The sequence below is a fragment of the Dehalococcoidales bacterium genome (genome assembly GCA_041652735.1).
Taxonomy (GTDB): Bacteria; Chloroflexota; Dehalococcoidia; order Dehalococcoidales; family RBG-16-60-22; genus RBG-13-51-18.
In genome coordinates this window covers 1-41,716 of the sequence record JBAZGT010000023.1, presented here as the reverse complement: position 1 = coordinate 41,716, position 41,716 = coordinate 1, and the positions used below count along the sequence as shown (strand labels likewise).

Here is a 41,716-nt window from a genome sequence, read left to right as displayed (position 1 = left end):
CAATCATTTGCACTTTCTCATCCATGGCACAGGTCTCTTTCCAAGGCATCGGCGCACCTCCACCAATACCTTATCTGTAACCCATGTGCCCGGTCTATTTTGTTACCATTGTACCCGGTCTGTACCTCTTTTCTCCCTCCCCGCTGGCAGGGAGGGAGACGCCAATACGTTTCAACTTCAAGACGCCTGGCCGCACCTTTGTTTTACCTGGAGGCTTAGGCGCAGAATGATAAAACCGGTCGACTGCAATTGCGTACGAAGCTGAACGCTGATATAATAGGTCTGATGAGTAAGCAGCACGATTTAGACACCATGCGCCATTCCGCATCCCACGTGATGGCGGAAGCGGTACTTTCCATGATGCCGGACGCCAAGTTCGCCATCGGGCCGGCGATAGACGACGGCTTTTATTACGACTTCGATTTACCGCGACCGCTAACGCCGGACGACTTGCCGGTCATCGAGAAGAAGATGGGAGAAATCATTAAAGCCAACCTGCCCTTCACGCGGCGGGATATCACCAAGGACGAGGCGAAAAAGCTCTTCGCCGGACAGCCATACAAGCTGGAGCTGCTGGCAGACATCGAGGACGATAAGGTGGGCGTTTACCAGCAGGGCGGGTTTACCGACCTCTGCCGCGGGCCGCACGTGGATGCCACCGGGGAAATCGGGGCTTTCAAGTTAACCAGCATCGCCGGGGCCTACTGGCGCGGTGACGAGCATAATACCATGCTCCAGCGCGTCTACGGCCTGGCATTCAATACCAAAGCGGAACTGGACGAATACTTTACCAGGCTGGAAGAAGCTAAAAAACGCGACCACCGCAAGCTGGGCAAAGACCTGGAACTTTTCATCATCCCGGAGGAAATCGGGGGAGGGCTGGTTATTTACACCCCCAAGGGAGGACGGGTGCGCACCGTCATTGAAGACTACTGGCGCGCCGAGCACTTCGCCAACGGCTATGAAATTCTCTATACCCCGCATATCGGTCTAAGCCACCTCTGGGAAACCAGCGGGCACCTGGGCTTTTACCAGGAAAACATGTATTCCCCCATGACCATCGACGAGCAGCAGTACTACATCAAGCCGATGAACTGCCCCTTCCATATGCTGGCCTACAAAGCCAGAACCCGCTCCTACCGGGACCTGCCTTTACGCTGGGCGGAGCTGGGCACCGTGTACCGCTACGAACGCTCCGGCACCCTTTCCGGACTGATGCGGGTGCGCGGCTTCACCCAGGATGACGCCCATATTATCTGCACTCCCGAACAGATGAATTCCGAGGTCTCCGAGGTACTGCGCTTTTCCCTGCATATCCAGCGTGCCTTCGGGTTTGACAAGTTCAAGGTCTACCTTTCCACCCGTCCTTCTGACGCCATCGGTGACACCAAACTGTGGGAAGATGCCCAGGAAGCCCTGCGCCGCGTGATTGATGAAAACAAGCTGGAATACCGCGTGGACGAAGGCGGCGGCGCCTTCTACGGCCCAAAAATCGATATCAAAATCGAGGACGCGCTGGGCCGCGAATGGCAGACCACCACCATCCAGTTCGACTTTAACGAGCCGGAACGTTTTGACCTGGTTTACGCCGGGGCGGACGGCAAGGAACACCGGCCTTACATGATACACCGCGCCCTTTTCGGCTCGCTGGAACGCTTTTTCGGGCTGCTCATCGAGCATTACGCCGGCGCTTTCCCCCTCTGGCTTTCGCCCGTCCAGGTAAAGGTCATCCCCGTGTCCGACCGGCATAACGGGCACGCCGCCAGAGTGGTGGAGACGATGAAGGGGAAGGGAATACGGGCGGAGATTGACGACCGCTCCGAGCGGATGAACCTGAAAATACGCATGGCGCAGATGGAGAAAATCCCCTACATGGTCATCCTCGGGGATAAAGAGGCGGCGGACAATACCGTTTCCGTGCGGCGCCGCAGCGGCGAGCAACTGCCCGTCCAGCCCCTGGCGAGCTTCATCGAGGCGCTGGTGAAAGAAATCGCCGACAAGGCGTAAAAGCAGCAGTTAACATTCCCTATATTATTACGCGACTGGAGATTCAGTTATTTCTCCTCTCCTACCAAACCCGCCGAGGGGTGGATTCTAGTCACCGCTATGGTTCGACATACTCACCATGAGCGGTATCCACATGGGCGACAGGCACAGGGGGTTGATTTCCCTGATAAAAATATGGTATAGTTTTTGTTCGTAGGATACCTGTAACAGAGGAGGAATGAAAGCTTATAATTAAACAACTACGTGTCAACGAGCGAATAATAGCCAGAGAAGTCCGCCTGGTAGGTGAAAAAGGCGAACAACTCGGCGTTATGCCCCTGGTACAGGCAAGGGAACTGGCGAAAAAGAGCAACCTGGACATCGTCGAAGTTGCGCCCACTTCCGTACCCCCTGTCTGCCGCCTTCTCGATTACGGAAAGTTCAAGTACGAACAGCAGAAAAAAGAGCAGCAGTCCAGGAAAAGCCAAAAAGTAGTCCTGCTCCGTGAGATACGCCTCCGACCCAAGATAGGCGTCCACGATTTTGATTTTAAAGCCAAGATAGCCAGCAAGCTCCTGGCCGACGGCTCCAAAGTAAAAGTAACGCTGATGTTCCGGGGACGGGAAATAACGCACCCCGACCTGGGCTGGAAGATATTACAGCGCATGGCGGAAACCCTCAAGGAGGTCGGCGTGCTGGAAAGGCAGCCGGTCATGGAGGGCAGGAGGATGGATATCATCATGGCGCCTTTAGGCGTCAAGCCCAAGACCAAACCGGAAACCAAGCCAGAGGCCAAAGCAGAGACCAAACCGGCCGCTAAAGCGGAAACGAAACCGGCCGCAAAAACGGAAGCGAAACCGGAAGTAAAAACGGAAACTAAAACGGCGGTGAAAGCAGAAGCTGCCCCGGCCGTAAAAACGGAAGAGAAGGAAACCCAGCATGCCAAAGCTTAAGACACACAAAGGCGCCAAGGACCGCATCAAGATAACCGGCACCGGCAAAATGATGCGGGTAAAAGGCCCCAAAAGCCACCTGCGCGTCCATAAAGCCAAACGGGTACGCCGGCAGTTCGACGAGATGATTGAATTGAACGCCGCCGACCGCAAGCGCATATCGAGGCTAATACCCAACGGGGTGAAATAGAACGGGAGTAATAGTAACATGCCTAGAGTAAAAAGAGGTGTGGTCTCACACCACAAACATAAGAAAGTCCTGGCCATTACCAAGGGCCAGCGCGCCACCCGTCACCGCCTGATCAAACGCGCCACCGAGGCCATGCTGCACTCGTTGAGCTACGCCTATTTCCACCGGCGCGAACGCAAGGGCGATTTCCGCCGACTCTGGATAATCCGCGTCAACGCCGCCTGCCGCGCCCAGGGCATGACCTACAGCCAGTTCATCAACGGGCTGAAAAAGGCCGGCATCGAGCTGGACCGGAAAACGCTGGCGGACATGGCCGTGAAGGAACCGCAGCACTTTAGCAGCCTGGTCACTATCGCAGGAGGGAAAGGCGCCGACTAAACGCCCGGGCACCCACCGGAACACCAGATAATCAGTCCCCTTCCCCTCTCGCAGCGGAAGGGGATTTTTGTAGCAGGCGTAAGAAAATGAATGATATAAGCATAGCGGAACTAAAGGCCACCGCCCTTAAAGAGCTGGGCGACATTACAGACGCCAAGGCGCTGGAGGCCTGGCGCGTCCATTACCTGGGCAAGAAAAGCCCGCTGACGCAAATCCTGCGCGGCCTGGCGGGGCTGTCCATCGAGGCGCGCAAAGAGGTGGGCGCCGCCGCCAACCAGCTCAAGGACTTACTGGAAACCAGCGCCGAGGAAAAGGGCCAGGCGCTGCGCGAGGCACAACTGACCACGGCGGCGCAGAAAGAATCCATAGACATCAGCCTGCCGGGTCGGCCGCAAAGCCCGGGACACCAGCATATCATCACCCAGACCATCGAGGAAATCTGCGATATTTTCATCTCGCTCGGCTTCCAGGTCAAGGAAGGCCCGGACGTGGAGTGGGACTATTATAACTTCGAGGCGCTGAACATGCCCGCCGAGCACCCGGCGCGGGACAACATGAACTCCTACCAGATCGACGAGCCGCCGGGGGAAAAGGGGCGCAAGGTGCTGCGGACGCACGGCACTGCCATCAGCGCGCGCGTGGTGGAAAGCATGAAACCGCCTATCCGCACCATCCAGCCGGCGCGGGTGTACCGCTACGAGCAGGTCAACGCCACCCACCTGAACATCTACCACAACATGGACGGGCTGGCGGTGGATAAAAACATCACCATGGGCGACCTCAAGGGCGTGCTGTTCGAGTTCGTGCGGCGGTACTTCGGGGACAAACGCCAGGCCAGGTTCCGCACCGATTTCTTCCCCTTCGTGGAGCCGGGCGGGGAAATAGCGATAGAGTGCGGCGCCTGCCACGGCGGCGGCTGCCGTTTCTGCGGCAACAGCGGCTGGCTGGAGATACTGGGGTGCGGCATGACCCACCCGGAGGTATTGCGGCGGGGCGGCATCGACCCGGAGGAATATACCAGCTTCGCCTTCGGGATGGGGCTGGAACGCATGCCCATGCTGCGCTACGGCATCGAGGACATGCGGCTATTTTATAATAACGACTTGAGATTTTTAAGGCAGTTCTAAGAGGAAGTTGACAGTTCTGGGGAAAGGGAGGAGTTCACAGTTGAGAGTTGGGGAAAAGGGGCGGGGAAACTGAAAACTGTTCACTGTAAACTTTAAACTATCATGAAAGTACCGTTAAAGTGGCTTAAGGATTATGTAAAGATTACCCTGCCGACGGCGGAGCTGGCCAAAAGGCTGACGCTGGCCGGGCTGGAAGTAAGCGAGATTATCAGCACCGGCGGGAGCTGGGACAACATTTTCGCGGGGGAGATAGTGGCGATAGAGCCCCACCCCAACGCCGACCGGCTGCGTTTGGCCACGGTCAGCCTGGGGACGGAACAGGAAACGGTGGTCTGCGGCGCGCCGAATTTAACCATCGGGGACAAGATAGCCTTTGCCAGGGTGGGCGCCAAACTCACCAACCCGGAAAACGGCAAGGCGGAGGAGCTCAAGCCCGCCAAGATACGCGGCGTGGTCTCCAAGGGCATGATTTGCTCGGAGAGGGAGCTGGGGATATCGGACAGCCACGAAGGCATCCTGGTGCTCTCCAGGGAGGCGGCGGCGGGCACACCGCTGGCCGACTTCATGGGGGACACCGTCCTGAACATCGATATCACCGCCAACCGGCCGGACTGCCTTTCCGTGACCGGCGTGGCCAGGGAGGTCGCCGCCATCTGCGGGCAGCCGGCGCGTGTCCCGGACGCAAGCTACCCGGAAACCGGCGAGGCTATCGAAAAACATATTATCATCGAGATAAAGGACAGCGAGCTCTGCCCGCGCTACTGCGCCAGCCTGATTACCGGCGTCACCATTAAAGAGTCGCCGGCATGGCTGCAAGAGCGGCTCACCGCCGCCGGGCAGCGGCCGATCAACAACATCGTGGATATCACCAATTACATCATGCTGGAATACGGCCAGCCGCTGCACTCGTTCGACTACGATAGACTGAAGGGCAAGAAAATCATCGTGAGGCGGGCCGGGGAGGGGGAAAAGTTCTACACCCTGGACGGCAACGAGCGCCAGCTTACCTCACAGATGCTGGTCATCGCCGACGGCGAGCGGACGGTAGCCATCGGCGGGGTGATGGGAGGCCTCAACAGCGAAGTGACGGACAGCACCACCAATATCCTGCTGGAAGCCGCCAGCTTCAAAGCGGCCAGCCTGCATTACACCAGCCGGCAACTCGGGCTGATGAGCGAAGCCTCGGCCAGGTTCGAGCGGGGCATCAGCGCCGGGTTGACCATACCCGCCCTGAAACACGCCACGCAGCTCATGCTGGAGCTGGGCGGGGGGAAAGTCGCCAAAGGCATCGCGGATGTTTACCCGGGTAAGAAAGAGCCGAAAATCATCGCCACGACGCCGGAAAAGGTAAAGCGCGTCCTGGGCGTGGGCTACAGCCTGGAGGAAATCAAGCAAGGGCTGGAGGCTTTCGGGTTCAAGTGCACCACGGACGGCCATAAGATTATGACAACCGCGCCCTACTGGCGCAGCGATATCAAAATCGAAGTGGATTTAATCGAAGAGGTCGCCCGCTACTACGGCTACGACCGGATACCCGCCACCCTTTTCACCGACCCTCTGCCGGCGCCGGACGCCAACCCGGAATACGCGCTGCGTCAGAAAATACGGCGCACTTTGACCGGCTTCGGCTTCCAGGAAGTCGTGAACTATACCCTGACCGGCGGGGAAGTGATGCACAACATCTTCGGGGAGGCGCACGACCCGCAGCCGATGCCGCCGCGCGTGGCCAACCCCATGACGGCCGACCAGGAGTATTTACGTTTCAGCCTGCGCCCCAATTTGCTGGCCACGCTGGCCGCCAACCGCCGCCACGAGGACGGGGGCATCAAGCTGTTCGAGACAGGGAAAATATACATCGCCAACGGCAACGATTTACCGCGGGAGCCGGAGGTGCTGTGCGGCATCATGAACGGCGGCCGGGCGGCGCAATCATGGCTGGGCGGCGGCGAAGGCAATTACGATTTTTATGACGTGAAGGGGGCGGCGGAGGGGCTATTACAGAACCTGGGCGTGACCGTCAGCTTCGAGAACAGCCAGGACGAAGGGCTGCATCCCAACCGGCAGGCGGCGGTGGTGCCGGGAGGCAAGGGCGGCAAGAAAGCTATCGGGGTCATCGGCGAGATACACCCCAGGGTGGCCAACGCTTTCGAGATAGAGGGCACGGTGTGCCTGATGGAGATAGACCTGGCGGGGCTGCTGAGCGCCATCGGCCAGAAAACGTACAAGCCGGTGCCGCGGTTCCCCAGCATCGTGCGGGACCTGGCGCTGGTGGTAGACGCGGACGTCACCAACCGGCAGATACTGGACATTCTAAAGGGCTTCTCCCTGATTACCAGCGTGGCGCTTTTCGACGTTTACGCGGGGAAACAGGTGGCGGCGGGGAAAAAGTCTTTAGCCTACCGGCTGGAATACCAGTCACCCGACCAGACCCTGACCGACGAGACGGTGAACAAGGTGCAGGAGCAGGTGCTGGCGCGGCTGACAAAAGAGCTGGGGGCGGGGCTGAGGGGGTAGAGGGAGAGTAATTAGTAATTAGTAATTAGTAATTAGTAATTAGTAATTAGTAGTTGGTAGTTTGAGGGAGGGACTTAGGAATAAGTCCCTCTTTTTATTTGGGGGGGGATTTTTAGCCACGCCTCCCCGATATCCTTCGCGTTGCTCAGGATGACATACGGGTAAAGGGGGAGGGGGATTGACATATTGCATCATTAGTGCTATTTTCTAGACACCCGGCATCAGCCGGGAACTATATTCAGGCTTGAGGAGGCCGAAGATTATGACTATCGAGGAGCTCAGGAAGCAACTTCTACGACGCCTGGACAAAGAAAAGGAATGGTTTACCCGCCGGTCCCTGCACTACCTGGTACGCCCGCTGGAGGCCAAGACGCAACTGGTAATCGGGCCCAACAAATACACGGTAGGCAAGGAGTCTTTCCTGGTGTTTATCGACGAGGAGCCCGGCGCCTACTGGACGCACCCTGTCCGCTACGAGCTTTACGAAACCGGCAGCGGCAAGGTGACCACCATCATCGAAAAATTCCCGCTGGAGGCGCCCGAGGCGGCCAAAGAGCTGGAGGCGCTGCACATCCCGGACCTGCCGCACCTGAAACCGAAGGAAAAAGACGATTTTTTAGCCGGTGAAGCGGCGCCCAGGCAGGACGGCCCCACCTCCATCTCCTACGACCTGACCAGCACCTGCGCGCCGCACCGCCACGCCCTGCTCATCGCCGGGATGAACAACATGGTAGATTTCTACAACGATTTCGCCAACATGTACCAGATACTGGTGGAGCGGTACGGCTACGACCCCGCCAACATCGCCGTGGCGATGGGCGACGGCACCAGCTACGCCGATCTCCCCGTCGACTACGACGGCACGGCGGCCGGCATCAACGCGGCGCTGGATGCCTACGCCGCCGGGGGCGCCCACCCGCTGGGCGCGGACGACTCGCTCTTCCTCTACACCTTCAATCACGGGGACAACGACGGAACCAACTCCTCACTCTGCCTCTGGCCTTCATGGGGCAGCTATTACGATTACCAGATGGCGGCCAAACTGAACAATATCCACTGCGGCGACCTTATCGTGGCGATGAACCAGTGCCACAGCGGCGGGTTCATAGATGATGTGCTCGGCTCCACCGGGCCGACGCACATATCCATCATGACCACCTGCAAAGACACCGAGTCCGGCTGGCCGGCGTCCACGGGGTCGCACGGCTACTTCTCCGTCGTCCTGTGCACGGCGCTCAACTGGGACTTCCCGGACGCGACCTTCCCGGCCCCGATACCGGCCACTTTACCCGGCTACAGCGCCGGAATCATCGACGCCCAGGACACCGACCTCAACGACGGCGTGTGCGCCCAGGAGGCCTTCAACTACGTTAAAACGATGATGGAGACCTACCACTACGCCACCATCGGCGGGTACGAAACGCCCCAGTGGGGGGAGTCCGCCGCGGGCATCGGCGGCTCAATGTACTGGGGACTGCCGCATATCGATGTCGAGGACGGCACGCCATCCTGGTGGGAAAGCCCGGACGTGTTTCTCAACGACCCCGCGGTCACACCGAGCGACGCCACCTCCTGGCCGGCCAGCCCGTTCTACTGGGCCGACTACTACCACCCGGACACCATCAACCGGATGGTCGCCCGGGTGCATAACACCGGCTGCGCGCCGATGCGTAATGTGAGCGTCGAGTTCCGGGTAACATCTTCCGGGGTGGGCGGGGGCACCTCGCTCATCGGCACCGGCTACATAGACGATTTCATCAACCCCGGGCAGCACGGCTACGCCTATGTGGACTGGGACTTCCCCAGCCCGCTCATCCACCACTGCATCATGGTGCGGGCCAGCTGCATTCTGGACCCCGCGATGTTCTGGGGCGCCCCGATTACCAGCGACGACAACCAGGCGCAGCGCAACGTCGACCCCGCTTACGGCGCCCCGGGCAACACCAACCCGGTGAAGACCATCATCCGGACGATGGAGGTGCGCAACGATTTCGAGAAAGAGGCCGTGCTGACCATCGCGGTAGGCAAGGTGGAACCGGGGACGAAGCACATCACGCCGGAAATCGAGAAGGCCGAAGCGCTGCGGGGGCTGAAGATGAAACCGGGACAGACGCAGGTAATCACCGTGCGCTTCAACCTGAACGCCGAGGCCGAGGTGGGAGATAAAATCCGCTTCCCGGTGATAGTCAGGCGCGACAAACCCGCCCCGGCGGTGCTGGGGGGCGTCACTTTTACCGTGGAAATAGCCAGGGGGCGGCTTGAAGGCCACATCTTCAGTCGGGCGCGCCTGCCGGTCAAAGAAGGCAGCGTAACCATCGATAACATGAAGCAGCCCGGATTCACCTACGCGACCAAGGTGAATACCCGGGGCCGTTTTTCGTTCAAAGACATCGCCCCCGGACCCTACCAAATCCAGGCAGAATGCCAGCACGGCCGGGCGAAAGGCTCGGTCTACGTTAACGCGAACACCATCACCGAGAAGGCGCTGTTCCTGCAGCCCTACCTGAAAAGGGTGGGGGGCACCATCCAGGACACCCGCGGCAAGGTCATGGCGAACCAGCTGGTAACGGTAACGGACGTTAAAACCAAGACCGTTTACCTGACGCATACCGACGCCAAAGGGGTCTACCGCCTGCCCGGCGTAGAACCGGGCACCTTCGAGGTAGGGGAAGCAAACAAGCAGCAGACAGCGGCCAAAAAGGTCAAGCTGGGCTACCTGCCCGAAGACTAGGGGCAGATCCAGCCGAATGTAATAGAGAAAAGCAGCCGGGGTGCTAGAGCAGCTTTTGCAGCATCCCGGCTATCTCCGCCAGCGGGATGATTTCCGGGGCTTTTGCCGCGCGCTTTTTGAACTCCACGCTATCTTTCTCCAAAGTGCGGGGGCTGACGGTAACGCGGAAGGGGATGCCGAGCAGGTCCGCGTCATTGAACTTGACGCCGGGGGCGGCTTCCCTATCGTCGAAAAGGACCTCGATACCGGCGGCGGAGAGGTCGGCGTAAAGCTTTTCCGCCACCTCGGCCACCCTGGCGCCTTCCCGGTATAAAGGGCAGAGATAGACCTGGTAAGGGGCGATGGGCAGCGGCCAGATAATGCCTTTGTCATCGTGGTTCTGCTCCACGGCGGCGGCCAGGAGACGGCTCAGCCCCAGTCCGTAGCAGCCCATGACGATGGGTTTTGACCCGCCCTTTTCGTCAATAAACGCGGCGTTGAATTTTTCGCTATACACGGTCAGCAGTTTGAAGATATGCCCCACCTCAATGCCGCGGGTGGAGGACAGCGCGGCGCCGCACTTAATGCACTTGTCCCCGGCGCGGGTCAAAGCGATATCCGCCACGATGTCCGCCTTGAAATCACGCGGGTAGTTCACGTTTTTTAGGTGGGTGTCCTTTTTATTGCCGCCGGCCACGTAATTCCCGCCGGTGGTAACGGAGTCGTCAGCGATAACCTTAATGCCCTTCAGCCCCACCGGCGAAGCGGAGCCGGGGACGATACCGGCCTCAATAACCTCCGCCCCGGTGGCCAGGCGGAGGTCAACGCAGTGCAGGTGGTTCTTGAGCTTGATTTCATTCACCGCGAGGTCGCCGCGGATGACGCCAAAGACGAACTGCCCGTCCGCCACGTAGAAGACGGCTTTCAGCGTACGGGAAGGAGAAACCTTGAGAAAACCGGCCACATCTTCAATAGTCTTCAGGCCGGGGGTAGCGACTTCTTCAATCGGCAGGGGATTTTCACCCTCGAACTTTTTCTTGACGCTGACGGCCTTTTCCGCGTTGGCGGCGTAGCCGCAGGAGGGGCAGGAAATGACTTCATCCTCACCGCTGGCGGTGATAACCATAAACTCTTTGGAGTCCTTGCCGCCGATGGCGCCGCTATCCGCTTCCACCATGAGAAAGGACAGGCCGCAGCGGGTATAGACGTTCTTGTAGGCCTGCACCATACTTTCGTAGGCGGAGTCCAGGGCGGCTTCGTCCACGTCAAAGCTATAGGCGTCCTTCATTAAAAACTCGCGCGCGCGGATAAGCCCGCCGCGGGCGCGGGGCTCGTCACGGAACTTGACCTGTATCTGGTAGAGCATCTGGGGGAGGTCACGGTAGCTCTGGATATAGCGGGAGGCCAGCTGGGTTACGACCTCCTCGTGGGTGGGGCCGAGGGTCAGCTTGCGCTCACGGCGGTCGAAGAGGTGAAACAGGACGTCGCTCATACCCTGGTCGCGCCCGGAAAGCTGCCACAGCTCGCTGGGCTGGAGCACCGGCATATTCAGCTCCTGCCCGCCGGCCTTATTCATCTCGTCACGGACGATGTTTTCTATCTTTTTCAGCACGCGCCAGCCCAGCGGCAGGTAGGTATAGACACCGGCGGCGAGCTGGTTGATCATGCCGGCGCGCACCAGGTACTGGTGGCTGATGGTATCCGCATCGGCGGGGACTTCTCTCAAGGTCTTGCTGAGCAGCTTTGAAATACGCACGAAAAACTCCTAAAAATCGTTAATAAAATACGGTAACCAGGGCATCAATCTGGCGATGAATCCAATCCAGCTCGGCCTGCATCTGCGCCATAAGGTCGACCAGCTCGTCATGGGCGGCCAGCCACTTATCCGCCTCGGCCTGATTTTGCGAAGCGTTATAGAGGTCGACCACGCGGACCTCTTCCTGCGCCAGCGATTCGCCCAGGCGGACGACCTCATTATATTGAGCGACCAGATTCTGATAGGCGGCGACGTCCGCGGGGGTGCGGAATACCCAGCAGCGGTAGTAGGCGGGGTTTTCCGCGCGGGTGACGACATAGCCGCCGGTAGTCTCCAGCGCCAGGTAATCGCCGGGGGCGACCTGCGCCAGCACCCAGGCGTGGTCGCTCTGGATAATATCCGTTATCTGATTGTAAATATCGCCGACGGCCAGGAGGGAGCCGATACCCTGCTTTTGCAGGATATCCCAGACATCAGCGGACATGTCATTACAATCGTAAATGTTTTCCTGGTAAGAATGGGTGTCATGGTAGATTCTAATGATCCGGGCCACCAGCTCTTCAGTGGTCAGCCCCTCATACTCGTACTGGGCCCGGAGACCAGCGATTTGCTGTTCCAGGCCGGCTATCAGCGCCGCGTCAGACTGCTCCCGAGCGGCTGCGTCCAGGTTTTCTTGCTGCGCCTGGGCCAGTTGAGACTGCACGGCTTCAAGCTGCGTTTTCAGGCTATCGTAGTCAGACTGGGCAACGCCGCCGCCGCTGCTGCCGGAACAGCCGGTAAAGACGGCCGGGAGCAACAGCAGGACGGCCAGGACGATAGATAATATACCTTTTTTCACAACAATATTCCTTTGTACCAATTATACCCTATTTTGTGATTTTACGAGGAAGCCCGTTTTCAGGGCGGCCGTTGTTATGTATAAATCCGCCAAAGTCTATGCCGTAACGTTTACGGTGCAGGAAACAGAGCCGTAGTACTTGCCATCCAGCTCGATACCGATGTCAAAAACATATTTACCGGGGGCGGTCTGGGGGGACACCGTCACCACCAGCACCGTACCGGAAACGCCGGGACGCCCTATCGCAGTCTGTGCATCCGTGATTGTGATGCCTGCCGGCACGCTATCGGCATAAAGCTTGAGCTGGTGGGTGGAAAGGTCGGACTTGTTCTCTCCGCTCACCAGAATGATATCCGTGTGGGACTCCCCGGCTTTAGCATCCATGTCCGGGCGGTAAAGCACGGAAATGGTGTCCTGGTCCTGTGTCCAGTAAGTAACGGCCACCGGCACCAGCGGCCAGGGATTTTCCCCACCCGCGCCCAGGACATTGGCGCGGTAGGCTCCGCCGCCCGGCGTGAAAACAATATCGTCCGCGGCTTCCACAGTTGACGCGGGCAGGCTGCCGGCGGGGATGGGAGTACCGTGTCCCGCGGACCCACAGGCGGAGAGGAGGATGAGGAGGAGGGCGGCAAGGATAATGATTAGTTTTTTCATGTTAAAAAACCCTTAATCTCTCTCATTAGCGTTTTAAAAATCCTTCTCTAACTCTCCCTTTTTCAAAGGGAGAAAATGGATTGTCCCTCTTTGAAAAAGAGGGATTAAGGGAGATTTTCGTTTACCAGTTTTTCACCCGGCTTCTCCCATCCAGGGAGAGGCATAAACTTGGATCCCTCCCTTAATCTCCTTCCGATTTACTGCGTTCATGCGGAATCTGCGACTTTACGAAAGGGGAGAGGATGATTGTACCAACCCCTCTGCCTCTTTTCCCTCTCCCCGCTGGCAGGGAGAGGGACGATAGATTGCAGAATGCGGATTAACTTCTATTTTTCCCTTCATCCTTTGTACGTCTGTATTAAAGGAGGACGAATTACTCCGAATAATAATGCTAATGGATGGATTCCGGCCCCGATTAACATACGGGGTATGCTACCTGCGCCGGAATGACAACGAAAACTATTAAAGTTCCTCCACCTCTTTCATCAAAGCATCAAGGTAGTCTTTTTCGTCCACCACCGCCAGCTTTTTCCCTTTTTTAAAGATGACGCCTTTGCCATGGCCGCAGGCGATGCCCACGTCCGCGTCTTTAGCCTCGCCGGGGCCGTTGACCACGCAGCCCATGACGGCCACCCGGATGGGCTTGTTTATCTTTAAAAGTCGCTTCTCCACGGCTTGCGCCAATTTTACCACGTCCGCCTCGGTGCGGCCACAGGTGGGGCAGCTAACGAGGACCGGCCCGCGCTGCCGCAGGTCCAGGCTCTTGAGAATCTCATAAGCGGCGGCGATTTCCTCACGGGGCGGAGCGGTCAGGGAAACGCGAATGGTGTCCCCGATACCCAGCCAGAGCAGAGTGCCGATGCCTACCGCGCTCCTGATAATGCCCGTGCGGGGGGTGCCGGCCTCCGTAATGCCGATGTGCAGCGGGTAAGGCACTTTATCCGCGATAGAGCGATAAGCCTCGATGGTGGTGGGGACGTCGAATGCTTTGAGCGATATTTTAATGAGGTCGAAGTCCAGGCTTTCCAGGAGCCGCACCTGCTCCAGGGCGGCAGCCACCATTCTTGCCGCAACGGTAAGAGTCGGGTCATCCGTTTTGGGTAAACTCCCCGCGTTGAGGCCGATGCGGATGGGCACGCCCCGCTCTTTAGCGGCCAGGGTCACTTTCTTTACTTTATCCGGCTCGCCGATATTGCCGGGGTTAAGGCGGAGGCCGTCAGCGCCGGACTCCAGGGCGGCCAGCGCCAGGCGGTAATCAAAGTGGATGTCCGCCACCAGCGGGATTTCGATGCCCTTCTTTATGTCAACTATAGCGCGGGCGGCGTCCATATCCGGCACGGCCACGCGGATTATCTCGCAGCCGACCTCCCGCAAAGCTTTTACCTGGCGTATGGTGGCTTTAGCGTCACGGGTGTCCGTCTTGGTCATGGACTGCACCGCGATGGGCGCGCCGCCGCCGATTTTTACGCCGCCGATATCGATTTGTTTACTGAGACGTCTCTTTATCATTTTATTAAAGTTTCAAGCAACAAGGGACAAGTGTCAAGCCCCTCCCCTTTTCCCCACCCCTGGATTCCAGCTTTCGCCGGACCCTTCTACAGGCTCAGGGTGAGCGGAGAGGGCCAGGCGGTGAGATTGCTTCGTCGCGGAGTTTACACTGAACGAAGTGAATGTGCTCCCCGCAATGACAGAGGAAATCCTCCTCACTCCTCCTTTATGAAAGGAGGACGAGTTACCCCAAGGTGATCCAGTGGACAGTCCCATAGCCAAAAGCTCCCCGCGATGACAGATATATTCCTGTCGCCCGCTACTTAATCAGGCTGCCGCCGGTTATCCAGCGGGCTAAATCCTGGTAGGTTATCAATACCATGAACACGATAAGAACCATAAAGCCCACGGAGTGCACAAGGCCTTCCACTTTAGGGGAGATGCGTTTGCCCTTGCGCAGCCACTCCACCACCACGAAAAGCATCCGCGAGCCGTCCAGCGAAGGGAAGGGGATGAGCTGGGTGATGGCGACGGCGATGCTGATAAAGGCCGCCAGCTCCAGCAACGGGCTGATGCCGGCATGGGCAACCTCGCCGGTAACCTGGACGATGCCCACCGGCCCGGCGGGCACGAACGGCTGCGCCCCGATAATCATGCCGATAATGCCGTTCTTATACAAGACCAGCGTTTCCCAGCAGCTGGTGACGCCGCGGGGTATCGCCCGCCAGAACGGCAGGCTCTCACTGGAAATAACCCCATCCATCGTCTGGGAGGCCAGGCCCACCGCCCCCTGTCCCTCCGGGGGTTTCCAGCGCGGCACCACGCTGACGGTCTCGATGGCGGCGTCGGCGTGCTGAAGCTCTATCGTGACCTGCGCGCCCAGGTGCAACTGCGTCTCTCGGGACAAATCGCCCACGTTAGTGACGTCCTTACCGTTAACGCGCAGGATAATATCGCCGACCTTTATGCCGGCCATTTCCGCCGGAGAACCAACGGCAACCTCCTGGACCTGGACCTGTCCCGCCAGGACATCATGGGGGACCATGTAAGCCACGGCCAGGAGAATCACGGGCAGTATCAGGTTCATCAGCATGCCCCCGCCCAGCACCAGCAGGCGGACGGCGTGGCTGCGGGCGGACATCGCCCGGGGCTCTTTGGGGTCGACTTCCCCGGAAATACTGTTGAAGCCGCCGAAGGGTATCCAGTTGATGGAATAGATGGTGTCGCCGTACTTCTTGCCCCAGAGTCGCGGCGGGAAGCCGATGCCGAACTCCTTGACCCAGCAGCCGGTGGCCTTGGCCATGATAAAGTGCCCGAACTCATGCACCAGGATGAGCACGGACAGGACGATAATTCCAGCGAGTATGGTAATCAGCATTAAATATTACTCCCGGCTAAGGCGCGGGCGGTCCGGCGCGCCCAGCCGTCCGCGGACATTATAGCATCAATGGCGGGGTGAGAGACGCCGGCGTGTTTTTCCAGCGTCCCGGAGACGATTTTGGGAATATCAGTGAATTTTATTTTCCCGGACAAGAACAGCGCCACGGCGATTTCATCAGCGGCGCAGAGGACAGCCGGGTAAGTGCCGCCCTTTTTCCCCGCCTCAATAGCCAGCCCCAGGCAGGGGAATTTTGTTAAGTCCGGCTGTTCAAAAATCAGGTCGGGAAAGCTTGGCCAGTCCAGCCCGGGCAGCGCGTCATTGGGGAGGCGGTCCGGGTAAGTCAAAGCGTACTGGATGGGCAGGCGCATGTCCGGCCGGCCCAATTGAGCCTTGACCGAGCCGTCCGCCAGCTCCACCATGGAGTGGACGATGCTCTGCGGGTGCACCAGCACGGTAATATGCTCCAAGGCCAGGTTAAAGAGCCAGCGCGCCTCGATAACCTCCAGCCCCTTGTTCATCAAGGTAGCGGAGTCGATAGTAACCTTCGGGCCCATTTTCCAGGAGGGGTGGGACAGCGCCTGCGCCGGGGTAATAGCGTCCATGCCGGCCGCCGGGTAGTCCCGGAAGGGGCCGCCGGAGGCGGTTAAAATAATGCGGCGGGGCGGCTGTTTTTCCCCGCGCAAACACTGCCAGACAGCGCTGTGCTCGCTGTCCACGGGGAGGAGGCGGGCCTTGTTTTTTTTGACCGCGGCGGTGATGATTTCCCCCGCCGCCACCAGCGACTCCTTATTGGCTAATGCGATGTGCTTGCCGGCCTGCGCCGCCGCTTGCACCGCGCCGATACCGGCCGCCCCGGCCACGGCCACCACGACGATGTCCGCCGCCGGGTGAGATGCCATCGCTTCCAGGGAGAGATAGGCGCAGCCCGAAAAACGATCCGTTTTGGATTTACCGACGGGCAGGTTATAGCTGACGGATTCCGGCTGGAACTCCCGCACCTGCTCCGCCAGCAGGTCGAGGTTATGGCCGGCGGCCAGCCCCACTACCCTAAAGCGCCCCTTGAGCGCGCGGACGATATCCAGCGTCTGCCGCCCGATAGAGCCGGTGGAGCCGAGCACGACGAGCAGTTTTTCCTTACCAGCCATGATATCTATATCTTACAACAAATATGAGGCCGAGGCTATAAACAAAAGTGACAAGTAATAAGAGAGAGAGATTTACCGTATAAAAAAGAACGGGGGGCCGCAGCCCCCCAAGGTTTTTGCTTAATTTAATCCAGGATTTAGACGACGATTTCCGATTTGCGCTGTTCGTTGCCGCGCCAGAAGAGAATAGCCACGATGTTGCCGGGCCGGAGCGCCGCCACTACCTTTTCCACGTCCGCCGCGCCCTGAACGCGCGTGCCGGCGATGCCGGTGATGATATCCCCCTCTTTAACCCCCGCCTTTTCCCCCAGCAGGCCGGGAGACACCTTGCCCACCAGAGCGCCCGGCTGGAGGCCGGACTTGGCGGCGTCGGCGATTTTAAGGCCAAGATGCACCTGACCCTTGGGGGCAGTCGCGCCCGAAGAAAGCAGCTCCTGCAACCTGGCGCGGTCGAAGCCGATTATCGCCTCTCCGTCCACCACGATTACCGGCACGCCCATCTGCCCGGTGAGGTCGACCATCTCCTGCGCCGCAGCGCGGTCAACGGAGACATCAACCTCCTTATAGGCAACGCCCATCTGCTTGAGGAAAATCTTGGCCTGCTGGCAGTAGCCGCAGGTGGGTGTAGTATATATCTTTACGTCCATAAGCTCACTCCCTGTGCCTTAAGAGTTATTATCCCTGTTGATTGCCACATCCGGCATCCGGGGCAGGCTGAGCGGATTACCGCTCTTCTTTAACGGATTGATGGTGGGAAATGCGTTAAAGAACTCCTTTTTCTCGCCGCAATACCGGCAGGTACCAATACTGGAAGGGCCGTTGGCAACCTCGATGTCCCAGAAATGGTGGCAAGAAGCTTTTTCCGGTTTCTCCTGAATCCATTCCTTAACTTTCTGTTTCATGGCAGACCCCCTGTTTACCATCTATACTCAATTCTAGCCGCGCGGGTAAAAAAAGTATGCGACTTTTATCCCAACTAAATAATAGCCAAAAATTATGAAAATATTATGAACACAAGGAAAAAGCAAAGCTGAAGAACGGCTAAAAAAGACGTGTCCCGCCGGCGGCGGCCGGGGATATGGGGAAAGCGATTATTCCTGTTCGGCGTCAACGACTATTTCAAAGGGGCAGGAAATGGCCCCGTAGGGACAAACCAGCTCACAAAGCGTGCACCAGCGGCACTCGTCAGTTTTCACCGCCGTGATGGCGTTGTTTTCCACCTTCAGCGCGCCGCAGGCGCAAACGCTGACGCACAGACCGCATACCTGGCATTTTTCCTTATCTATTATCGGCATGTCACTCATGACAATTTCTCCACGTGCAGTATTATTTTGTGCTTAAATCCCACGCCTGTATGCGACATTTCTCTCATTAACCCAAACCGGCGATCTTTTTCAGGGATTCCTTGCTGGTTATGACGATGCGGTTACGCTCCATTTTGATGGCGCCTTCCATTTCCAGGTTCTTTAAGGACCGCCCTACCATTTCCCGGGCGGTGCCGATGACGGCGGCTATCTCCTGCTGGGTCAGCCGCGGGTTTTCGCCGCTGGCGCCGCCGGTGTATTCCAGCAAAATCTTGGCGACGCGCCCGCTGACGTGCCGGAAGGAAAAGTCCTCCACCAGCGATATCAGCTCCTCCACGCGGCGGGAAAGCACCTTGACCAGGTTCAAGGCCACCTGCGGCTGCTCCCGGATGAAATTTTCCAGGTCTTTCTTTTTAATGCCGCTGAGGACGACGGCGCTCATGGCCGCGGCGCTGGCCAGGTTCACCCCACCGCTCAGGACCGGCACCTCGTTGAAAGAATCGCCGGGGCGGATGATGCGAAATATCTGCTCCTTGCCGTCCGCGGAAATCTTGAACTCCTTGACCACGCCGGAGACGACGAAATAGAGGGTATCCGAGGGCGCGCCCTCGAAAGACAGGATTTCCCCCCGCTCCGCTTTTTTTTCAAAGACGTGTTGGCCGACTAACGCCAGAACGGAGTCGTTCAGGCCGTGGAAATAAGGGATGGACTTGAGCAGGTCAGGATGTATCGTCATAAAGCCGTGTTTTAAGCCGGTATCCTTTAAATAAATCAGTCAGTGGGATTATACCAGCTTACAACCCGTACTGCAAAGGAATCCGTTGTCCTGTGGCGGTGCGACTGCCCCAACACTACTGCCCCAACACTACTGCCCCAACACTACTGCCCCAACACTACTGCCCCAACACTACTGCCTCAACACTATTGCCTCAACACTACTGCCTCAACACTACTGCCTCAACACTACTGCCTCAACACTACTGCCTCAACACTACTGCCTCAACACTACTGCCTCAACACTACTGCCTCAACACTACTGCCCCCTTTCCAAACGGGTCATACTTGAATGCCAAAATCAACTGTTTGGAGAGGGTGAGGAAACGGTGGCGGAGATACTGAATCCGCCTCTGCTCCTCCTTTGCGAAAGGAGGACGATGTATTGTACCTACCCCTTTGCCTCTTATCCTCACCTGCGCTAAAGCTCCGGCGGACAAGCCTCCCCGCTGGCAGGGAGAGGGACGATAAATTTGCAGGATGGCAAGCGACTTATTTTTACCCTTTGTATGTTTGCGTCAGGGAGTTAATTATGCCAAATAATACTTATGCAGTGATATGTCATGGGATTATTCCATTAAAACCGATAATTTAAACAAGGCCAAATACCTGGATCCCGTATCAAGTACGGGATGACGGGGGGGGGGGGGGAAGGCGGTAGGTTAAAGCGCCCGGCTAGGCCAGGCTGCGGAAGTAGTAGCCCACGCCCGGCTCGGTGAGGATGTAGCGCGGGGCGGAGGGCTCCGGCTCTATTTTCTGGCGCAGGTGGGAAATGTAGATGCGCACATAATCCACATCGTCGATATACTCCCAGCCCCAGACGTGTTCCAGCACCTGGTGGTGGGTCATGACACGCCCGGCGTTTTCCAGGAGCAGCGCCAGCAGGCGGAACTCCCGCGGCGTGAGCTTTATCCTGGTACCGCCGACCACCACTTTCCGCTCCGTTATGTCAATGGCGAGGTAGGCATCGGAGAAAACAGCGTTGGGCTTTTCTTTCCGGGACGACGGCTTCTCGGCGCGGCGCAGGGAGGCTTTCACGCGGGCCATCAGCTCGCGGTTGCCCACCGGCTTGGCGAGGTATTCATCGGCGCCGCATTCCAGCCCGCGCACGATGTCATCCTCGGCGTTGCGCTTGCCGGTCAGCATGATGATGGGGATTTCACTGGCTTCCCGGATGAGGCGGCAGGTCTGCCAGCCGTCGATTTCCGGCATCATAACGTCCAGCAGGACGAGGTCCGGCTTGTCTTCATAAACCAGGCGCACGGCCTCCGGCCCGCTGGCGGCGGTCAAAACGCTATAGCCGTGGGAAACCAGCAGCTGGGTAGCCAGTCGAGTCTGGGCGGGTTCATCATCGACGACGAGTACTTTTTTAGTCATGGGGGATACTGCAATAACCGTGTTGTAAGAGGATTTCCGGACTACTTCCTGTTTTCCGGCAAATTTCCCAGTCGCTTGATAATCTGGTCGGAAAGGCCGAGCAGGCGTTGGCCGTTACTTAAAACATCGTTCAGGCTGCGGCGCTGCTCCGGGTTGATTTTGCCCATCGTTTCATCCAGGATAAGCTCGGTAAACCCGATGACGATGTTAAGCGACGCCCGCAGGTCATGAACGGTCTTTGCCACGTCAACGGGGATTTCCGCCGGCTTTTCCGGGCGGACGGGCGGGACGGACGCGGGCGGGGTAACAGCGGGCGGCGCGGTCCGAAGGCGTTTGCCGGCCGTGGTCTCAAGCTCTAATCTGGCGCTATTCTTATATGCCATACGTATCATTGTAGCATTGTTTGCGGTCATCAGGCAATAATAATGGCACTAATTACGTAGCTAATAAGTACCGCTACAAAAGTCCTGTGCTACCCGCCCCAAAGCGCCGGGCGGGACTAGCCGGAAACGCGGCGGCCCAGGCACTTGCGGATTGACCTGGTCATATAGGCGATGGCCACGTCCTCGTGTTTGAAGGCGGGGCCGCGCCGGCCGTTGCGGCAGGTCTTTATTTTCCCCTCCCGGCACCAGCGCCGGACGGTGGAGGGGTGTACCTCAAAGATTGCAGCGACATCATTTAAAGACAGCATAGCCGGTAACTCAACTTTACGGGGGGATGGGGAGGCTTTACCAGGTCTCCAAAGCCCTTACATCCGGCTTCAAAGCATGCCCGAACCAGTGATTGAAGACGGCGTCCGCCCTGGCGTCCGCCATAATCCTGTCCTTAACGTCGTTATAATAGCCCTGGTAACCAGGCATTTCCCGGCCGTTTTCATCGAAAACCATCACCATATCATTCTTAATCCTGATAACGGTCTTAATCATGTGCGGCCTCCCGGAAGTAATTCCCATGTACTCATCATAGACCACGGGGGGTAAAACGGCCGTTAAAAAGCCATAAAAAACGCATTAAAAACCCTTTTTGTGACGGGTTTGTGTTATGCTGATTTTTTTGCCTATAATGTTCTTGCAGGGAAGTAAAGGAGCATATGAGCCGATTAATAGACGCCTTAAAGAAATCAACACAGACGGCGCCCCCGCCGATGGGGTTCCACACCTCACGCAAGGCGGAAACGCCGCCTTCCATACTGATTATCGCCGTGGTACAGGTAAGCGGGACCGGGGCCGCGGTAAAAAGCGTGGCCGGGGCTGACGCCGTGCTGCTGCGCGCCAAAACCGGCGGGCTGACCGCTTCAGCTTTGCAAAAGATGGTCAAGCCGCTGAAAGAAACGCCGTGGGGGGTATTGGGGGAGGAGAGCGCCGATAATGCCGCCGCCCTGACCGGGGCGGGGTGCGATTTCCTGGTATTTACCCCGGCCAGCAGCGTGGCCGCCACGCCCCAGGACGAGAAAACAGGTAAAATATTGCAGGTGGAGTCCGCCATGGATGACGGGCTGCTGCGGGCGGTCAACGACCTGCCGGCGGACGCCCTGCTGCTCACCGATACTTTCGACGAGGGCGGCGGGCTGGTATGGCACCAGCTGATGATATTCCGTCATCTAAAATCTTTTATTGCCAAGCCGCTGCTGGTGCCGGTGCCCGCCGCCATCAGCGAAGCCGACCTTAAAGCCCTGCGGGACGCTGGCATAGACGGGATAGTGGCGGAGGCCGCCGGCGGCGACCTCAAAGAGCTGCGGGACATGGCCGCCAAGCTGCCGCCGCGGGCCGCGCCCAAGCGGGGCAAGGTGGACGTGATACTGCCCCGGGCCAGTACCCCTATAGCGGCTTCCCCCGATGAGGAAGAGGAAGACGAGTAGGCAATCTTCCGTAATAACAGCACCATGAACCGTAAAAGTGTACGGGTCATAGCCATCTGTGTTTTCCGGCACGGCAACCGCATACTCACCTGCGATTATCTCGACGAGCCGGAGATGGGGCCCTTTTACCGCCCGCTGGGCGGCAAGGTGGAGTTCGGGGAGAAGACGATAGACACCGTCAGGCGGGAAATCAGGGAAGAGATAGGGCAGGAAGTGACGGACCTCAAGCTGCTGACCGTCCTGGAGAACATTTTTTCCCACGAGGACGACCACGGGCATGAAATAGTCTACGTCTATGACGGCAAGTTCACCGACCCGTCCGTTTATCAGCAGGCGGCCATCACCGTCAACGAAGACGATATACTGGTAATGACAGCCCGCTGGCACGAACTGGACTTCTTTAACGATTATCACCGGCTGGTGCCAAACGGCCTGCTGCCCCTGTTAAAGAAACCCGGCTAGCTACTTGTTAAAGCCGTCCCCCCAGGCCTCTTTAAGCGTTCCCGCCCCGCACATCATGGCCATGACGAGATGGGGACGGCGGTACTCCTTGAGCTTGAGCGGCCCGTGCTTGAGTCCCCGCGGAATGAACAGGGCGCTGGTGGTGTCAAAAGTCAGCGGCTGCCCGCCCACGTAAAACTCCACCTCCCCGCCCAAATCTTCCGGGTTAGCGGAATCGCCGCCGAGGTGCAACACAATCTCATCATAGTTGGCGTGCGCCATCTCCGGCATACCGGGCCCGGCCACTTTGGAGAGGGGCATAGCAAACGTCCAGCCCAGCTCGATGTAATACCTGACGCCGGGCACCTGGACGCCGCTCATGTAGGTCAGGGTGGGGCTGGTGCGGCCCTTAACGAACTCCGCGCCCGCCTCCCGCATGGGACTGCGCACGGCGTACTGCTCGTAGTCGAAGTCCTTCTTTTTCACCGGCAGTTTGTCCTTGGTTTCGTGGATGCCGCTTTCACCCCAGGCCTCGGCGGCGCTGCCGGTGCCGCACATAATCGCCATCTGGAGGTGGGGGAAATCGAACTTCTTCCAGGTCACCGGGCCGTGCATGGTGCCTTTGGGGATATAGAGGGCGGTGGTGGTGTTAAAGGTAATGGGCTGGCCGCCCACGTAAAACTCCACTTCCCCGCCGAGCACCTGCGGCGTTTTATAGTTCCCGCCGATGTGCAGGACAATCTCATCGTAGTCATGGGCGTGCTCGTGGAGGGAGGGGTTGGGCTCCGGGATACCGTATATCCAGCCGGGCTCCATGTAGTAGTTAGCGCCGGGCACCTGCCGGTTGCTCATCATGGTCATGGTGGGGCTCTGGCGGTTTTTCGTCCCGCCGAAGGCTTCATAAAGGGGTTTTCTCACCAGGTATTTTTCATAGTCGGTCTCTGGCATGGCACTTTCTCCCGCTGATGTATTTGTGCTAATCATAGCGGGAGCGGGGGCGGGTGTCAAAAAAAGTCTTTACACAGCAGCTTTGAAGGGCTATAATGCTGAAACCGCTATCTTTTGAAAAGGAGAAGCCATGCCCACCGACGCCGAAATAACCAGCTATGACAATATCGCCACCGAGGACTACCTGACGCATGTAGAGCGGCCGCTTTCCTGGAACAACATCTATGAAAGACCGGCCCTGATAGAGCGGCTGCCCGCCCTGGAAGGGAAAAACGTGCTGGACCTGGGCTGCGCTTCCGGCTTTTTCACCGAATATGCGCTGCGAAACGGCGCCGCCGTCACCGCCGTGGATATCAGCCAGAAAATGCTGGGTAAACTAAAGGCGAAAGTAAAGTCCGAAAAGCTGACCGTGCACCGCGCCGATATCGCCCAGCCGATGCCGTTCCTGGCGGGCGATGCGTACGACTGCGTCATCGCTTCCCTGGTGATGCACTATATCAAAGACTGGACGCCGCCGCTGGCGGAGCTTTACCGGGTGATGAAAAAGGGCGGGCGGCTGGTCATTTCCACCCACCACCCCTTCGACATGTACCTGTATCTGAAGCCGGAGAGCTACTACGATTTCAAGCTGGTGGAGGACACCTGGGGCTCCGGGGGGCCGCGGCCGTTCAGAGTGCGCTACTACATGCGGCCACTGAACGAGTTGCTGCGCCCCATCATCCAGTCCAGATTCAAAATCATCAGCATCGACGAGCCGCTGCCGACGGAGGAATGCCGGAAAAAAGACGAGCGGGTTTACCGGCGGCTGACGGAAAGGCCATCGTTCCTGTTTATCGTGCTGGAGAAGTGATAATGAGCATACCGGACGAACGCGGCGTAATCCCCAGACTGCTGGGCTGGGCGGAGGGGAAAAGCGACATCCGGGCGGTGCTTTTAACCAGCTCCCGCGCCCGGCCCGGCGCGGAACTGGACGGATTTTCCGATTACGATGTCATCCTGGTAGCCAAAGACATCCGGCCATACCTGGACGATGAAAGCTGGCTGGAGGCTTACGGCAAGGTAATGGTGGTCTACCGCGACCCGGTTCAAGTTGAATATGGCTTTGAACGCTTTATCAGGGTAACGTATTATCGGGACTATTCCAGAATCGACTATACCATCTGGCCGGTGGGGCTGCTGGATAAAGATAACCTCACCAGAGGCATGAAGCCCCCCACCTGCACCGCCTATATCCCTTCACCCCCCTCCGAACAGGAGTACCGGCGGGCTATCGAGACTTTTTTCTCGGATGCCACTTACGTGGCCAAAGCCCTGCGGCGGGATGACCTGTTCCTGGCCAAGCACTGTTTAGACCAGATAATGAAATTCAAGTACCTGCGTCTGATGCTGGAATGGCTGATGGAAATCGAGAACGGCTGGAAGCTCAAGACCGGGGCTTACGGCAAGGGGCTGAAAAAGCTGACCCGCCCGGAGCTCTGGGCAGAGCTGGAAAGCACCTACACCGGCGCCGGTAAAGAGGAAAACTGGGAGGCGCTGTTCAGGACCATTGCGCTCTTCCGTAAAACAGCCAAGGAAGTGGGCACCAAAATGGGCTTTGCCTATCCGCAAGAGCTTGACAATAATGTGGTAAAATACCTTGATGATGTGAGGAATGAAAGGATTCCTTAATAAACAAAGAGGAGGAAACATGTTAAAGCTCAAGATAACATGCGTACTCGCCGCCCTGATGGCGGCGGCGCTGCCCGGCTGTGCCAAAGACGGCGGAGATACCAAGGAAGTGACCGCCAGCTCCGAGTTCACCGGGACGCTGACAATGGTACCTTTCTCATTATTTGAAAAATACGACGTCTATTACGCCAACCCGGGACTGGTCAAAGAGCTGAACGGCATCACCGGCGTAAACAGCCTGGAAGACTACTATCAGTTGACAGCGGAGAAACGCGCACAATTCGATGAGGGGTGGCGGGAAACGTCTTCCGTGTTCCCGTCCTGGCATAATAAAGCGGACCAGATAGAAACGCTGGCGGGATTCAGCACCTTCGCCTTCGACCGGGTGGTGCTGATTGACAGCGCGCCGCCCCACCTCACCTATATCGCCTTCGGCAATTTCAATGAAGGGCTGATAGCGGGCAAGCTGGCGGAACAGGGATATACCGAGATGACCTACGGCGAACACACGTACTACGCCAAAGGCGATGATTTCCAGATAGATATCATTAACCCGTTGGGCAGGATTGTAAAGGCCGGCATGAACCGGGTGGCGGTGCTGGACGGCATCCTCATTTTATCCCCGACCACCGAGGACGTCACGGCAATACTGGACACGATAGACGGCAAGAGCCCCTCCGTCATGGGCAACGCGGAGTACAAGGCGCTGGCGGAAAGCCTGGGCAACCCGCTGGCGGCGGCGCTGACCGCGCCGGAGAGGATTATCACCACGGAAGAAATACAGGAGAACAGCAGCGCTATGAAATTCACCATGCCGGACGGCTGGGGGCAGCTCCACGGCTACGGGACGGCCGCCCTGGGCTACCGCGCCGACGGGGAGACGCGTTACTTCGATATCGCTCTCTATTATACGGACAAAGCCGCCGCCGAAGCCGACGGACAGGAAATAATCAAGCGGATGGGGAACTATTCCTCGAGTCTTGCTCTATCAGGCGATAACGTTCCCTTCAGTGACGTTTTCCAGCCCGGTGAGCCGGTGGTGCAGACCATTACGGGCGGCGCGGTACTGAAGATTTCCTGCGAGATAAACACGGAGCAGCAGACCGGAATCATGCTGCAACTGGGCGGCAACGGCTTCACGATGCGGGACCTGATTTTCCTGGCGGTGAATCCGGAAGAATACGAAACGGATTAGTCCCACCGCAATATAAAAATAAAGGGCGGGTTGGCAACCCGCCCCTACGCTGTTAATTCTCTATTTATCTAGACCCGCTGCATCATCTGGTAATACTTGCCCTCGGTGGCGAGGGCGGGGGCGATGACCATCTGGGCGTCATGCATTTCCCGGATATTGGCGGCGCCGCAGAAGCCCATAGCCGTGCGTAAAGCGCCCACGAAGTTTTCCGTGCCGTGCACGACGGAAGTGGGGCCGAAGAGCAGCTTTTCCAGGGTGGTGTTCGTCCCCACCTTGATGCGCGTCCCCCGGGGGAGGGCGGGATGCGGGTGGGACATACCCCAGTGATAGCCGCGCCCGGGCGCTTCCTTGGTCTGGGCGAAGGGCGAGCCGATCATCACCGCGTCCGTGCCGGCGGCAAAAGACTTACAGATATCGCCGCCCTTGCGCAGGCCGCCATCGGTAATGATGGGGATATATTTACCGGACTCGCGGTAGTATTCGTCTCTGGCCGCCGCGCAGTCGATGGTAGCCGTAATCTGCGGCACGCCGATGCCGAGCACCTCGCGGGAGGTACAGGCGGCGCCGGGGCCAACGCCGACCAGCACGCCGGCGATACCGGTGCGCATCAAATCAAGGCAGGCGTTATAGCTGACGCAGTTGCCCACCACGATGGGCATCCTGGTCTGGTTCACCATTTCCGAGAATATCAGGCCGCGGTAGCTCTTGGAAATATGGCGGGCGCTGGTAACGGTGGACTGCACCACCAGGATATCCGCGCCGGCCTCTTCCACGATGGGCGTCAGCCGCTTGGTATTGGCGGGTATCAGGGAGATGGCGCAGACCGCGCCGGCTTTCTTGACGGCCTGGACCCTATCGCCGACCAGGTTATCCTTAATCGGCTCTTTGTAGACCTGCTGGAGAAGCTCGGTGACTTCCGCGTCATTAGCCTTGGCGATTTTTTCCAGCACTTCATCGGGGTCGGCGTAGCGTGCCTGGATACCGTCGAGGTTAAGGACGCCCAGCCCGCCCAGCTTGTTAATCTGGATAGCCAGTTTAACGTCCACCACGGAGTCCATGGCGGAGGTTAAAAAGGGAATGGAGAACTTGAAATCGCCGATTTGAAAATCCGTAGTGGTCTGGTCAGGATTGAGGGTGACGTCCCCGGGCACGATGGCAACTTCGTCAAAACCGTAGGACTGTTTGAGCTGTTTGAATTTGGGGGTCGCTTTTGTGCTGCACATATATGTGCTCTTAATTATAGCAAAAAGAAAAAACTTTTTGCAAGCCAATGTTTTCTATGGGTTCATCAGTCCCGCCCACGCCTGTTTTACGCTCAATAGCGCCTTGATAATTGCCGCCCGCAGCCGCGGCCAGCGCGAAAAATTTTTTTAGTTGACAACGGGGCGGGGTGGTAATATAATGCGTTCGCCAAGGGCAACCGAGAGGTAAAAAACATGCTGTTCTTTTTCCTGATACTGGGACTGATATTCCTCTGCTCCGGCGGCGTCGGGTTATTTTATGTCAACGTCGGCGAGCACACGGCCGTCTGGAGCTCCATGTGGGTAATCGGCAATCTCGCCTTCGGGACATTCCTGGTGTTCGGGGCGGCGATTCTGATTTTCCTGGCTTTTTTCAACGCGGAGTTCGACTAGCTATTTCCCGTTAGCCCTACCGGCCGGACTCTCACGGTGGCTACGCGCACTCAGCGTGACACTTAATACAAAGCGAGGAGTATCTCCCCTTTCCCCTAATCTCTAATCTCTACTCTCTAATCTCTACTCCCTCCAGCTTCAAACCTAGACACGCACAGTCGTTTCTCTTATAATAATGGAGTTAAGGACTTTTATTTATGCCGGCTCTTTACGTTGTGGCCACCCCTATCGGCAACCTAGAGGATATTTCCCTGCGGGCCATCCGCATCCTCAAAGAGGTGAAACTGATTGCCGCCGAAGACACCCGCAAAACGCGGCGGCTGCTGACCACCTATGACATTAAAACGCCGCTGACCAGCTACTACGAGCATAACAAGATGTCCAAACTCGACTATATTCTGGGGCAGCTGAAAGAAAACGATGTGGCGCTGGTCTCCGAGGCGGGGATGCCGGGCATTTCCGACCCCGGCTACGAGCTTATCGCCGCCGCCGCCGGACGGAACATACCGGTGGTGCCGGTGCCGGGGGCTTCCGCCATTATCACGGCGCTGGCGGTATCCGGCCTGCCCACGGACAGGTTCAGCTTTATCGGCTTCCTGCCCAACCGCGCCGCCGCCCGCCGCCGCGCCCTGGAAGAGGTCGCTGACGATACGGGCAGCATCATCGCACTGGAAGCGCCGCACCGGCTGGCCGCCGCGCTGGAGGACATCCTCAGCGTATTAGGCAACCGGCGCATGGCCGTGGGGCGGGAACTGACCAAGCTGCACGAGGAGGTCTTCAGGGGGACGGTGGCGGAAGCCATCAAGCATTTCACCGCGCCGAGGGGGGAGTTCACACTGGTGATAGAGGGGCGGGGGGAGAGGGAAAAGCCTGTTTTGACCGGCGCCGTGGAGCAGCAGCTGCGTGATTTGTACCGCGGCGGCGCCTCCGCTAAAGAAGCCGTGGCCGCCGTGGCCGGCGATACGGGACTGAAACGCAAAGAGCTTTACCAGACGTGGCTTAAGATGGGGGAGAAGGGAGAACTTAAAAATTAAATATCAAATCTTCCCGATTCACTTCGTTCATCGGGATGCCGCATGAGGTAAGGAATCGGCACAAAAATTAAAAATACAGATGAAAATTCAAATCTGATTCGTATTAAGCCAAAATACACTGAAAATGCATAAATCAGTTTTTGATTTTTGATTTGTATCTTTAAGCTTTGAATTTTGAGATTTAAGTTTTTCAGAATTATAATATCTGGATAAATAAACCGAATACGGTAAGCAGTAAATATTGAGGAGTGAGAGTATGCGACGTGGCTGTGTGTCTTTAGGCGAAATCAAATGCGATAGCTGCCAGAAACCCATCCCCTATCCCGACCGCTACCTGGCGGTGGACGAGAAGAACGGTAAAGAGGACGATGAAGGCGACCTCAAGCGCTATTGCATCGAGTGCTGCCTGAAGAAAGGGTACGCCCATTACAAAGAGGAAAAAGGCGATAAAATCCTGACCTTCTTTTAGGGTCGCGCCGCCTCTGCACCGGGCTATATTATGAGCGAGAGAATTTTCATCGGGGTGGGCTGGCCTTACGCCAACGGACACCTTCACCTTGGGCATATCGCCGGGGCATACCTGCCGGCGGACATCTTCGCCCGCTGGCACCGCGCCAAAGGCCACGAGGTGCTGATGGTCTCCGGCTCCGACCGGCACGGCACCCCGATAACCATCCGCGCCGAGCAGGAAGGCATTACCCCCGCCGAGGTGGCCGATAAGTACCACGCGTCTTTCCTGGAGGCGTGGCGGGGACTGGGCATCACCTGGGACCTGTACACCTCCACCGGGACGGACAACCACGCCGCCGTTACCCAGGACATATTCAATACCCTGATGAAAAACGGGTATATTTATAAAGCCAGCACCTCCCAGCCCTACTGCCCCAAATGCCGGCGCTTCCTGCCGGACCGCTACGTGGAGGGCACCTGTCCTTTCTGCGGGGACAAGGGGGCGCGGGGCGACGAATGCGACCAATGCGGCAAGCCGCTGAACGCCGCCGAGCTTAAAGAGCCCCGCTGCCGCAACTGCGGCACCCCCCCGGAGTTCCGGGAAACGGAGCATTTCTTCTTCAAGCTGAGCGCTTTCCAGGAAAAGCTGACGGACTGGGTGAAAGCCCAGGGTCACTGGCGCCCCAGCGTGCAGAACTTTACCCTGGGGTTTCTCAAGGAGGGGCTCAACGACCGCGCCATCACCCGGGACATCGACTGGGGCATCAAAGTGCCGCTGCCCGGCTTCGAGAGCAAGCGGTTTTATGTCTGGTTCGAGAATATCATCGGCTACCTTTCCGCCAGCAAGGAGTGGGCGCAAATACAGGGCGACCCGGAAAAGTGGCGGCGGTTCTGGGAGGGGGATGCTAAAAGCTATTACTTCATCGGCAAGGACAATACCGTCTTCCATACCATGAACTGGCCGGCCATGCTGATGGGCTACGGCGGACTCAACCTCCCCTATGACGTCCCCGCCAACGAGTACCTCACCTTTGAAAGCAAGAAGGGCTCCAAAAGCCGCAACTGGGCGGTATGGGTGCCGGACTACCTCTCCCGCTACGCCCCGGACCCGCTGCGCTACATCCTCTCCATCAACATGCCGGAAAGCAACGATACTGATTTCTCCTGGCGGGAGTACGTGCGCCGCAACAACGACGAGCTGGTGGCCACCTGGGGCAACCTGGTCAACCGGGTGCTGACCTTTACCTACAAGAATTTTGAAGGGAAAGTGCCGGAGTCCGGCCAACCGGAGGCAAGCGCCGCCGCCCTGAACCGGAAAGCCGCCGAGGTCAATGCGCAGGTGGACGCGCTGCTGGGCCATTGCCGCTTCAAGGCGGCCATACAGCAGGCCATGTCCCTGGCGCAGGAGACCAACCGCTACCTGGACGAGCAGGCCCCCTGGAAGAAAATCAAGGAAGACAAACCGGCGGCGGCCGCAGCGCTTTACACCGCCATCGGCGCGATTACCTGCCTGAAAAATATGCTGTACCCTTTCCTGCCCTTTACTTCACAAAAGGTACACGAATACCTGGGCTACGAGGGAAAAATAGAAGATTACCTGCGGGCCAACCCCGCGCCGGGGCTGCCGGAGGCGGGACAAAAACTGAGAGAGCCAAAGCCGCTTTTTACCAAGCTCGATGACAGCGTTATTGAAGAGGAGACCAAACGCATTGGAACTTAGACAGATTTACGCTCCCATTCAGGAAGATTTGGAAAAAGTCAAAGAAAACTTGAAGTCCGTCAGCAAAATCGACTACACGTGGCTGTCCGAGCAGCTGAGCTACGTGGTGAGCGAAACGGGCAAAGGAATGCGCCCGGCCATGACGCTGCTCTCCGGCAAGTCCTTCGACTATGACCTGGAACACCTGATGCCGATGGCCGTATCCGTGGAGCTGATGCACACCGCCACCCTCGTCCACGATGACGCTATCGATAAAGCTTCCACCCGGCGCGGGCAGGCCACCATCAACAGCGTCTGGGGGGATGAAATCGCCATTCTGATGGGGGACTTCCTCTTCGCTAAAGCCGGCGAGGTCGTGGCGGACACGCAGATGCTGCGGGTGGTGAAGCTGTTTTCCCAGACCCTGGGCATCATATCCAGCGGGGAAATCGGCCAGTTCCGCGGCGCTTTTAATTACGACCAGACGCGGGAAAGCTATTTCCGGCGCATCTACCGCAAGACGGCCTCCCTGTTCTCCCTTTCCACGCAGTCCGGCGCCATCCTAGCCCATGCCCCGGAGGAATCCGTGGTCATCATGAAAGAGTACGGCGATAACCTGGGGCTGGCTTTCCAGATAGTGGACGATATCCTGGACTTTACCAGCACCGAGGAAAGAATGGGCAAGCCGGTTGGCTCCGACCTTATCCAGGGGACGCTGACGCTGCCGGCGATGCTGGTTATCGAGCGGGACCCGGAAGGCAACCCGGTAAAAAAGCTGTTCGAGACCAAAGACAAGAAGTACGTGGAGGAAGCCATCGACCAGGTGAGAAACTCCTCGGTAATCAAGGAGTGCTACAAGATAGCCGGGGAATACCGCGATACCGCCATCCGCAACCTGAAAACGCTGCCCAAGACCACCGCCCGCCAGTCGCTCTTTGACCTGGCCGACTTCGTGGTGAAGCAGGGTAGTTAGGGAAAAACACCAATAACCAAGATACAAAAAACAAAAAAGCCGGATATCACAATCAATAAATCAAAGCTGAGAAAAAGACGATGCTGGATTCCCGCTTTCGCGGGAATGACGTCCTGATTTAGTGTCCGGCCCAGGTGGCGCCGTCCAGGTAGGTCTCTGTCTTGGAGGTGGGCAGCCGCTCTTTGAAAGTGTCCACGGCAAAGGCCACGGCGTCCAGTCCCTCGCCGCGGTGCGCCGCCGCCACCGCCACCACCAGATTGATATCCCCCACCTTAAGCTTCCCCACCCGGTGGTGAATGACCACCCGTTTGACCGGGAATTTTTGCTGAATCTCTCCGGCAATTTCCTCTAGTCTGGCAGCGGCCCGGCCGTCAGCGTCTTTATATTCCACGCTTTGCACCGGCTTGCCGCGGGAGTTGTCCCGGATAAGGCCGACGTAGGTGACCACGCAGCCACTGTCCAGGGTCTTGGCCTGGCTTACTACCGTTTCCGGGGATATAGGTTTATCCGTGATGGTAATCATGACGACCTGCTAGTATTGATGACGTTTCGCAATATTCCCATGTCATTCTGGCACGTTCACTTCGTTCAGTGTAAACTCCGGTCAGAATCCACTCAGGGAATTCAACTATTACCGCACCTTACGGTGGATTCCAGCCTGCGCTGGAATGACACATCCGGACTAGTCAGAAGGGGCCGGAGTCTGCTTGGGCACCAGCTGCGGCACCGAGGGGGCCTTCTTGGGCTGCGGCACCACCTCGCCCTCACTGACGGGCTTGACCGGGACGGGGATATCGGTCTTCCTGACCCTGGGCGCGCGCTTGGCGATACCAATATCGTCGAAGAACTTGTCCAGGTCCTTGCCCTCCAGCGTCTCCTTGTTCATCAGCTCTTTGGCCAGAAGCTCCAGCTTTTTCCGGTTTTTGGTCAGGACTTCACGGGCCAGGCTGTGGGCTTCACTGATGATTTTCTGTACCTCTTCATCAATCTGGCGGGCGACTTCCTCGCTGTAGTCCCGCTGCTCCGAGATTTCACGGCCCAGGAAAACCATCTCTTCCTTATGGCCGAAAGTCCGGGGGCCGAGCTTATCGCTCATACCGTAGTCGGTGACCATGGCGCGGGCCAGCTTGGTGGCGCGTTCGATATCGCTGCGGGCGCCGTCGGTAATCTCGTTAAAGATAATTTCCTCGGCAGCCCGGCCGCCGAGGGAGTAGGCCAGCATATCCTTCATGTAGGAGCGGGTATGCAAATAGCGGTCTTCCGCTGGCAGCTGCTTGGTATAGCCGCCGATCATGCCGCGGGAAACGATGGATATTTTATGGATGGGGTCGGCGTTGGGCAGCATCCTGCCCACCATGGCGTGCCCCGCCTCGTGATACGCAGTGATTTCTTTTTCTTTGGCGCTGATTTTACGGCTCTTGCGTTCCGGCCCGGCCAGCACCCGGTCCACCGACTCCTCGAACTCCCTGGAGCCGATGGTTTTCAGGCTGCGCCTGGCCGCCAGGATAGCCGCCTCGTTAACGATGTTGGACAAATCAGCGCCGCTGAAGCCCACCGTGCCTCTGGCCAGCGTCTCCAGGTCCACCGTCTTGTCCAGCGGTTTGCCGTTGGTGTGCACTTTAAGGATAGCCAGCCGTCCGGTGATATCCGGCAGGTCCAGCATCACGCGGCGGTCGAAACGGCCGGGGCGGAGCAGGGCGGGATCCAGGATATCAGGGCGGTTGGTGGCGGCGATAACGATAACGTTGGTATTGGTATCGAAGCCGTCCATCTCCACCAGAATCTGGTTCAGTGTCTGCTCGCGCTCATCGTGGCTGCCGCCCAGCCCGGTGCCGCGCTGCCGCCCGACGGCGTCTATTTCATCGATAAAGATAATACAGGGCGTATTGCGCTTGGCCTGGTCGAAGAGGTCCCGCACGCGGGAAGCGCCCACGCCCACGAACATTTCCACGAACTCGGAGCCGCTGATGGAGAAGAACGGGACATCGGCCTCGCCGGCCACGGCCCGGGCCATCAACGTCTTGCCGGTGCCGGGGGGGCCGACCAGCAGAACACCCTTGGGGATGCGGGCGCCGAGCGCCTGGAATTTCTCCTTGGACTTGAGGAAATCAACCACTTCCTGCATGTCCTGCTTGGCTTCTTCCGCCCCGGCCACATCCGCGAAGGTGACGGTGGCGCGGTTGGCGGGGAAAAGACGCGCCCGGCTGCGCCCGAAGCTCATGGCCTGGTTGTTGGCGCCGCGCGCCTGCCGGAAGAGGAAGAACAGGAAGAGGATAATGAGCAGGAAAGGCAGGCTGGTGACTATCAGGTTAGCCCAGTTAATCCCGGACGAGCCTTTCACGTCCACGGTAACGTTGGTCAGGTTCAGGTCCCGGACATCATAGATGCTGGCGTTCGGCTCCTTGTAAGCCCGCAGCTCTTCGCCGCCGGTAGTCGTTATCGTCAGGAGGTCGCCGTCCACCACGATTTTCTGGATCTCATTGTTCTGGGACATGGTGATAACCTGGCCCAGCGGCACTTCCTCTATGGGATTGCTATTGGGCATGAGCAAGGAGAAAAGCAGCACCGCCGCCAGTAAGATTACGATATATATAATACTATTGCGTCGCCAATTCGATTTCATAACGCGCCCCGCTTCATATATTACCTTTTAGATTATACCATAAAAAATATTAATAAATAGTTAAGCAGCTAAAAAGTAACAGGCAGCGGCGCCAGTCGTGAAAGGGGAAGGAGGGGATACGCCGGGAAACAGCAGCAGACCCACCCGGCGGAGGCGGCAAAAGGCAGCCTGGCGTCCGGGGGCATACAGCGGGGCGTCTTACGATTAAGCCGGGGGCACCGTTAAGCCGCCGGCTATACCGTAACGTCGATAACCGTACCCAGGTCGGCTTCCGCCGCCGCCATAATCCGGTCGAACTCCGGCTCGTTCTGGTTCAGGAGCTTGAGGCAAACGTCCACGATATCCGCATCATAGATGACGCCCCTGCCCCGCTTTATCTCCGCCAGGGCGTATACCAGCCCCAGCGCCGGGCGGTACGGGCGTTGGGAAGCCATCGCTTCCACCACATCCGCCACCCCGAGAATCCTGGCTTCCATGATGATCTGGTTTTCTTTCAGGCCTTCCGGGTAGCCGGAGCCGTTCAGTCTTTCATGGTGCTGGAGGATAGCCCGGGTCACCGGCCAGGGGAAATCAATCTTTTTCAGAATGTCATACCCCACCCGGCAGTGGTTCTTGATGATGGCGAACTCGGAGGCGGTTATCTGCCCGGACTTGCTCAGGATTTCCGCCGGCACGGACACCTTGCCCACGTCATGGAGCAGACCGGAGATAAATACCCCGGTGGTCTGCCATTCGGACAGGCCCATTTCCCGGGCGATTTCACGGGCCAGTTCCGCCACCCGCCGCTGGTGTCCGGCGGTATAGGGGTCGCGGCTGCCCACCAGGATAGACACAGCGTGGACGACGCCGCTGATGGCTTTCTGAAGCTCACTGTGTTTCCGCTTCATGGTTTCAAAGCTGTTGGCGTTTTCAATGTTGGTAGCCAGGTCGCCGGAAATCTCCTGTAACAGACGCCGCTCTTCATAAGAGTAAGGCTCGCGGGAAATCTTGCTATCGAGGAGCAGCATGCCGGCCATGTGGCCGTTATTGCGCAGGGGCACCATCAGCTCGATATCGTTGTCGTTTAGAGCCTGCCGGTCACGGGCAGGCATTTCCGCCAGCGACGGTATTGTGTCCAAATCGATAAAATCCACCACCCGGTTCAGCTGCGTCATGGCGGTGATGAACGGGCTGTTGGCGGAAAAATGTATTTCTTTCCGGTTTTTCAGCCCGGCATGGTTGTAGGTGATATAGTTGCCGGAGGCCGGCACCGGCAGCAGCAAATAGACAGCCCGGCTCTGCATGCCGTTGGACACGGTGTCCACCAGCGAGGCGGTAAGCTGTTCCAGGTCAAGGTCGCTCTTATTAGCCCAGGTAAATCTTTTCAGGTTCTGGAGGTGGTCATACCTTTCCCGGTAAAACCAGCGGTCCACCGTAAGCCGCAGGCGGGTAACTACCGGCTGGAAGAGTAGCGCGGCGATAGAAACGATGATAATAGTGAGGGTGACGGAAACCGGACTCAATAAATCACGGGAGAAATAGCTCAGCAGATAGATGATGCTGCCGAAAACGGCGAAGAGCAAGAGGACGGCCAGGGAAAAGGTGGCGCCTTTGCGGGCGACCACCTTCATATCCAGCAGGTTGTAGCGCAGCATGGCGGCGGTGGCAATCACGCAGAACAGGATATTGCCGATAATGCCGGCCGGGAACACTTTAACGCCCATAGCGGGGAGGAAATCCGTGGTCATGCCGATAATCATCAGCGTGATGCCGGTGATAAGGTACTGGTCCCGCACGCGGTCGTCTATGGCGCGGGTAGACTTATAGTGTTTCTTCAGCAGCACGGCGCTGATGGCGATGAAGAGGTTGGTGCAGAGCACGAAAAGCGGGAACAAAACCCCCACCTCCGGCGTTTTACCGTACCAGGCGGACTGCATGCCGCCGGCTATCAGCCCGGTGGGTATCAGTCCCAAAACCAGAAAATAGGCGGCATAAAGGGAATAGGTGAAATATTTGTTCAGCCGGGCCTGGGTATAAACCACGGTAAACCGGAAGAATAACAGGGAGGCGCTCAATATCGCCCACAGGGCGAATCTCTCCCAGACCAGCGCCATTTCCATATCCAGACTGGCGCGCATCATAAAGATAAGGGCGGCCCACAGTGTCATGAAGAAAAGAAAAATGACGAAAGGACGTTTGGCGGCGTGTTTTCTGCCGCTGACGGCCAGCACGGTAAGCAACGTTAGGCCGGACACTACCCCGATGAGCGGAACGAGTAAATGCGAGTTCAATTTGTAATCTCCAATCCCTGTTTTTTAGACGCAACCCAGTATCAAATCAGATAAATTGGGGGGGGTTGTTTTATCGTGTTGCAGTAAACAGTTTAGCCGGGTAGCATCAATAAAGCGTCACAATCCCGCAGGGTAGTCTATCAAAATAATCACACTAACGGCGGGGCGGAAAAGGGCGGCATAACCCCTTATAATTATGGTAATGATGAAAATACGCAACTATTGAAAACACCTCATGCCGGTAGCCGTCCGCAGGCTAATTAACTTGACAAGCGGAAGCCCGCTATAGTAAATTTTTATAGTACTGCATAATTTCAACAACATTTCCATTTCAACTTTTCGGAATTCTCGCCGTGTCCAGGAAAGGCGTTAACAACTAAAGTAAAACATATGAATTACGGGAAGGAGAGTAACTAAATGGCTGACGTAAAAAGGAAAAAAGTTGACGTGAAGCCAGACAAGACGGTGTACAAATCCCTGGCGCTGGGCGGCCTGCTCGGCGGGGGGGGCGAGTGCTCCGTTGATGTAAAAGACGGTAAAGCAGTCAGAATCCGGCCGTTCCGCTATGACGAAAAATATGACAAAGCATATCTCCGGCCATGGAAGATAAAGAGAAACGGCGCCACGCTGGAGCCGCTGATGAAAGCTTTACCCGGCACTTTCTCGCTGGCGTATAAGAAAAGAGTATTTTCTTCCAACCGGATTAAATACCCCCTGGTCAGAGTCGACTTCGACCCCAATGGCGAAAGACATCCGGAAAACCGCGGCAAGAGCAAGTACCGCCGCATTTCCTGGGACGAAGCTATCACCCTCGTCGCTAATGAAGTCAAACGGCAGCATAAACTGTACGGGCCGCTTTCTATCCTGGTACAGGGCGACGGCCACGGCGAATGCAAGACCATCCATACCCCCCACGGCCACCAGGGCCGCCTCCTGGACATGATGGGCGGGTTTACCCAGCAGGTGCGCAACCCGGACAGCTGGGAAGGCTGGTACTGGGGCTCCAAACACGTCTGGGGGCAGGGCTTCCAGGGCATGATGTCCCCGGCCGCCAACCTTCTTAAAGACATTTCCGAGAACGCGGAGATGGTGCTCTGCTGGGGCTGCGACCCGGAGACCACCCCCTGGGGTTTCACCGGGCAGTACGCCACCCGCGTCTGCTACTTCTGGACGCAGGCGGGTATTCCCCAAATCTACATCTGCCCCGAGCTTAACTACGGCGCGGCGGTACACGCGGACAAGTGGATACCGGTGCTCCCCAATACGGATGCCGCTCTGCAATTAGCCATCATCTACATGTGGATTAAAGAAGGCACCTGGGATAAAGAGTACGTCAAGACCCACGCGGTGGGCATGGATAAAATTGAAGATTACGTCCTGGGCAAAGTGGACGATGTCCCCAAGACGCCGGAATGGGCTTCCAAGAAATGCGGCGTGCCGGAATGGACCATCAAAGCGCTGGCCCGCCAGTTCGCCAAGAAAGTAACGTCCATCATCCACTACTTCGGCGGCGGCATGTGCCGGGGACCGTTCTCCCATGAGCCGGGCCGTCTCGAATGCATCCTGCTGGGCATGCAGGGGCTGGGCTCCCCGGGCGTACACCAGTGCCAGCTAACCTACTTCGGGATGCCGAGAGCGGAAGGACTGAAGAGCATCCGCTTCTTCAACCCGGACCTGAGCGAGCGCTTGAGGATACCCTGCCGGACGACCATCGACGCCTGGGGCAAGCAGCTGATTCCCAAGACGCTTATCCAGGACGCCATCCTGAAACCGCCCCTCACCTTCATGGGCAGCGGCGGCCAGGAATCCCAGACTGAAGACCAGTTCATCAAATATACCTATCCCATCGCCAAGGAAAAGGGCGGCTGCGAGATACACATGATGTGGACGGATACGCCCTGCCGCATCACCTGCTGGAACCACGGCAACGCGTCCATCGAGGCGCAGCGCAGCCCCAAGATCGAGTTCGTGGTGGCGCAGCACCCCTGGCTGGAAAACGAATGTTTATACGCCGATGTCATCCTGCCGGCGAACACCACGCTGGAAGTGGAAGATATCGTGACCAATACGCGGCAGGGGCCGCATTTCCAGAGTATTACCATCCAGGAACAGGCCATCCCGCCCATCGGCGAGTCCAAGAGCGACTACGAGATAGTGCTGGCGATTGCCGAGAAACTGGGCATGGGTGAAAAGTTCTCCGAGGGTAAGTCCACCCGGGACCTCCAGCATGACGTATGGGAGACCATGGATATCGACAAGATGATAAGCTGGGAAGACCTTATGGAGAAAAAATACTTCGTTTATCCCACGGCCAAGGACTGGGAGAGCGACCCGCCCGGCTTCAAGAAGTTCCACGACGACCCGAAGAAAAACCCGCTCCCGACGCCATCCGGCCTGCTAGAGTTCTACTCCGCAAGGCTGGCCCAATACTTCCCGGACGATAAAGAGAGGCCGCCGTATCCCCAGTGGATTGAAAAGGGCGTGACGCACGACGAGCGTGTTTCCAGTGAGCGCGCCGCCATGTTCCCGCTGCTTTGCATGTCCAACCACGGGCGGTGGCGCACCCACTCCCAAGGCGATGACATTACCTGGACGCGGGAAACGCCAACGGGTAAAGTACTGGCTTCCGACGGCTACCGGTACGAGCCGGCCTGGATTAATCCCGGCGACGCCGCCCAGCGCGGCATCAAGGACGGGAGTATCGTTAAAGTATTCAACGAGCGCGGCGTGGTACTCTGCGGCGCCCGTGTCTGGGAACGCATGAGCCCCGGCGTCGTCTATGTTGACCACGGCGCCCGGCATGACCCGATAATCACTAACGTCGACCGCGGCGGCGCCATCAACACCATCGCGCCGGACGGCATCACTTCCAAGAACGCCGTCGGGCAGGCTACTACCGCTTACCTGGTGGACGTGCAGAACCTTACCGAGAAAGATTACCAGGAATGGCGCGCCAAAGACCCCGAGGCTTTCGACGCTTGCTTCAAGAGAGATTATGACCCGGCTTACGGCCCCCGCTTCGATGGCTGGGTCGAAGGAGGGATGTAATAAATGGGTAAAGTATTTGTTATCGACGTTGGAATCTGTAACGGCTGCTACAGCTGCCAGATAGCCTGCAAAGACGAACACGTGGGCAATGACTGGTCACCTATCGCCAAGCCGCAGCCTGATGCCGGGCAGTTCTGGATGAAGCTCGAAGAGCATATTTGCGGCACCGTGCCCAAGGTAAAGATGCACTACATTCCGCTGCTCTGCCAGCACTGCGATAATGCGCCCTGCCTGGCGGCCTGCCCGATTAAGGCCATCTACAAGAGAGCGGACGGCCTGGTCATCATCGATGCAGATAAATGCAACGGCTGCAAAGTCTGCGTGGACGCCTGCCCTTACAAGGCCATCTACTTCAACGAGAGCCTGAACCTGGCCCAGAAGTGCACCGGCTGCGCCCACCTGCTGGACGGCGGGGAGTGGACGATACCGCGCTGCGCGGACTCCTGCCCCACCGAGGCCATCAAGTTCGGCGAGGAATCCGAGTTCAAAGACCTCATCGCCAAGGCGGAGGTGCTCAAGCCGGAATCCAAGACCAAGCCCAGAGTATATTACCTAAACGTACCCAAGAAATTCATCGCCGGCACGGTTTACGACCCGAAAGAGAAGGAAGTAATCATCGGCGCTACCTGCTCCCTATCGGGCGCGAAACTGGGCAAGGCCATGATAGCCAGTACGGACGGCTTCGGGGATTTCTGGTTCCAGGGCCTGCCGGACGGCGTCTACAACCTGACCATTTCCGCGGCGGGCTTTTTACCCAAGAAATTCGATAAGCTCAGCACCGTGAAAGACATCAACCTGGGGGACATCCCGCTTTCGAAGATAGGCACCAAGTAATACCGGTTAAAGCCTCCGCTCCGGTTCGGCCCTTCTACACTGAAGTTATGAAGGGCGGGCAAGCGCACCATGAGCGGCATAATAAATAACACAAGATAAAGAGGGGGAGCCGTAAAAAGCTCCCCCTTATTTTTTCCTCCCCAATGTCATTGTAAGTGACGTAGCAACGAAGCGAGTCGCCGGTATTTCTTACATTGTTGTCATCCCGGCGAAAGCCGGGATCCAGGCAGTTCAGATGTCTGAAAATCTAAAGATAAACAACCCCCTAATCACTGGATTCCGGTTTGCACCGGAATGGTTATGATGCGGTTGAAAGCATAGTGTATCAAACCTTTCCCCCTTGTGCAAACTGGGACATAGGTTACACTTTAGACCGGGGACATAGGTAACACTTTTCCTTTGGTTTCATCTAGTAAACCAAGCTTTAAGAAACTGAACCAGACTTCCCAGACTGTGTCTGTAATTT

General features: G+C 57.7%; 38 protein-coding genes. 19 read left to right on the top strand and 19 right to left on the bottom strand.

Annotated elements, in window-relative coordinates; genetic code table 11:
• The first annotated feature begins 285 nt into the window (after positions 1 to 285).
• The 7 genes from thrS to WC370_08765 all read left to right on the top strand — a co-directional run bounded on the left by thrS (position 286) and on the right by WC370_08765 (position 9,879).
• A complete protein-coding gene (gene thrS, locus WC370_08795; GenBank protein MFA5309562.1) occupies positions 286 to 2,007 on the top strand; it encodes a threonine--tRNA ligase in 1,722 nt (573 codons plus the stop codon).
• A gap of 227 nt (positions 2,008 to 2,234) precedes the next feature.
• A complete protein-coding gene (gene infC / locus WC370_08790) occupies positions 2,235 to 2,939 on the top strand; it encodes a translation initiation factor IF-3 (GenBank protein MFA5309561.1) in 705 nt (234 codons plus the stop codon).
• Positions 2,926 to 3,129, top strand: a complete 204-nt coding sequence (gene rpmI, locus WC370_08785) for a 50S ribosomal protein L35 (GenBank protein MFA5309560.1) — start codon at positions 2,926 to 2,928, stop codon at positions 3,127 to 3,129. The genes infC and rpmI overlap by 14 nt, the downstream gene beginning before the upstream one ends.
• An 18-nt stretch (positions 3,130 to 3,147) precedes the next feature.
• A complete protein-coding gene (gene rplT / locus WC370_08780; protein MFA5309559.1) occupies positions 3,148 to 3,507 on the top strand; it encodes a 50S ribosomal protein L20 in 360 nt (119 codons plus the stop codon).
• A gap of 86 nt (positions 3,508 to 3,593) precedes the next feature.
• A complete protein-coding gene (pheS, locus tag WC370_08775; GenBank protein ID MFA5309558.1) occupies positions 3,594 to 4,634 on the top strand; it encodes a phenylalanine--tRNA ligase subunit alpha in 1,041 nt (346 codons plus the stop codon).
• 102 nt (positions 4,635 to 4,736) lie between these two features.
• A complete protein-coding gene (pheT, locus tag WC370_08770; protein MFA5309557.1) occupies positions 4,737 to 7,148 on the top strand; it encodes a phenylalanine--tRNA ligase subunit beta in 2,412 nt (803 codons plus the stop codon).
• Between the two features lie 262 nt (positions 7,149 to 7,410).
• Entirely contained in the window at positions 7,411 to 9,879 is a 2,469-nt protein-coding gene (locus WC370_08765; protein MFA5309556.1) for a carboxypeptidase regulatory-like domain-containing protein, read from the top strand.
• Positions 9,880 to 9,922: 43 nt separating this feature from the next.
• Here the strand turns inward: WC370_08765 and WC370_08760 are convergent, their stop codons facing one another.
• The 14 genes from WC370_08760 to WC370_08695 form a co-directional block, all read right to left on the bottom strand.
• Positions 9,923 to 11,614 carry a proline--tRNA ligase gene (locus tag WC370_08760; protein ID MFA5309555.1) on the bottom strand — a complete coding sequence of 564 codons (1,692 nt, stop codon included), beginning with the start codon at positions 11,612 to 11,614 and terminating at the stop codon, positions 9,923 to 9,925.
• A 19-nt stretch (positions 11,615 to 11,633) separates the two neighbouring features.
• Entirely contained in the window at positions 11,634 to 12,452 is an 819-nt protein-coding gene (locus WC370_08755; GenBank protein ID MFA5309554.1) for a hypothetical protein, read from the bottom strand.
• Positions 12,453 to 12,548: 96 nt separating this feature from the next.
• The gene (locus WC370_08750) at positions 12,549 to 13,106 is read right to left on the bottom strand and encodes a hypothetical protein (protein ID MFA5309553.1); all 558 of its coding nucleotides are present in this window, start codon (positions 13,104 to 13,106) and stop codon (positions 12,549 to 12,551) included.
• 462 nt (positions 13,107 to 13,568) lie between these two features.
• A complete protein-coding gene (gene ispG / locus WC370_08745) occupies positions 13,569 to 14,615 on the bottom strand; it encodes a flavodoxin-dependent (E)-4-hydroxy-3-methylbut-2-enyl-diphosphate synthase (GenBank protein MFA5309552.1) in 1,047 nt (348 codons plus the stop codon).
• A gap of 298 nt (positions 14,616 to 14,913) precedes the next feature.
• On the bottom strand, positions 14,914 to 15,972 hold the full coding sequence (locus WC370_08740) for a M50 family metallopeptidase (protein MFA5309551.1): 1,059 nt from the start codon (positions 15,970 to 15,972) through the stop codon (positions 14,914 to 14,916).
• A complete protein-coding gene (locus WC370_08735; protein MFA5309550.1) occupies positions 15,972 to 17,120 on the bottom strand; it encodes a 1-deoxy-D-xylulose-5-phosphate reductoisomerase in 1,149 nt (382 codons plus the stop codon). The genes WC370_08740 and WC370_08735 overlap by 1 nt, the downstream gene beginning before the upstream one ends.
• A gap of 137 nt (positions 17,121 to 17,257) precedes the next feature.
• Positions 17,258 to 17,767: a Uxx-star family glutaredoxin-like (seleno)protein gene (locus WC370_08730; protein ID MFA5309549.1), complete on the bottom strand. Its 510-nt coding sequence runs from the start codon at positions 17,765 to 17,767 to the stop codon at positions 17,258 to 17,260.
• Positions 17,768 to 17,785: 18 nt separating this feature from the next.
• Complete coding sequence (locus tag WC370_08725; protein MFA5309548.1) at positions 17,786 to 18,022, bottom strand: hypothetical protein; 237 nt, start codon at positions 18,020 to 18,022, stop codon at positions 17,786 to 17,788.
• A 189-nt stretch (positions 18,023 to 18,211) separates the two neighbouring features.
• Positions 18,212 to 18,424, bottom strand: coding sequence for a 4Fe-4S binding protein (locus WC370_08720; GenBank protein ID MFA5309547.1), 213 nt, complete (start codon positions 18,422 to 18,424; stop codon positions 18,212 to 18,214).
• Between the two features lie 67 nt (positions 18,425 to 18,491).
• Entirely contained in the window at positions 18,492 to 19,160 is a 669-nt protein-coding gene (locus WC370_08715) for a Crp/Fnr family transcriptional regulator (protein MFA5309546.1), read from the bottom strand.
• Positions 19,161 to 19,873: 713 nt separating this feature from the next.
• Positions 19,874 to 20,575 carry a response regulator transcription factor gene (locus tag WC370_08710; GenBank protein ID MFA5309545.1) on the bottom strand — a complete coding sequence of 234 codons (702 nt, stop codon included), beginning with the start codon at positions 20,573 to 20,575 and terminating at the stop codon, positions 19,874 to 19,876.
• Between the two features lie 41 nt (positions 20,576 to 20,616).
• Positions 20,617 to 20,958 (bottom strand): histidine kinase dimerization/phospho-acceptor domain-containing protein, encoded by a 342-nt coding sequence (locus tag WC370_08705; GenBank protein MFA5309544.1) that lies wholly within the window; start codon positions 20,956 to 20,958, stop codon positions 20,617 to 20,619.
• Between the two features lie 116 nt (positions 20,959 to 21,074).
• Positions 21,075 to 21,266 carry a helix-turn-helix domain-containing protein gene (locus WC370_08700; GenBank protein MFA5309543.1) on the bottom strand — a complete coding sequence of 64 codons (192 nt, stop codon included), beginning with the start codon at positions 21,264 to 21,266 and terminating at the stop codon, positions 21,075 to 21,077.
• 37 nt (positions 21,267 to 21,303) lie between these two features.
• The gene (locus tag WC370_08695; protein MFA5309542.1) at positions 21,304 to 21,501 is read right to left on the bottom strand and encodes a hypothetical protein; all 198 of its coding nucleotides are present in this window, start codon (positions 21,499 to 21,501) and stop codon (positions 21,304 to 21,306) included.
• Positions 21,502 to 21,665: 164 nt separating this feature from the next.
• Here WC370_08695 and WC370_08690 point away from each other — a divergent pair, with 164 nt between their 5' ends.
• A complete protein-coding gene (locus WC370_08690; GenBank protein ID MFA5309541.1) occupies positions 21,666 to 22,433 on the top strand; it encodes a hypothetical protein in 768 nt (255 codons plus the stop codon).
• A 24-nt stretch (positions 22,434 to 22,457) separates the two neighbouring features.
• Positions 22,458 to 22,895, top strand: a complete 438-nt coding sequence (locus tag WC370_08685; GenBank protein ID MFA5309540.1) for an NUDIX domain-containing protein — start codon at positions 22,458 to 22,460, stop codon at positions 22,893 to 22,895.
• On the opposite strand, the gene WC370_08680 is transcribed toward WC370_08685, so the two are convergent.
• The gene (locus WC370_08680) at positions 22,896 to 23,822 is read right to left on the bottom strand and encodes a hypothetical protein (protein ID MFA5309539.1); all 927 of its coding nucleotides are present in this window, start codon (positions 23,820 to 23,822) and stop codon (positions 22,896 to 22,898) included.
• A gap of 130 nt (positions 23,823 to 23,952) precedes the next feature.
• On the opposite strand from WC370_08680, the gene WC370_08675 reads away from it, so the two are divergent.
• The 3 genes from WC370_08675 to WC370_08665 are packed head-to-tail and all read left to right on the top strand — an operon-like array spanning position 23,953 to position 26,685.
• Positions 23,953 to 24,672 carry a class I SAM-dependent methyltransferase gene (locus tag WC370_08675; GenBank protein ID MFA5309538.1) on the top strand — a complete coding sequence of 240 codons (720 nt, stop codon included), beginning with the start codon at positions 23,953 to 23,955 and terminating at the stop codon, positions 24,670 to 24,672.
• A 2-nt stretch (positions 24,673 to 24,674) separates the two neighbouring features.
• Positions 24,675 to 25,490, top strand: coding sequence for an aminoglycoside 6-adenylyltransferase (locus WC370_08670; protein MFA5309537.1), 816 nt, complete (start codon positions 24,675 to 24,677; stop codon positions 25,488 to 25,490).
• A gap of 19 nt (positions 25,491 to 25,509) precedes the next feature.
• Positions 25,510 to 26,685, top strand: coding sequence for a hypothetical protein (locus WC370_08665; GenBank protein ID MFA5309536.1), 1,176 nt, complete (start codon positions 25,510 to 25,512; stop codon positions 26,683 to 26,685).
• A 68-nt stretch (positions 26,686 to 26,753) separates the two neighbouring features.
• On the opposite strand, the gene WC370_08660 is transcribed toward WC370_08665, so the two are convergent.
• Positions 26,754 to 27,908 (bottom strand): GuaB3 family IMP dehydrogenase-related protein, encoded by a 1,155-nt coding sequence (locus WC370_08660; GenBank protein MFA5309535.1) that lies wholly within the window; start codon positions 27,906 to 27,908, stop codon positions 26,754 to 26,756.
• Between the two features lie 213 nt (positions 27,909 to 28,121).
• Between WC370_08660 and WC370_08655 the strand changes: the two genes are divergently transcribed.
• The 5 genes from WC370_08655 to WC370_08635 all read left to right on the top strand — a co-directional run bounded on the left by WC370_08655 (position 28,122) and on the right by WC370_08635 (position 32,475).
• Positions 28,122 to 28,319, top strand: coding sequence for a hypothetical protein (locus tag WC370_08655; protein MFA5309534.1), 198 nt, complete (start codon positions 28,122 to 28,124; stop codon positions 28,317 to 28,319).
• Between the two features lie 197 nt (positions 28,320 to 28,516).
• Positions 28,517 to 29,353: a 16S rRNA (cytidine(1402)-2'-O)-methyltransferase gene (rsmI, locus tag WC370_08650; GenBank protein ID MFA5309533.1), complete on the top strand. Its 837-nt coding sequence runs from the start codon at positions 28,517 to 28,519 to the stop codon at positions 29,351 to 29,353.
• Between the two features lie 256 nt (positions 29,354 to 29,609).
• Positions 29,610 to 29,822, top strand: a complete 213-nt coding sequence (locus tag WC370_08645) for a hypothetical protein (GenBank protein ID MFA5309532.1) — start codon at positions 29,610 to 29,612, stop codon at positions 29,820 to 29,822.
• Between the two features lie 30 nt (positions 29,823 to 29,852).
• A complete protein-coding gene (gene metG / locus WC370_08640) occupies positions 29,853 to 31,523 on the top strand; it encodes a methionine--tRNA ligase (GenBank protein MFA5309531.1) in 1,671 nt (556 codons plus the stop codon).
• Positions 31,513 to 32,475: a polyprenyl synthetase family protein gene (locus WC370_08635; protein ID MFA5309530.1), complete on the top strand. Its 963-nt coding sequence runs from the start codon at positions 31,513 to 31,515 to the stop codon at positions 32,473 to 32,475. Before metG ends, WC370_08635 begins: the two co-directional genes overlap by 11 nt.
• A 118-nt stretch (positions 32,476 to 32,593) precedes the next feature.
• On the opposite strand, the gene WC370_08630 is transcribed toward WC370_08635, so the two are convergent.
• The 3 genes from WC370_08630 to WC370_08620 form a co-directional block, all read right to left on the bottom strand.
• Positions 32,594 to 32,998, bottom strand: a complete 405-nt coding sequence (locus tag WC370_08630) for a molybdenum cofactor biosynthesis protein MoaE (GenBank protein ID MFA5309529.1) — start codon at positions 32,996 to 32,998, stop codon at positions 32,594 to 32,596.
• Positions 32,999 to 33,157: 159 nt separating this feature from the next.
• Positions 33,158 to 35,098: an ATP-dependent zinc metalloprotease FtsH gene (gene ftsH / locus WC370_08625; protein MFA5309528.1), complete on the bottom strand. Its 1,941-nt coding sequence runs from the start codon at positions 35,096 to 35,098 to the stop codon at positions 33,158 to 33,160.
• A gap of 233 nt (positions 35,099 to 35,331) precedes the next feature.
• A complete protein-coding gene (locus tag WC370_08620) occupies positions 35,332 to 37,368 on the bottom strand; it encodes an HD domain-containing phosphohydrolase (protein MFA5309527.1) in 2,037 nt (678 codons plus the stop codon).
• 417 nt (positions 37,369 to 37,785) lie between these two features.
• Between WC370_08620 and WC370_08615 the strand changes: the two genes are divergently transcribed.
• Together WC370_08615 and WC370_08610 are read left to right on the top strand one after the other, a co-directional pair.
• Positions 37,786 to 40,416, top strand: a complete 2,631-nt coding sequence (locus WC370_08615) for a molybdopterin-dependent oxidoreductase (GenBank protein MFA5309526.1) — start codon at positions 37,786 to 37,788, stop codon at positions 40,414 to 40,416.
• A gap of 3 nt (positions 40,417 to 40,419) precedes the next feature.
• Positions 40,420 to 41,250, top strand: a complete 831-nt coding sequence (locus WC370_08610) for a 4Fe-4S dicluster domain-containing protein (protein MFA5309525.1) — start codon at positions 40,420 to 40,422, stop codon at positions 41,248 to 41,250.
• Positions 41,251 to 41,716: the final 466 nt, after the last annotated feature.

Bases quoted from the DNA above. Each gene is read 5' to 3' on its own strand.
- thrS (MFA5309562.1), top strand. From the start codon at position 286: ATGAGTAAGCAGCACGATTTAGACACCATGCGCCATTCCGCATCCCAC.
- rpmI (MFA5309560.1), top strand. From the start codon at position 2,926: ATGCCAAAGCTTAAGACACACAAAGGCGCCAAGGACCGCATCAAGATA.
- rplT (MFA5309559.1), top strand. From the start codon at position 3,148: ATGCCTAGAGTAAAAAGAGGTGTGGTCTCACACCACAAACATAAGAAA.
- pheS (MFA5309558.1), top strand. From the start codon at position 3,594: ATGAATGATATAAGCATAGCGGAACTAAAGGCCACCGCCCTTAAAGAG.
- pheT (MFA5309557.1), top strand. From the start codon at position 4,737: ATGAAAGTACCGTTAAAGTGGCTTAAGGATTATGTAAAGATTACCCTG.
- WC370_08765 (MFA5309556.1), top strand. From the start codon at position 7,411: ATGACTATCGAGGAGCTCAGGAAGCAACTTCTACGACGCCTGGACAAA.
- WC370_08750 (MFA5309553.1), bottom strand. From the start codon at position 13,106: ATGAAAAAACTAATCATTATCCTTGCCGCCCTCCTCCTCATCCTCCTC.
- ispG (MFA5309552.1), bottom strand. From the start codon at position 14,615: ATGATAAAGAGACGTCTCAGTAAACAAATCGATATCGGCGGCGTAAAA.
- WC370_08740 (MFA5309551.1), bottom strand. From the start codon at position 15,972: ATGCTGATTACCATACTCGCTGGAATTATCGTCCTGTCCGTGCTCATC.
- WC370_08735 (MFA5309550.1), bottom strand. From the start codon at position 17,120: ATGGCTGGTAAGGAAAAACTGCTCGTCGTGCTCGGCTCCACCGGCTCT.
- WC370_08730 (MFA5309549.1), bottom strand. From the start codon at position 17,767: ATGGACGTAAAGATATATACTACACCCACCTGCGGCTACTGCCAGCAG.
- WC370_08725 (MFA5309548.1), bottom strand. From the start codon at position 18,022: ATGAAACAGAAAGTTAAGGAATGGATTCAGGAGAAACCGGAAAAAGCT.
- WC370_08720 (MFA5309547.1), bottom strand. From the start codon at position 18,424: ATGAGTGACATGCCGATAATAGATAAGGAAAAATGCCAGGTATGCGGT.
- WC370_08715 (MFA5309546.1), bottom strand. From the start codon at position 19,160: ATGACGATACATCCTGACCTGCTCAAGTCCATCCCTTATTTCCACGGC.
- WC370_08710 (MFA5309545.1), bottom strand. From the start codon at position 20,575: ATGACTAAAAAAGTACTCGTCGTCGATGATGAACCCGCCCAGACTCGA.
- WC370_08705 (MFA5309544.1), bottom strand. From the start codon at position 20,958: ATGGCATATAAGAATAGCGCCAGATTAGAGCTTGAGACCACGGCCGGC.
- WC370_08700 (MFA5309543.1), bottom strand. From the start codon at position 21,266: ATGCTGTCTTTAAATGATGTCGCTGCAATCTTTGAGGTACACCCCTCC.
- WC370_08695 (MFA5309542.1), bottom strand. From the start codon at position 21,501: ATGATTAAGACCGTTATCAGGATTAAGAATGATATGGTGATGGTTTTC.
- WC370_08690 (MFA5309541.1), top strand. From the start codon at position 21,666: ATGAGCCGATTAATAGACGCCTTAAAGAAATCAACACAGACGGCGCCC.
- WC370_08685 (MFA5309540.1), top strand. From the start codon at position 22,458: ATGAACCGTAAAAGTGTACGGGTCATAGCCATCTGTGTTTTCCGGCAC.
- WC370_08680 (MFA5309539.1), bottom strand. From the start codon at position 23,822: ATGCCAGAGACCGACTATGAAAAATACCTGGTGAGAAAACCCCTTTAT.
- WC370_08675 (MFA5309538.1), top strand. From the start codon at position 23,953: ATGCCCACCGACGCCGAAATAACCAGCTATGACAATATCGCCACCGAG.
- WC370_08670 (MFA5309537.1), top strand. From the start codon at position 24,675: ATGAGCATACCGGACGAACGCGGCGTAATCCCCAGACTGCTGGGCTGG.
- WC370_08665 (MFA5309536.1), top strand. From the start codon at position 25,510: ATGTTAAAGCTCAAGATAACATGCGTACTCGCCGCCCTGATGGCGGCG.
- WC370_08660 (MFA5309535.1), bottom strand. From the start codon at position 27,908: ATGTGCAGCACAAAAGCGACCCCCAAATTCAAACAGCTCAAACAGTCC.
- WC370_08655 (MFA5309534.1), top strand. From the start codon at position 28,122: ATGCTGTTCTTTTTCCTGATACTGGGACTGATATTCCTCTGCTCCGGC.
- rsmI (MFA5309533.1), top strand. From the start codon at position 28,517: ATGCCGGCTCTTTACGTTGTGGCCACCCCTATCGGCAACCTAGAGGAT.
- WC370_08645 (MFA5309532.1), top strand. From the start codon at position 29,610: ATGCGACGTGGCTGTGTGTCTTTAGGCGAAATCAAATGCGATAGCTGC.
- metG (MFA5309531.1), top strand. From the start codon at position 29,853: ATGAGCGAGAGAATTTTCATCGGGGTGGGCTGGCCTTACGCCAACGGA.
- WC370_08630 (MFA5309529.1), bottom strand. From the start codon at position 32,998: ATGATTACCATCACGGATAAACCTATATCCCCGGAAACGGTAGTAAGC.
- ftsH (MFA5309528.1), bottom strand. From the start codon at position 35,098: ATGAAATCGAATTGGCGACGCAATAGTATTATATATATCGTAATCTTA.
- WC370_08615 (MFA5309526.1), top strand. From the start codon at position 37,786: ATGGCTGACGTAAAAAGGAAAAAAGTTGACGTGAAGCCAGACAAGACG.
- WC370_08610 (MFA5309525.1), top strand. From the start codon at position 40,420: ATGGGTAAAGTATTTGTTATCGACGTTGGAATCTGTAACGGCTGCTAC.